This window comes from Acinetobacter sp. SFA, assembly GCF_001647535.1.
GTDB classification, from domain to species: Bacteria; Pseudomonadota; Gammaproteobacteria; order Pseudomonadales; family Moraxellaceae; genus Acinetobacter; species Acinetobacter pecorum.
In genome coordinates this window covers 1-57512 of sequence record NZ_LSZI01000020.1, presented here as the reverse complement: position 1 = coordinate 57512, position 57512 = coordinate 1, and the positions used below count along the sequence as shown (strand labels likewise).

57 protein-coding genes, 2 tRNA genes, 2 rRNA genes and 4 pseudogenes (1 of these 65 running past the window's edge) are annotated in these 57512 nt (G+C 42.0%); 39 read left to right on the top strand and 26 right to left on the bottom strand.

Going from position 1 to position 57512, the window contains the following annotated elements; translation table 11 throughout:
- Positions 1-549 carry the start of an exodeoxyribonuclease VII large subunit gene (gene xseA / locus AY607_RS12415; protein WP_064102673.1) on the bottom strand. Its footprint begins 723 nt before the window's first position, so 549 of the gene's 1272 nt are visible here — the first part of the coding sequence; the start codon lies at positions 547-549; its stop codon lies beyond the left edge, outside the window.
- 348 nt (positions 550-897) lie between these two features.
- Here xseA and AY607_RS12410 point away from each other — a divergent pair, with 348 nt between their 5' ends.
- The 7 genes from AY607_RS12410 to AY607_RS12380 all read left to right on the top strand — a co-directional run bounded on the left by AY607_RS12410 (position 898) and on the right by AY607_RS12380 (position 6512).
- Entirely contained in the window at positions 898-1332 is a 435-nt protein-coding gene (locus AY607_RS12410; RefSeq protein WP_064096667.1) for an I78 family peptidase inhibitor, read from the top strand.
- A gap of 113 nt (positions 1333-1445) precedes the next feature.
- Positions 1446-1805 (top strand): hypothetical protein, encoded by a 360-nt coding sequence (locus AY607_RS12405; RefSeq protein ID WP_064096482.1) that lies wholly within the window; start codon positions 1446-1448, stop codon positions 1803-1805.
- A gap of 206 nt (positions 1806-2011) precedes the next feature.
- On the top strand, positions 2012-2281 hold the full coding sequence (locus AY607_RS12400) for a hypothetical protein (RefSeq protein ID WP_064096481.1): 270 nt from the start codon (positions 2012-2014) through the stop codon (positions 2279-2281).
- Between the two features lie 297 nt (positions 2282-2578).
- Positions 2579-5218, top strand: a complete 2640-nt coding sequence (locus tag AY607_RS12395) for a bifunctional aconitate hydratase 2/2-methylisocitrate dehydratase (protein ID WP_064102672.1) — start codon at positions 2579-2581, stop codon at positions 5216-5218.
- 75 nt (positions 5219-5293) lie between these two features.
- Positions 5294-5866 carry a UPF0489 family protein gene (locus AY607_RS12390; RefSeq protein ID WP_064102671.1) on the top strand — a complete coding sequence of 191 codons (573 nt, stop codon included), beginning with the start codon at positions 5294-5296 and terminating at the stop codon, positions 5864-5866.
- A 78-nt stretch (positions 5867-5944) separates the two neighbouring features.
- Positions 5945-6205 carry a hypothetical protein gene (locus AY607_RS12385; RefSeq protein ID WP_064102670.1) on the top strand — a complete coding sequence of 87 codons (261 nt, stop codon included), beginning with the start codon at positions 5945-5947 and terminating at the stop codon, positions 6203-6205.
- 88 nt (positions 6206-6293) lie between these two features.
- The gene (locus AY607_RS12380; protein WP_064095283.1) at positions 6294-6512 is read left to right on the top strand and encodes a hypothetical protein; all 219 of its coding nucleotides are present in this window, start codon (positions 6294-6296) and stop codon (positions 6510-6512) included.
- Positions 6513-6659: 147 nt separating this feature from the next.
- Here the strand turns inward: AY607_RS12380 and AY607_RS12375 are convergent, their stop codons facing one another.
- Positions 6660-8117, bottom strand: a complete 1458-nt coding sequence (locus tag AY607_RS12375; protein ID WP_064102669.1) for a DASS family sodium-coupled anion symporter — start codon at positions 8115-8117, stop codon at positions 6660-6662.
- A 992-nt stretch (positions 8118-9109) separates the two neighbouring features.
- On the opposite strand from AY607_RS12375, the pseudogene gltS reads away from it, so the two are divergent.
- Positions 9110-10332, top strand: a pseudogene (gene gltS, locus AY607_RS12370) (sodium/glutamate symporter).
- A gap of 173 nt (positions 10333-10505) precedes the next feature.
- Here gltS and AY607_RS12365 read toward each other — a convergent pair.
- Entirely contained in the window at positions 10506-11369 is an 864-nt protein-coding gene (locus tag AY607_RS12365; protein WP_064102668.1) for an alpha/beta fold hydrolase, read from the bottom strand.
- Positions 11370-11486: 117 nt separating this feature from the next.
- On the opposite strand from AY607_RS12365, the gene AY607_RS12360 reads away from it, so the two are divergent.
- Positions 11487-11945, top strand: a complete 459-nt coding sequence (locus tag AY607_RS12360; protein WP_064095287.1) for a hypothetical protein — start codon at positions 11487-11489, stop codon at positions 11943-11945.
- A 113-nt stretch (positions 11946-12058) separates the two neighbouring features.
- Here AY607_RS12360 and AY607_RS12355 read toward each other — a convergent pair whose 3' ends face one another.
- Both AY607_RS12355 and brnQ read right to left on the bottom strand, forming a co-directional pair.
- Positions 12059-12277 (bottom strand): hypothetical protein, encoded by a 219-nt coding sequence (locus tag AY607_RS12355; protein ID WP_004645284.1) that lies wholly within the window; start codon positions 12275-12277, stop codon positions 12059-12061.
- A gap of 587 nt (positions 12278-12864) precedes the next feature.
- Positions 12865-14151: a branched-chain amino acid transport system II carrier protein gene (gene brnQ, locus AY607_RS12350; protein ID WP_064095288.1), complete on the bottom strand. Its 1287-nt coding sequence runs from the start codon at positions 14149-14151 to the stop codon at positions 12865-12867.
- A gap of 350 nt (positions 14152-14501) precedes the next feature.
- Between brnQ and map the strand changes: the two genes are divergently transcribed.
- Positions 14502-15296 (top strand): type I methionyl aminopeptidase, encoded by a 795-nt coding sequence (map, locus tag AY607_RS12345; protein ID WP_064095289.1) that lies wholly within the window; start codon positions 14502-14504, stop codon positions 15294-15296.
- Between the two features lie 266 nt (positions 15297-15562).
- Here the strand turns inward: map and AY607_RS12340 are convergent, their stop codons facing one another.
- The 4 genes from AY607_RS12340 to AY607_RS12325 form a co-directional block, all read right to left on the bottom strand.
- The gene (locus AY607_RS12340) at positions 15563-16474 is read right to left on the bottom strand and encodes a LysR substrate-binding domain-containing protein (RefSeq protein WP_064095290.1); all 912 of its coding nucleotides are present in this window, start codon (positions 16472-16474) and stop codon (positions 15563-15565) included.
- Positions 16475-16561: 87 nt separating this feature from the next.
- Positions 16562-17266, bottom strand: coding sequence for an SIR2 family NAD-dependent protein deacylase (locus tag AY607_RS12335; RefSeq protein ID WP_064095291.1), 705 nt, complete (start codon positions 17264-17266; stop codon positions 16562-16564).
- A gap of 19 nt (positions 17267-17285) precedes the next feature.
- The gene (locus AY607_RS12330) at positions 17286-18218 is read right to left on the bottom strand and encodes an alpha/beta fold hydrolase (protein ID WP_064102667.1); all 933 of its coding nucleotides are present in this window, start codon (positions 18216-18218) and stop codon (positions 17286-17288) included.
- A gap of 20 nt (positions 18219-18238) precedes the next feature.
- Positions 18239-18781, bottom strand: a complete 543-nt coding sequence (locus AY607_RS12325) for a PadR family transcriptional regulator (protein WP_064102666.1) — start codon at positions 18779-18781, stop codon at positions 18239-18241.
- Positions 18782-18946: 165 nt separating this feature from the next.
- Here AY607_RS12325 and AY607_RS12320 point away from each other — a divergent pair, with 165 nt between their 5' ends.
- The 3 genes from AY607_RS12320 to AY607_RS12310 all read left to right on the top strand — a co-directional run bounded on the left by AY607_RS12320 (position 18947) and on the right by AY607_RS12310 (position 22720).
- Complete coding sequence (locus AY607_RS12320; protein WP_064102665.1) at positions 18947-20971, top strand: NADPH-dependent 2,4-dienoyl-CoA reductase; 2025 nt, start codon at positions 18947-18949, stop codon at positions 20969-20971.
- Positions 20972-21126: 155 nt separating this feature from the next.
- Positions 21127-21537, top strand: a complete 411-nt coding sequence (locus tag AY607_RS12315) for a nuclear transport factor 2 family protein (protein WP_064095295.1) — start codon at positions 21127-21129, stop codon at positions 21535-21537.
- Between the two features lie 70 nt (positions 21538-21607).
- Positions 21608-22720 (top strand): YheT family hydrolase, encoded by a 1113-nt coding sequence (locus tag AY607_RS12310; RefSeq protein WP_064095296.1) that lies wholly within the window; start codon positions 21608-21610, stop codon positions 22718-22720.
- A 57-nt stretch (positions 22721-22777) separates the two neighbouring features.
- Here the strand turns inward: AY607_RS12310 and AY607_RS12305 are convergent, their stop codons facing one another.
- The gene (locus AY607_RS12305; RefSeq protein ID WP_413772526.1) at positions 22778-23206 is read right to left on the bottom strand and encodes a hypothetical protein; all 429 of its coding nucleotides are present in this window, start codon (positions 23204-23206) and stop codon (positions 22778-22780) included.
- Between the two features lie 225 nt (positions 23207-23431).
- Here AY607_RS12305 and AY607_RS12300 point away from each other — a divergent pair, with 225 nt between their 5' ends.
- The 6 genes from AY607_RS12300 (at position 23432) to rodA (ending at position 29634) form a co-directional block, all read left to right on the top strand.
- Complete coding sequence (locus tag AY607_RS12300; protein WP_064102663.1) at positions 23432-25072, top strand: CTP synthase; 1641 nt, start codon at positions 23432-23434, stop codon at positions 25070-25072.
- Between the two features lie 31 nt (positions 25073-25103).
- Positions 25104-25961 carry a 3-deoxy-8-phosphooctulonate synthase gene (kdsA, locus tag AY607_RS12295; protein WP_064102662.1) on the top strand — a complete coding sequence of 286 codons (858 nt, stop codon included), beginning with the start codon at positions 25104-25106 and terminating at the stop codon, positions 25959-25961.
- A gap of 45 nt (positions 25962-26006) precedes the next feature.
- Positions 26007-27296, top strand: a complete 1290-nt coding sequence (eno, locus tag AY607_RS12290) for a phosphopyruvate hydratase (protein WP_064095300.1) — start codon at positions 26007-26009, stop codon at positions 27294-27296.
- A 13-nt stretch (positions 27297-27309) separates the two neighbouring features.
- Complete coding sequence (gene ftsB, locus AY607_RS12285) at positions 27310-27699, top strand: cell division protein FtsB (protein ID WP_064095301.1); 390 nt, start codon at positions 27310-27312, stop codon at positions 27697-27699.
- Positions 27668-28381: a 2-C-methyl-D-erythritol 4-phosphate cytidylyltransferase gene (gene ispD / locus AY607_RS12280; protein WP_064102661.1), complete on the top strand. Its 714-nt coding sequence runs from the start codon at positions 27668-27670 to the stop codon at positions 28379-28381. The genes ftsB and ispD overlap by 32 nt, the downstream gene beginning before the upstream one ends.
- Before the next feature lie 113 nt (positions 28382-28494).
- A complete protein-coding gene (gene rodA, locus AY607_RS12275) occupies positions 28495-29634 on the top strand; it encodes a rod shape-determining protein RodA (protein ID WP_064095303.1) in 1140 nt (379 codons plus the stop codon).
- A gap of 152 nt (positions 29635-29786) precedes the next feature.
- Here the strand turns inward: rodA and AY607_RS12270 are convergent, their stop codons facing one another.
- The 10 genes from AY607_RS12270 to AY607_RS12225 form a co-directional block, all read right to left on the bottom strand.
- Positions 29787-30089, bottom strand: coding sequence for a cyd operon YbgE family protein (locus AY607_RS12270; protein ID WP_004278714.1), 303 nt, complete (start codon positions 30087-30089; stop codon positions 29787-29789).
- Between the two features lie 3 nt (positions 30090-30092).
- Entirely contained in the window at positions 30093-30194 is a 102-nt protein-coding gene (gene cydX, locus AY607_RS12265) for a cytochrome bd-I oxidase subunit CydX (protein WP_004278713.1), read from the bottom strand.
- A 25-nt stretch (positions 30195-30219) separates the two neighbouring features.
- Positions 30220-31365 carry a cytochrome d ubiquinol oxidase subunit II gene (gene cydB / locus AY607_RS12260; protein WP_004645267.1) on the bottom strand — a complete coding sequence of 382 codons (1146 nt, stop codon included), beginning with the start codon at positions 31363-31365 and terminating at the stop codon, positions 30220-30222.
- Complete coding sequence (locus tag AY607_RS12255) at positions 31362-32948, bottom strand: cytochrome ubiquinol oxidase subunit I (protein ID WP_064095306.1); 1587 nt, start codon at positions 32946-32948, stop codon at positions 31362-31364. Before AY607_RS12255 ends, cydB begins: the two co-directional genes overlap by 4 nt.
- Complete coding sequence (gene cydP, locus AY607_RS12250; RefSeq protein ID WP_004645265.1) at positions 32948-33139, bottom strand: cytochrome oxidase putative small subunit CydP; 192 nt, start codon at positions 33137-33139, stop codon at positions 32948-32950. Before cydP ends, AY607_RS12255 begins: the two co-directional genes overlap by 1 nt.
- A gap of 435 nt (positions 33140-33574) precedes the next feature.
- The gene (locus AY607_RS12245) at positions 33575-34627 is read right to left on the bottom strand and encodes a porin (protein ID WP_064095307.1); all 1053 of its coding nucleotides are present in this window, start codon (positions 34625-34627) and stop codon (positions 33575-33577) included.
- Positions 34628-34940: 313 nt separating this feature from the next.
- The gene (locus AY607_RS12240; protein WP_064095308.1) at positions 34941-35354 is read right to left on the bottom strand and encodes an HIT family protein; all 414 of its coding nucleotides are present in this window, start codon (positions 35352-35354) and stop codon (positions 34941-34943) included.
- Between the two features lie 31 nt (positions 35355-35385).
- A complete protein-coding gene (locus AY607_RS12235) occupies positions 35386-35655 on the bottom strand; it encodes a YARHG domain-containing protein (protein ID WP_064095309.1) in 270 nt (89 codons plus the stop codon).
- 86 nt (positions 35656-35741) lie between these two features.
- The gene (locus tag AY607_RS12230) at positions 35742-36614 is read right to left on the bottom strand and encodes an NAD(P)-dependent oxidoreductase (RefSeq protein WP_064102660.1); all 873 of its coding nucleotides are present in this window, start codon (positions 36612-36614) and stop codon (positions 35742-35744) included.
- Between the two features lie 69 nt (positions 36615-36683).
- Entirely contained in the window at positions 36684-37781 is a 1098-nt protein-coding gene (locus AY607_RS12225) for an alpha/beta fold hydrolase (RefSeq protein WP_064102659.1), read from the bottom strand.
- 142 nt (positions 37782-37923) lie between these two features.
- Between AY607_RS12225 and AY607_RS12220 the strand changes: the two genes are divergently transcribed.
- The 9 genes from AY607_RS12220 (at position 37924) to trpB (ending at position 45642) form a co-directional block, all read left to right on the top strand.
- Positions 37924-39111 carry an O-succinylhomoserine sulfhydrylase gene (locus tag AY607_RS12220; RefSeq protein ID WP_064095312.1) on the top strand — a complete coding sequence of 396 codons (1188 nt, stop codon included), beginning with the start codon at positions 37924-37926 and terminating at the stop codon, positions 39109-39111.
- Positions 39112-39139: 28 nt separating this feature from the next.
- On the top strand, positions 39140-39469 hold the full coding sequence (locus tag AY607_RS12215) for a YbaB/EbfC family nucleoid-associated protein (RefSeq protein WP_004731251.1): 330 nt from the start codon (positions 39140-39142) through the stop codon (positions 39467-39469).
- A gap of 13 nt (positions 39470-39482) precedes the next feature.
- Entirely contained in the window at positions 39483-40079 is a 597-nt protein-coding gene (recR, locus tag AY607_RS12210) for a recombination mediator RecR (RefSeq protein WP_064095313.1), read from the top strand.
- A gap of 190 nt (positions 40080-40269) precedes the next feature.
- Entirely contained in the window at positions 40270-41412 is a 1143-nt protein-coding gene (locus AY607_RS12205) for a ribonuclease D (RefSeq protein ID WP_064095314.1), read from the top strand.
- Between the two features lie 130 nt (positions 41413-41542).
- Positions 41543-41848 carry a YcgL domain-containing protein gene (locus tag AY607_RS12200; protein WP_064095315.1) on the top strand — a complete coding sequence of 102 codons (306 nt, stop codon included), beginning with the start codon at positions 41543-41545 and terminating at the stop codon, positions 41846-41848.
- A gap of 21 nt (positions 41849-41869) precedes the next feature.
- Entirely contained in the window at positions 41870-42253 is a 384-nt protein-coding gene (locus AY607_RS12195) for a hypothetical protein (protein WP_064102658.1), read from the top strand.
- Positions 42254-42273: 20 nt separating this feature from the next.
- Entirely contained in the window at positions 42274-43125 is an 852-nt protein-coding gene (locus AY607_RS12190) for an AAA family ATPase (RefSeq protein ID WP_064102657.1), read from the top strand.
- Between the two features lie 13 nt (positions 43126-43138).
- Entirely contained in the window at positions 43139-44326 is a 1188-nt protein-coding gene (locus AY607_RS12185) for a vWA domain-containing protein (RefSeq protein ID WP_064095318.1), read from the top strand.
- Positions 44327-44433: 107 nt separating this feature from the next.
- Entirely contained in the window at positions 44434-45642 is a 1209-nt protein-coding gene (trpB, locus tag AY607_RS12180; RefSeq protein WP_044108946.1) for a tryptophan synthase subunit beta, read from the top strand.
- A gap of 145 nt (positions 45643-45787) precedes the next feature.
- Here trpB and AY607_RS12175 read toward each other — a convergent pair whose 3' ends face one another.
- The 3 genes from AY607_RS12175 to AY607_RS12165 form a co-directional block, all read right to left on the bottom strand.
- Positions 45788-46219 (bottom strand): CBS domain-containing protein, encoded by a 432-nt coding sequence (locus AY607_RS12175; protein ID WP_064095320.1) that lies wholly within the window; start codon positions 46217-46219, stop codon positions 45788-45790.
- Positions 46220-46323: 104 nt separating this feature from the next.
- Positions 46324-46704 (bottom strand): DUF2750 domain-containing protein, encoded by a 381-nt coding sequence (locus AY607_RS12170; protein ID WP_064095321.1) that lies wholly within the window; start codon positions 46702-46704, stop codon positions 46324-46326.
- 151 nt (positions 46705-46855) lie between these two features.
- The gene (locus tag AY607_RS12165) at positions 46856-47089 is read right to left on the bottom strand and encodes a hypothetical protein (RefSeq protein ID WP_064095322.1); all 234 of its coding nucleotides are present in this window, start codon (positions 47087-47089) and stop codon (positions 46856-46858) included.
- 221 nt (positions 47090-47310) lie between these two features.
- Here AY607_RS12165 and AY607_RS12160 point away from each other — a divergent pair, with 221 nt between their 5' ends.
- Both AY607_RS12160 and AY607_RS14885 read left to right on the top strand, forming a co-directional pair.
- Entirely contained in the window at positions 47311-47673 is a 363-nt protein-coding gene (locus AY607_RS12160) for a hypothetical protein (RefSeq protein WP_064095323.1), read from the top strand.
- Between the two features lie 99 nt (positions 47674-47772).
- Positions 47773-48096 (top strand): hypothetical protein, encoded by a 324-nt coding sequence (locus tag AY607_RS14885; protein ID WP_081408817.1) that lies wholly within the window; start codon positions 47773-47775, stop codon positions 48094-48096.
- On the opposite strand, the pseudogene AY607_RS15420 reads toward AY607_RS14885, so the two are convergent.
- Positions 48020-48850: pseudogene (locus AY607_RS15420) on the bottom strand (insulinase family protein); the annotation flags it as partial. The gene AY607_RS14885 and the pseudogene AY607_RS15420 sit on opposite strands and share 77 nt — an antisense overlap.
- Positions 48851-48936: 86 nt before the next feature.
- On the opposite strand from AY607_RS15420, the pseudogene AY607_RS15415 reads away from it, so the two are divergent.
- Positions 48937-49023, top strand: a pseudogene (locus AY607_RS15415) (hypothetical protein); the annotation flags it as partial.
- On the opposite strand, the pseudogene AY607_RS15410 reads toward AY607_RS15415, so the two are convergent.
- Together AY607_RS15410 and AY607_RS12150 are read right to left on the bottom strand one after the other, a co-directional pair.
- A pseudogene (locus AY607_RS15410) lies at positions 48986-49351 on the bottom strand (insulinase family protein); the annotation flags it as partial. The pseudogenes AY607_RS15415 and AY607_RS15410 sit on opposite strands and share 38 nt — an antisense overlap.
- Before the next feature lie 255 nt (positions 49352-49606).
- Positions 49607-51004 (bottom strand): M16 family metallopeptidase, encoded by a 1398-nt coding sequence (locus AY607_RS12150; protein WP_155858363.1) that lies wholly within the window; start codon positions 51002-51004, stop codon positions 49607-49609.
- 177 nt (positions 51005-51181) lie between these two features.
- On the opposite strand from AY607_RS12150, the gene ftsY reads away from it, so the two are divergent.
- From ftsY to AY607_RS12110, 8 genes are all read left to right on the top strand, one after another.
- On the top strand, positions 51182-52285 hold the full coding sequence (gene ftsY / locus AY607_RS12145; RefSeq protein ID WP_064095325.1) for a signal recognition particle-docking protein FtsY: 1104 nt from the start codon (positions 51182-51184) through the stop codon (positions 52283-52285).
- A 176-nt stretch (positions 52286-52461) separates the two neighbouring features.
- Positions 52462-53151, top strand: coding sequence for a nitroreductase family protein (locus tag AY607_RS12140; RefSeq protein ID WP_064102655.1), 690 nt, complete (start codon positions 52462-52464; stop codon positions 53149-53151).
- Between the two features lie 195 nt (positions 53152-53346).
- The gene (locus tag AY607_RS12135) at positions 53347-53940 is read left to right on the top strand and encodes a nitroreductase family protein (RefSeq protein ID WP_064102654.1); all 594 of its coding nucleotides are present in this window, start codon (positions 53347-53349) and stop codon (positions 53938-53940) included.
- Between the two features lie 210 nt (positions 53941-54150).
- On the top strand, positions 54151-54813 hold the full coding sequence (locus tag AY607_RS12130; protein WP_064102653.1) for a DUF2057 domain-containing protein: 663 nt from the start codon (positions 54151-54153) through the stop codon (positions 54811-54813).
- A gap of 381 nt (positions 54814-55194) precedes the next feature.
- A 16S ribosomal RNA gene (locus AY607_RS12125) occupies positions 55195-56723 on the top strand.
- Between the two features lie 60 nt (positions 56724-56783).
- Positions 56784-56860: transfer RNA gene (locus tag AY607_RS12120), tRNA-Ile, on the top strand.
- 40 nt (positions 56861-56900) lie between these two features.
- Positions 56901-56976: transfer RNA gene (locus AY607_RS12115), tRNA-Ala, on the top strand.
- Between the two features lie 457 nt (positions 56977-57433).
- A 23S ribosomal RNA gene (locus tag AY607_RS12110) occupies positions 57434-57512 on the top strand; the annotation flags it as partial.

Genomic DNA, 57512 nt, shown 5'->3' with positions numbered 1-57512 from the left:
AAACTCACACACCTGTGCTCGCTGTAATGCATCGGCATCTTTTCTAAAATCTCCAAGTCCTGCTGCATTTTCGGGAGAAATCACTAAAATCCGGTTTAGATCAAAGGGACTGGGCAAATTTTTATTACGCTGAATGAGTCCTTCAGCCGTCAACCGCTCGACAATCTGCTGGTAGCGCCGGGCAATATCTCCCAACGTGTAGCCCGAGTCAATTTCGACGATATTTAATGAAAATCCATACTGTGGATCAAAATTGGCTTTGACCTTAATCAGCACTTTTAGGTCTCGACTCAGTTCAATCCCGCTTTCACGTTCAAACTGCGAGACCATTTTCTGGGCACTAAACTTCCAGATGGTTGCACGGCAACTGGCAATGACCTGATTACTATCCGCTTCTTTTTCTGCCAGCTCAAGATAATAATGGCCGGCTTTAATACTTAAATTTCGAATCTCGGCTTTGACCCATACCGGTGTATCGAAAGTGTGTTTGACCACTTCCTGCACCGTAGCAAGATATTCCTTAAGGGAGAGTTGAGGATCGTCTGTCATGCTAATAGAAAGTTTAAAATTCAATCAAATCTTAAATCAATCCCGTTGAGATCACAAATTTAAAAGTAAGAATAGATAGGAGTGATGTAATTACAATGTAATTCTTTTGGAATGTATAAATATCTACATGGGATGATTAATTGATTGTATTTTATTCTAAAGCAATTTTTTTATTTGATATGTATTCTTTTAATCGAGATTTCAAAGCATTATAGAGCCTAATTTATTGCTGTTTTATTTTCAGTTTTTAATAATTAGAAAGGCTAAAAATCTATACAGACTTCAGCCTGATGGTGATTAAAAAATATGCTAGATTGACAAAGAATGATTAAGAAAGAATTAGCTCTCATGAAAAAAACAATACTGTTTAGTATATTAGCTATCACTTTAAGCGCATGTACTACCATGCCATCATCAGAAAAGGAAACTCCTAAATTAGGGATGGCAAATCCCGCAAGTGAGTATTGTGTCAAGCAGGGTGGTAAGATTGAAATCCGCACTGAAAGTAAGGGGCAGGTTGGATATTGTCATTTAAAGAATGGTCAGGTTGTCGAGGAGTGGGAGTTGCTGCACTTGAATCAACCTAAATGTATTGCTGATCAGGCAACGGCTTTGGTCGGTCAATCTAATCTGACTGAAGAACAAATCAAGCAAAAAACCAAAGCACAAATTGTACGTATGGTCGAACCGGGACAAGCGGTAACCATGGATTATCGTGAAGAACGGGTGACTGTAACGGTGGATCCTGTAAGTAAAAAGATTATTCAGGCCTCATGCGGGTAATCATGCAGATTGAAGAAATCCGTTGAGGAGTTTTTTAAAATTTAGCATGACCGGCATTTTGAAATGACAAATCTTCTCCGATCTTTTATATTGCCCCTCGGAAGGAGAAATTCATGAAAAAGTTATTGGCTTTATCGTTTATGCTGGCTCTGGCTGGTTGTGCCGAGAAGAAACCCTTAACCCCTGAAGAGCAGTGGCAAGGTTATTGTCGAAGTGTCGGTAATGCAGCGCGTACCATTATGCTGGATCGTCAGAATGCAATTGAGAAAGAAAAAGCAATCGAGCATGCCAACAAGATTGACGATGAAACCACTAAAGGTTTTATACTGGATATTATTGATGAAGTTTATGCGCTTCCAGAAGCTGAGATCAAGACAGATGTAAAAGCAGCTCGTGAAAAAGTTCGCGCTGAATTTACTGCAAAGTGTATTGCGACTCCGCATGATGAATTACCAGATTACAAACCGTTCTAAGGAACGGTTTTTTTATGAATAACTAAAATCACTCGGTAAATATTACAACTACAAGATATTTAACTATCAACATCTAAAACACGGTGCAATAGAAATAGCCTAAGTAAAGGCACACTTTGTGACAATTTCTAAATCTCAAATATAGAAAAGCTTATCTTAATACTGAATAATGAACTTAACTCCAATTAACCGAGGAGTAGCACTATATGGAAGTCGTAAGATATTTGCATCATTCGGATCTGCTATTAGAAGATGAACATGGTGTAGTGATCATTGGCGGAAGCCGCTATGTACTTAGCATCGGTGATAAAGTCATTTTAAAGAAGATGCTAGAACAGGATAAAAAGCTTTATCAGATAGATATTTCCTTTGCCAGCAATAATCACAGTACAACCTGTGAAGATGAATGTGTGGTGAAATTCCAAGGCTGCCGAAACTCATATCAGCAGTATTTAAACTCAACCACTGTACACTAAGGTGGAGTATCTTTTTCACTTCAAATCAGGCAACATCATGGTTGCCTTTTTTATACATTAAATTCCGTTAAAAGAGTCAATTCATGCGCTCGTTTCATGTGGTGTAAGCTGGAACTGATTATGGAATAATCATTAAGGGCATCATTTAGTTATAAAATAACGAGCATCACAAAGAAACACTTGAGTTGCATTAACTTTTAAGTGGAAATTTAGTAAAATTTCGGAGTCCATATTATTTGTGAAGCTTGGAATAAGCAGGAATTCATAAGTAATTTTTTAAAAAAGAGGAATAACACTGTGCTAGAAGCTTACCGCCAACACGTTGAAGAACGTGCCGCACTCGGAGTCCCACCGAAGCCACTTGACGATGCCCAAACAGCTGCATTAGTTGAACTACTAAAAAACCCGCCAGCTGGTGAAGAAGCATACTTGGTAGATTTGCTTGAAAACCGTGTACCAGCAGGTGTTGACCAAGCTGCATATGTAAAAGCTGCGTTCTTAGCTGCATTGGCAAAAGGCGAAGCAACCTCTCCACTTGTTTCTAAAGAACGTGCGGTTTACTTACTGGGCACTATGCTTGGTGGTTATAACGTAGCGCCTTTAGTTGAACTTTTAGACAATGCCGAGCTTGCTGAACTTGCAGCTGAAGCATTGAAAAAAACGCTTCTTGTATTTGACGCGTTCCACGACGTTGCTGACAAAGCACGTGCAGGCAATGAAAATGCGAAAGCAGTTCTTCAATCATGGGCAGATGCTGAATGGTTCACAAACCGTCCAGATGTTCCTGAAGAAATTAAACTGACAGTTTTCAAAGTCACTGGCGAAACCAATACTGATGACCTGTCTCCAGCTCAAGACGCTTGGAGCCGTCCAGACATTCCATTGCACGCAAATGCAATGCTGAAAAACGAACGTGATGGTATCAACCCAGAAGTTCCGGGTGAAGTTGGCCCATTAAACCAGATCAAAGAACTGATCGCGAAAGGCAACAAGGTTGCTTACGTAGGTGACGTTGTTGGTACAGGTTCTTCTCGTAAGTCTGCTACTAACTCTGTACTTTGGTTCTTCGGTGACGAAATCCCGCATATTCCGAACAAAAAAGAAGGCGGTTACTGCCTGGGTTCTAAAATTGCTCCGATTTTCTTCAACACAATGGAAGACGCTGGTGCGTTACCAGTTGAAATCGACGTAGCAAACATGAACATGGGCGACGAGATCACCCTTAAGATCGACAAAGCTGCTGCTAAAGTAACTGCGTTCAAAGACGGCGCGCAAATTGCTGAAGCTGATCTTAAAACTCCAGTACTTCTAGACGAAGTTCGTGCGGGCGGTCGTATTAACCTGATCATTGGTCGTGGTTTGACTACTAAAGCACGTGAAGAGCTAGGTCTTCCTGTATCTACATTGTTCCGTACGCCTGTACAACCTGCTGCAACTGGCAAAGGCTTCACGCTTGCTCAGAAGATGGTTGGTCGTGCTTGTGGTCTTCCAGAAGGTCAAGGTGTTGTTCCAGGTACATACTGTGAACCACGTATGACAACTGTTGGTTCTCAAGATACAACAGGTCCAATGACGCGTGACGAACTTAAAGACCTTGCATGCCTGGGCTTCTCTGCTGACCTGGTAATGCAATCTTTCTGTCACACAGCTGCGTATCCAAAACCAGTTGACGTTCAAATGCAACACACGCTTCCTGATTTCATCATGAACCGTGGTGGTGTTTCTCTACGTCCAGGTGACGGTATTATCCACTCTTGGTTAAACCGTATGCTTCTTCCAGATACAGTTGGTACTGGTGGTGACTCACATACTCGTTTCCCAATCGGTATTTCATTCCCTGCGGGTTCTGGTCTGGTAGCGTTCGCTGCTGCAACTGGTGTTATGCCACTTGACATGCCAGAGTCTGTTCTTGTGAAGTTCAAAGGTAAAATGCAACCTGGTATCACACTACGTGACCTGGTACATGCAATTCCTTACGTAGCGATCCAAGAAGGTGACCTGACTGTTGAGAAGAAAGGTAAGAAAAACATCTTCTCTGGCCGTATCCTTGAGATCGACCTGACAGAAATGGAAACTGACCTGACTGTTGAGCAAGCATTCGAACTTTCTGATGCTTCTGCTGAACGTTCTGCTGCTGGTTGTGCGATCACTCTTTCTGAAGAGAAAGTTGCTGAATACCTACGTTCTAACATCACTATGCTGAAATGGATGATTTCACAAGGCTATGGCGATGCTCGTACTATGGCGCGCCGTGTTGAGAACATGGAAAAATGGTTGGAAAATCCATCACTTCTTAAAGCTGATGCTGATGCTGAATACACTAAAGTGTATGAAATCGACCTTTCTACGATTACTGAACCAGTTCTTTGCTGCCCGAACGACCCAGATGATGCAAAACTTCTTTCTGACGTTCAAGGCGTGAAAATTGATGAAGTATTCATCGGTTCTTGTATGACTAACATCGGTCACTTCCGTGCAGCTGGTAAACTTCTAGACAAAGTACCTGGTGGTTCTTTATCTACTCGTCTATGGTTGGCTCCTCCAACTCGTATGGACGAACACCAGTTAATGGAAGAAGGTTTCTACAATACTTATGGTAAAGCTGGCGCTCGTACAGAAATGCCAGGCTGTTCACTGTGTATGGGTAACCAGGCACGTGTAGCACCGAACACGACTTGTGTATCGACTTCTACTCGTAACTTCCCGAACCGTTTAGGTCAAGGTGCGAACGTTTACCTGGCATCTGCTGAGCTTGCTTCTGTTGCTGCTGTATTGGGTAAATTACCTTCTCCAGAAGAATACCAACAGTACGCTGCTCAAATCGACAGCATGTCTGCTGACATCTACCAATACTTGAACTTCGACAAGATGAGCGAGTATACAGATGCTGCTAAAGACATCGATACTAAGAAAATTGCTGCTGCTCAATTAGCTTAATGTATTGATAATTAAATTAATTTGAGTTAAGAGTAAGGGCTGATTTATCAGCCCTTATTTTTTGAGATATTTATAGTGAAGTCATTAGAAATTCAGAGTTTAGAAATAAATAATAAGTCTATTTATATATTTGAAGATCATTCTTTAGCTTTTAAGGCTTGGTTAAATATAAGAAATAGAATAGATGGACAGTCCTTTGTTATTACTTTAGATCATCACACAGATACTCATCAACCATTGTGTTACTTTTCTGCTTCAGAGAAGTATAAATCTGATGAAGTAATATCTTATGAAGATTTTTATGAAAGAATTATACAAACACATTTTGAAAATTTAGATTTATATGATGAGCATGAAGTTAATAGTTTTGTAATGAAACTACATTACGACGAACATATCTCTTCTGCAATTCAAAAAGAAATAATTACGCATTCTATTTCAATTCAATGGGATCATAATTCTGGTACACAGTCTATAGAAGAGAATGAATATGATAAACAACCAACTCTAAAAGATTTATATACTCAATTTGGATTTGAAGAAGGTAAACAAAAATATTCAGATTTAAAACCAGCACCTATACCACCTTTTAGTTATAAATTACCAGCGAATAGAATGTTTATCGTTGGTTATTCGCATTTTGACTGATTAAGCACTGATGATGGTATATATGATTTAGCATTAGAAGATGAATTTTTAGAGAATCAATTTAACATAGTAAAGAATATGAATGAAAATAGTGGCTTACCAGATATCGATGCGGGTGGATATATTTTAGATATAGATCTTGATTATTTTCATACACAAAAATCAATTTCGCCTCATAATCAGTTTTTTTTTAGTAAATTGGTAAAAGAGTCTGTTGCGATTACTATTGCTAAAGAAAGCAGATGTGTATTAGATTTACGTACAGATGGTGAAGAAATTACTAGTAAGAGTTTACTGAAAGACTTATTAGATCATATTGCAAGAATCTTAAGTAATTAGAAGTATAAGATTTCTTTTATCTACACTTATCATCAATAAATTGTTCTAATTCACGTCTTCAAAGATGATTTAAAATGTAGATTTTCTAATGCCCAAACAATCCCGCTTCCTCTGTATTGGTGGTTTCCTCAACGGAACCCAAGTCAAAGACCAAGGTGATAGTTTTATCTGTGTCGAAAAAGGTAAAAACGTCATCTACACCAAAAAGGAAATTTTCCATCCTGATTCATGGAATCATGACTACTATGTTTGTGAAACCATCACAGACAAACAGGCTCGTAATTGGGTCTATGACATTGAAAGCTGATTAAACCGTTATTTTTATAAATTTCAGATATTAAATAGCCCCAAGGTTAAGGGGCTATTTAATATACATGAGAAGACTTTATTGTATTTGGGTTTCCTGACTGCGACTTTCACTAGATTCTCATAAATAATCCATAATCTTTTGAGTTTACCAATACCCCAGTATTTTCCACCAAATTCCGCCTAATACTATAAAAATAAGCATATTGATTACACTCATGACAAAACCGGCTTTCCACCACTCAACGAGCGTTGTATAACCTGAACCGTAAATAATAGGTGAGGTCCCGGTCGCATAATGGGTAAGTGTCATCATGATACTTGAGGCAGCGGCCATCATTAAAGCAAAATACATTGGGGGAGCACCTACTGCAATACCAGCTATGTAAAATGCTGAAAACATTGCGGTAATATGAGCAGTTGTACTGGCAAAAATATAATGGGCATACATATAAGACAGTAATAAAAACATGGATGCGGGAACCCAGCTCAAACCCATTTGTTCAATGCTTGCTTGTAAAGCACTGGAAAACCACGCGATTAATCCCAGCTTATTAAGAAAGGTTGCCATCATGACCAAGGCTGCGAACCATGTAATAGTGTCCCAGGCGCTCTTATGTGTCAAAACATCTTCCCAAGTTAGAACACCGGTGAGAAGCAAAAGTGATAATCCAATAAAAGCGGTGGTAGTAGGATCTAATGACCATATATCACCCAGAATCATGGCTGGAATCCCTGCCCAGAGTACCAATAAAACGCCGAAGACAAACAGCATTATCATTTCATCTCTGCTGATGGGACCCATTTCTATTAAACGATCTCTGGCAAACTGCGCAGCATCCGGTGTCTTTTTAATTTCGGGTGGATACATGAAATAAAGTACAAGTGGCATTACAGCAAGCGCCACAATCCCGGGTAAAACCATAGCCAATGCCCATGTAGTCCAACTCAGACTAATTTGCATGTCGGTTGCATCTGCAATAAGTTGAACGATTAAAGGGTTTGGTGCAGTCGCAGTGATAAACATTGCAGACGTAATGGGATTGGAATGATAATTCACCAAGGCTAAATATTTGCCGATTTTACCTTCCGTACCTTTTGCCGGATCGGAGTCAAAACTTGTAGCAATGGAGCGGACGATCGGGTGAATGATCCCACCCCCACGCGCAGTATTACTTGGCGTGACTGGAGCAAGAATTAATTCTGATAAGGCCATACTATAACCAATACCTATCGTCCTTTTGCCCCACACCGCAATAAAATAATAACCTAGCCGAGCTCCCAAACCTGTTTTTTGTAATCCTTTCGAGATCATGATGGATATACCAATCAACCAAATCAGTGGAAGAGCAAAGCCACTTAGCGCATCTTTAATCGCATCAGCGGGGTTATCTGATGTCACGCGTGTAACTGCAACGAGAGCAATTGCAATAATTGAAATGGCACCGATCGGCATCGCTTTACCGATAATAGCTGCAATCACACCTATGAACATGGCGAACAGCAACCAGGCGTTCGCGGTAACGCCTTGTGGTATAGGAATAAGAAGCCAGATAATCAATGTGATAGCCACGGAAACTAATGTTGGTATTAATTTAAATCCCATCACGCCTTACTCCCACACATAATAATAATTATTATTTGATCATAATGATCACAACTGATATTGAAGTCTAGCGCTGGTAACATATTCTCCATAAAAAGAGCAGGGGCTTTAAAGTGGTCTCAATAAAATTTATTAAAATATTTATGTAAAATATATTTTAAATATAAATTGATAATGGTGAAGTTGATTTAAAATTAATGGATGAAAAATTTTTTAATTAGAAGGATGTTTAATGTTATAAATGGTTTTAATCCCTATTGTTTATCCCTAAAAGTATAATTTAAAGAATGATAAAATTATTCTATATAACCCTCTATTATAATAAAAATGATATTAATAAGGGTTTATTTGTTTTAAAATAATAGTTTAATAGGTTTTAAGTTTTTTATTGGGATTGATTGTTAGTAAATTGAATTTAAATGTTTTTTAAAATTATAGGTTTAATTAAATAGGTAATCTTAAGCAAGTTTAGTTATGTTGGTTGTGTTTTTATTGATGGGTTTTAAATTTAATAATACTATTTTGTGTAATATTATAAAAATTCTGATTAATATACCCTTAATATAGATACTGTGGGTATAAATTTTATACCATTTTTCTTATATATTGAATATATCGAAATGGAAAAGGTAGAGAAGGTTAATGGTTTTAGTGGCTTTATCTAATTACAAATTCTAGATTTTATATTTTATTATGAATTTTTATAATAAATCGAGATAATATATAGATTTTCTAAAAAATTAAGCAGCTTAGAATATGTTAATAAGGTATCTATTCGATCACTGGTTAATTGAAAAAATGTGTGTGTTGGAATTTTTTTAAATTAAAGTTAAGAAAACTTATAATTTGATATATTTCAAAATTTTGGAATATTTTAATTTCATTAAAGGTTTAACAAAAACAGTAAGATATATAACATTTATCTGATTGATCCACTGCTTAAAATTGCGGAAAACTACATACTAGAGGATAAATTTATTGCTGGACTGAATATGAATTATGAAATGGATGCCTTTCTGACCATTATCATCGCTGTTTTTGTTTTGATGGTCGGATTTTTGGTAGTAAACAAAATCAGAATTCTAAAACAATATAATATTCCTGAGCCTGTTGCCGGAGGGCTTGTCGCTGCAGTAATTACTTATATTTTATTTAAAAATTTTAATATTACAGTAAATTTTGATGCCAATATTCAGCAAATATTTATGCTGATGTTCTTTACCTCTGTAGGTCTCAGTGCCAGTTTGGTAAAGCTGAAAGAGGGAGGTAAGGCTCTTCTTCTATTTTTAGGTTGTGTCGTGGCTTTTGTTTTTGTCCAGAATGTCGTCGGAATCAGCTTGGCCAAGGTCTTGGGCCTAGATCCCCTGATTGGTCTGATTACAGGTTCAGTCACCCTAACCGGAGGTCATGGTACGGCCGGTGCATGGGGTATGGTTTTTGAAAGGGATTATGGTATTCAGGGTGCGGTAGTTTTAGGTATGGCCAGTGCAACTTTTGGTTTAGTCATCGGCGGTATGATGGGTGGGCCAGTGGCCAAGTTTCTGATTCGTCGTCATCAGCTGGCAGAAGAATTAGCACCAAGTTCAGGGCGAAATGAAGCCCCACCTTCATCAGAAACGGCGCCTTTTGAATACCCGGAAAAACTCGACTGATCACAGCAGATGATGCAGTAAAAACGCTAGGCATGTTTGCGATCTGTATCAGTTTTGCCTATTTCATGACAATAGCGGCTAAAGGACAGTGGTTCGAACTTCCGTCTTTTGTATGGGCCTTAATGTGTGGAGTGATTTTACGGAACTTTCTGGAACATGTGCTCAAAATTGAAATATTTGACCGGTGTATTGATGTTTTTGGAAATGCCTCATTGTCTTTATTTTTAGCTATGGCATTGATGTCATTACAGTTATGGTTGCTGGCAGATTTGGCCGGAGCATTGGTAATTATCTTGATTGTACAAGCCTTTGTTCTTGCACTTTATCTATACTTTGTGACATTTAGGGTGATGGGTAAAAGTTATGATGCAGCAGTATTGTGTGCAGGACAATGCGGGGTCAATCTTGGTGCGACTCCAACAGCAATTGCCAATATTCAGGCAGTTACCAATACTTATGGACCTTCACATAAAGCTTTCCTGATCATCCCTTTAACAGGTGCTTTCTTTGTGGATATTGTGAATGCAGTGGTGATTCAGTCTATATTAAGCATCTTTGGTTAAGTTGCTGAATTTTTTCAAAAATCTATGAATATTATTTCAAAAAATTTAAGCATTAAAAAGCCCCATGGTTAGGGGCTAGTCGTATACAGGTCAAGCCCATATACTGTAAGAGGCTCATCTCAAACTGGGTGTATTAGAACACAGTCATCGTGAAATAACCACTTGAATCTGCTCTAGACCGCTAGTTGTTGTTCAATTACTGGCCATAAATTCTGATGCGATTTCTTGAACATCAGCATATGGCCAATGGTTTTATGCGCATAATTTTCAGGTTTGAGCTCAATCATCTGGGTTGATGCCTGAGGATATAGTCGTAGTAAATCCTTTACATTCTCTTCCGTGGCAATTTCGTCATCCGAGGACCAGATCGCAGTAATCGGGCAGGTGATTTGAGTATGAAAATTTGAGTCAGGTGAAACAAGTTTACCGATCGCATTGATGACATAACCCGGTTTGCTGCAAAATTGTGCCCATTGTTGTGCTACATCTTTCGGCAGGTTTTCCCCCATGCCAATTGCTTGGGTCGGGCCATAGCCTTTCGTGATCCGGGCCAGAGGGAAAATAATATTAAACATGACTGGTGCCAGCAGTTTGGTTTTACCTTTAAGTCTTTTCAAATGTCCGGTTGAACCAGACACTGCCACTACTTTAGCGACTTTAGAATAATTTGGCACAATGCCTAAAAGTTGACCGCCAGCACTATGTCCCAGTAACGTCACTTTTTCTGCATGGGTTCGCGCCAATAAAGTATCAATCGCGGCCGGAATATCCAGTTGCCCCCATTGTACAATACTGGCTTTTGAATTTTTCAACGGACCTGCCAGTGAATCACCAATTCCCCGAAAATCAAAGACCATGACTGCATAGCCTTGAGCCTGCAACCAGACACAGAATTGATGATAAAACTGCTTGGTAATGCCGGTGGCTGGACACACTAATACAGGCAGTTCTTTAGATTCAGAAATAGCTGCATAAAAACGTGCATTTAAGTTATAGCCATCCTGGCACTGCAGAGTCAATGTTTCAAATTCAGACATACGTTACACTATAATTTTAGAGTCCTGATCAAGCTTTTACTCTACAGATTTTTAGCAGGGTAGCTTGGCTAAAACATGACTTAAAAGTCAGTAAAATAATAGAGAGGGAATGAACTTATGCAGCTAATGGAGCTTGAGCTGGCCGTTAAAATAGCCATTATTTTTAGTGGAATATTCTTGTGGGTGGGAATGTTTACCGGCGTCTGGAAATATTGGCAGATTCGTCAATCACCTCAGTCACGCGCACATTATTATGTCGATATTGCTCATCGTAGCAGCCTGCTTTATGCACCAGCCACATTAATTTTAGCAGTGCTGGCATATTGTTCAGCGTTGCCAAGTGTCGTGAACTTAATTTGCGTACTCATCAATATCGTGTTTTTCAGCTTTTCTATTGCGGCTTATATGCTGCATGGTTTCCTGCAAGACACGACCAATCAGTTTAAGCAGCCTCATCAATTAGGTAAGTTTCATTTACCTGGTAGTTTAATGACTTTAGCTATGCTGGGATTAATTGTTGCAGAATTAGGCGGGACAGGAATATTGCTTTATGGGGGATTTGCTGGATTGTTTTAATGATTATTTTTAATAAGTATTCTGAAAATGTGAGAATAATTGAAATATTAAGACTCTTTTTTCACCAGATGGATGACTGGCCAATCATCCATCTGGGCTAATTTAAAATTTGATTATCTGTATTTCTGGTCGATGGCCGCCCAAAGGAAAAAGGCGGCTGAGACAATCAGTGCATAACCAAAGTATTCAAGTTTTAAATTACCTTGAATTAAACAATGGACGGTTAAAGTCAGCATGAGAGCAAAAGTGGTGCATATAAATGTCACCAGATTGGTGTTGTTGGCTTTAAGAGCGTCAATGAAGACTTGCTTGTTGAAATGTAATGATAACATCTCCATCCCTCCCATTTATTTATGTTATTGAAGATTAAAGCAGATTTAATTAGTCAGAATTGAACATACAGTTGTACTGTTTAATTCAGACCTTTGCAACTGCCCTAACAGGCTTTTCCAGTCAAAATGGCCATCTTTAGTCGAATAACTACATAATTGATTGATTATGTGAGTATTTATTTTTAATGGTTTCACCTCCAGATAGTTTGTCATACAAGCTGCGTCGAAATTCACTACGACAAGATAGAAAATGCAAATTCTACGCCAAATATATGTAGCATTAATCAGAACTATGTAAGACTACGTATCACTCGCTGGGGAACTTGGTATAGGTTGGCAACAATAGGTATCTAAAATTAGGAAATTAAAAGTTTTGTTTATATTTATATAAAAAATAAAATAATTTAAGCAGAACCTTATTTTATAAAAAGAATTTTATAGAAGGTCTAAATAGGAAAATTATAGCCGTGATTTGATGTCATTGTGTAGAAACAATAAATGTCCGTTTGGGTAAAACCTGACAATTATTGATCATGCTCAAACCGGATTTTGGGTAAAAATACGATTTATCAGACGTCCTAGAAATTTTAGTTTCTAATACGGTCAATCACAGCTGTAATCAGCAATACAATCATGGATGGAATAAACCAAGCCAGATTCTGCTCTGAAAGTGGTAGATTTTGTAACAATACGGGCAATTCAAAACCGGCAACTTTTATTCCGTCAAAAATACCAAAAATAAAGGCAACCAGGGTTACAGGAGCAATTACATGCGAGGGTTTCTTGAAGAAACTTGCACAGAAACTCAGCATAATGACACTAATCGCAGGCGGATAAATCGCACTCAATACGGGCACTGAAACGGCGATCAGTTTGGTTAAACCCAGATTTGAGATAACCAGTGAGAAGCCGACCAGAATAAAGACAAAAATCTTGTACGGAATTTTGGTTAAACTGGAGAAATACTCGGCACAGGCACAGGTCAGGCCAATTGCAGTCACCATACAGGCAATAAAAATCATGCCCGACAGGAAGTAAGCGCCCATATCGCCAAAGGCATGTTGTACATAGGCATGCAGGATAATGGCACCATTGGCTGCATTTGGTGCAATATCATGGCTACCAAGCCCAAGTTTAAACAGGCTTAAATACACCAGAGTTAAACCAATACCAGAGATAATGCCGGCATTGACCGCATATTTGGTAATCAGTTTTTTATCCGTTACACCACGTGAAGTAATGGCTTTGACAATTACAATACCGAAAACTAAAGCGCCTAAAGTATCCATGGTTAAATAACCATTCACGATGCCTTCAGTCACTGGACTGGTAATGTAATTATCAATCGCAGCAGGCGGATTGCTGGCAGGAATCATCACGGCTGCTACACCCAAAATCACCAGAGCGATAATTTTAATTGGCGAAAGGAAATAGCCGACGGTATCCAGAATCTTGTTTGGATATAAAGACACCACTGTCACTATGGCAAAATAGATAATGCTATATATGAGCAGGCTGCCAGATTCATTGCCAAAGTAAGATGAAAAACCGATTTCATAAGAAACGGTTGCAGTACGTGGGGTTGCAAATAAAGGGCCAACAGCCAAGTAACACACGACAGTCAGCAAAATACTGGCTGCTTTACCAAGAGGTGAACTTAGGGCCTGAATGGAACCTTCAACGCGAGACAGGGCAATAATGGTGATCACGGGTAAGCCCACTGCTGTAATAAGGAAACCTAAAGCAGCGAGCCATACGTGTTCACCGGCTTGTTGAGCCACAATCGGTGGAAAGATAATGTTGCCCGCACCAATAAATAATGCAAAGGTCATAAAACCTAAGGCGACAATATCCCGGGTACGCAGACTTGTCATAAAGGGAGATCAATAGAACAAAAGAAAGCAATTTTAGTGTATATGTCGAGTTTTTGGGAGCTTATTTTAAGGCGGGAAGCCTTGATTTTATTGAGTTTGCAAATTACATCACTCTACATTCAAAACTTGGTAGAAATATATAATTGATAATTCTTTGGAAAATAGATTTTTCTAGGTAAATTTATAAGATTTCGGTCGCTGCATTTAAAACGGGTAATTTATTGTTTGTATAAATATTCAACAGGAGATATGCCGAGTCCTAAGAAAATTGCTGTATTAAAGGGCAAGAGGTGCGACATATTGCGTAAAAAAGGGATTATAATTCACGGATTCATAGTGAGGATAGGTATATGCGCGCTCCAGCGATTGGTCTTAAAACTGAGCAAGATATTGAAAAACTGCGGATATCCGGTCGTTTGGCTGCAGAAGTTTTAGCAATGATCGGGGAGCATGTCAAGCCTGGTGTCACGACTGAATATCTGGATGATCTCTGCCATGATTTTATTGTAAACACCTTGAAAGTGACGCCAGCCAATATTGGTTATTATGGCTATACCAAAACCACCTGTATTTCACCGAATGAAGTGGTCTGTCACGGTATTCCATCATCGAAAATCGTTTTACAAGATGGCGATATTATCAATATTGATGTCGCGATTATTAAGGATGGTTATTTTGGTGATACCAGCCGGATGTACTATGTCGGAACGCCATCTCCAGAAGCCAAGCGACTGGTCAATACCACCTATGAAGCCATGGTGGCGGGAATCCATGCTGTAAAGCCGGGCGCAACCTTGGGCGATATTGGTCATGCCATTCAAACCGTTGCTCATCGTGAAGGTTATTCCATTGTGCGTGAATACTGCGGTCATGGTATTGGAAAAGTCTATCATGAACAGCCAAATATTCTGCATTATGGTCAGCCCGGTCAGGGCATTAAACTGGTTCCGGGCATGGTCTTTACCATTGAGCCAATGGTGAACATGGGCAAAGCGCGGGTAAAAGAGCTGAAAGATGGCTGGACTGTGGTTACTACAGATAAGTCATGGTCTGCACAATGGGAACATATGGTCTATGTGACTGAAACCGGTTTTGAAGTCTTGTCGCCTTGGCCTGAAGGTACGGGTGAGTATCCTGAAATTTAAAATATCAATTAGATGATTTTATTAGGATTCACTTACTTACAGAAATTACAAATCCATTGTTCTTGCTGACGAGAACATACAAAACACTACAAAAAACAGTGGTTTAAGATCATTTATTTGATTAAATTAAGAGTCAGATACATAGGTTCCCTTGTTTTTGATCACTAGGCTGTAGTGAAAGTTTCTCTGGCTCATTTTTCCCCAAGAATGAGCTATTTTTTTGTCTCGGGATTCTATTTTATTCAAAATATATTACTTAACTATAGTTAAGTATTTAAGTTATCGTGATTTAATTCGGCAACCAGATAATCAATGAAGACCCGGACAGCGGGCAATAAGCCGCGACGTGAAGGATATACTGCATGAAAAATACCATGCGGCGCTTTCCAGTCGGGAAGTACCCGAACCAGTTCACCACTTGAAATATAGTGTTCGACCACGTTATCTGGTAATAAGGTCACTCCTGAGCCTGAGGCGGCCAGTTGTGCCAGCATATTCAGGTCAGAACCCATAACGGTTGGATTGACACGGATTTTTTTCTGCTCTTGCTGTCCGTTTTGTAGGGTCAGAAACTGTTCGGGATGGTCTTCTGCCATACTCAGGATTTTATGTTCAGACAGTTGTTCTGGGTTTTTCAGGTCACCAAATTCATTCAGATAACCCTGACTGGCAAATAAATGCTGTTCAATTTTTTCAAACTGTCGAATCACTAGATTTGGATCGTCATCCAGGCTAGAGCGCACGCGTAAAGCCAGATCAAAACCTTCATTGATAATATCGACCCGGCGATTGGTGATCATCATCTGGACTTTAATTTCGGGATATTTTTTCAGGAAATTTGGCAGAATTTTTGCCATTTCGTTCTGGGCGATCGATACCGGAAGGCTGACTTTAATGGTTCCACGCGGTTCAGTGCTGAGATGATCGACCAGATCATGGGCGGCTTGCGCAGCATTAAGCATCACCTGTGCATGCCGGTAAATATTCATGCCGATATCAGTCACAGCAAAATGCCGTGAACTGCGCTGGATCAGGCGTACTCCAAGTCGTTCTTCAAGATTATAGACGCGGCGGCTGAGCTTGGATTTGGGAATATCAGTGGCTCTTTCGGCTGCACTAAAGCCGCCATGTTCAACCACTTGAGCAAAACAGTAAAAATCATCCAGATCCGTCAGCATCGTTTAATTCCATTTCTGCAACAATAGGCTGATTAAAAAGAGATTGTTGCGCCGTGTCAACTATAGAATGCAATTACTGAAAGACATTTAAACTTTAGGATCAAATAGGCTAAGCAATGTTTTCATGCCTTCTGTCGCAGTCTGGGAAATCTTATGAAACTGGGCTGGTAAGTACTGTTGATCTGCTTTGGGATCAATATAGTAGGCAGCGCATTCAGGCGGAATTTCATGGATTAAACCCGCCACCGGATAAACCTGTAAACTGGTGCCAATGACGACTAAAATATCGGCATCTTGTATACAGGCTTGCGCATCGGTATAAGCAGGCACAGCCTCGCCAAACCAGACCACATGCGGGCGCAGTGGATATCCCGCCTTACAGAAGTGCTTGTTTAAATCTAGCTCAGTACCTTCAATGGGGTAAAATTCGGTGGTGTACTGGCAATTTGGTCCTGAAGTTTTGGTCAAGCGGATATTGCCATGCAGATGAATGACTTTGGAGCTGCCGGCACGTTCATGTAAATCATCAATATTCTGAGTAATTATATGCACATCAAAGTTATCTTCAAGATTGGCGATCAGCTGGTGGGCTGCATTTGGCTGTGCTTCCAGAATATTTTTACGACGTGCGTTATAAAAGCGTTGCACCAGTTCCGGATTTTTGGCCCAAGCCTTAGGTGTGGCCACATCTTCTATACGATACTGTTCCCAAAGGCCATTACTGTCGCGAAAAGTGTTGATACCACTTTCGGCACTCATGCCTGCACCTGAAAAGATCACCATTTTTTTCATTATTCTGTCTCCTGAGTTTTTAGGCGACTACAGGGCTAAACTGAGTATTTTCCTTTAAAAATACGCCAAGTTCCTTTGCAAATTTTAAGGGCTCAGTCAGTAAAGGGGTATGGCCCGACTTGCTGAAAAGTACCTGTTTGGCCTGAGGCAGGCTTTGGGCAATCAGATGCTGTCCCTCAATCGGATAAAGCTTGGATTGTACACCGCTAAAGAAAGTTACCGGGCAGCTAAGTTGGGCCAGAGCTTCGCGGTAGTCCTCGCGATGGTACAAATAATTATTAATATACCATGCCATATAGTCCACCCGGCTGGAAGGCAATAACAGACTTTGCAGTCGTGGTTGATTCAAAATGAATTCGAAAGCTTTCAGACTATATTTTTGTTCATTTTGTAGCTGAATAAACTGTAGCCATAGGGCGGCAATGTGTTTACGGACAGAAACGTCAAGGTCGCGGATCAATTCAACTTGCTGATGCTGTGCAAGTAGCGTAGAAAGCTGCTGCAAAATTTCAATAAATTCCTGATGGCGTGAACCAAAAAGACCAAAGGCCCAGGCATCATCGACCGGAATTTTGGGAGTCTGATCAATGTGCAAATAAGCTGTTATGTGTTTGGTAAAGTCACTATAGTGCAGCCCATGCATGGTTGTCGTCGCACCCATAGAGTAAGCAATCACAATGAATTTATCTAAACTGAGCTGCTGAATCAATGATTGAATATCCAGCCAGTGACTGGAAATCGCATCCAGATCTGGCGGAATTTTACAGCCACTAGAAGCTCCAAAGCCTCGCCATTCCGGAATAATAAAACGGAAATTTTTCTGATGTGGATAGAGGAAAGCGGCCCATTGCCAGCTCAGCATGCCAAGACCGGAGAGGACCAGTACCGGTTGTCCTTGACCGTATTCACGAACAAACAGCTGTTCACCATCTGGCATGCGATAAAAAGGCATGTGTATCTCCGTATTAAGGGTTATTTTTCATCAAACTGTTTGAGCCGGGGAATAACCTGTTCCAGCCAGGCAATCCAGCCCAGTTCCTGATCAATACCTAATTGGAGGATCATTTTATGAATATACAGGGTGCGGTCATTTTCGTCAGCTTGGGCAAAGTCTTTGGCAAAAATTTGCTGATAGGTCATGAGCTTTTCTTTATGCAGTTCCAGATGGCGTTCCAGTTCAGGCAGAGTACTGTTCCCGCCAAGCTGGGCTTCGGCACGCAGACGCACCATCAGTTCTTCGCGCAGTTGTGCTGGTGAACTGTGTTCTAGCATCCAGTTGGCCAGTTCTTCCCGACCGAGGCGTTCTACCTGATAGGTTTTTTTACGGCTATTTGAATCTTCCTCTTCTATCGTCGAAATCCAGCCTTTTTGCAGCATGGCATTTAGTTCACGATAGATCTGCTGATGGGTAGCATTCCAGAAAAAACCCATGGAACGGTCAAAACGACGTGCCAGTTCAATGCCGGTACTGGGCTTTTCGATCAGGCTGGTGAGTAGAACATGCGATAAAGACATAAACGTCTCAAAAAAATGACTCTGGATTATTATGCAACATGTTGCATAAAAATCAATTCTGCACTATAAATTAGTGCAACAAGTTGCATAAGGCTGATATCTGATAGAAGTAATCAGTCAGCCTGAATAAAAATAGCCAGCACGTTTGCACGCTAGGGAGTTGAAATGTCTAAATATCCGAATTTACTTGCCCCACTGGATCTGGGTTTTACTACGCTTAAAAACCGTGTCCTAATGGGCTCTATGCATGTGGGCTTGGAAGAAGTACTGGGTGGTTATGATCGGATGGCTGCTTTTTATGCAGAGCGTGCCAAAGGTGGAGTAGCATTAATTGTCACCGGCGGAATTTCTCCGAACGATCATGGAGTGACTTTTCAGGGTGGATCCAAGCTTGATACAGTTGAAGAAGCTGAAAAGCATAAGGTGATTACGCAGGCAGTGCATGAAGCTGGCGGTAAAATTGCCATGCAGATCCTGCATACCGGACGATATTCCTATCAGGCAGAAAATGTCGCGCCGTCACCGATTCAGGCACCGATTAATCCGGTTAAACCGCATGCTTTGACTTCTGCAGAAGTGCAACAGACCATTGATGATTTCGCAAATTGTGCCAAGCTGGCTCAGTATGCTGGTTATGACGGTGTGGAAATCATGGGTTCGGAAGGCTACCTGATCAATGAATTTATCGCAGCACGTACTAACCACCGTGATGATGAATGGGGCGGCAGCTATGAAAACCGGATTCGCTTCCCGATTGAAATCGTGCGCCGTACCCGTGAAATGGTAGGTGAGAACTTTATTATCATTTACCGTCTTTCAATGCTGGATCTGGTAGAAGGCGGTTCAACATTAGAAGAAGTGATTCAGCTAGCCAAGGCAATTGAAAAAGCGGGTGCTACCATTATCAACACCGGCATCGGCTGGCATGAAGCGCGTATTCCGACCATCGCCACCAAAGTACCACGGGCAGCCTTTACCTGGGTAACACGCAAGCTGAAAGGGCAGGTAAGCGTCCCGCTCATCACCTCTAACCGGATTAATACACCGGAAATGGCTGAGTATGTATTGGCTTCGGGTGATGCGGATATGATCTCAATGGCTCGTCCAATGCTGGCGGACTCGGAGTTTGTATTAAAAGCTGAGCAGGGTCGTAGCGATGAAATCAATACCTGTATCGGCTGTAACCAGGCCTGTCTGGATCATATTTTCTCGATGAAAATTGCCACCTGTCTGGTCAATCCGCGGGCCTGTTATGAAACCGAGCTAATTTTTAAAGAAACCAATGTAGCAAAAAATATTGCTGTGATTGGTGCAGGGCCGGCCGGTTTAAGTTTTGCTATCTATGCAGCGAATCGTGGTCATCATGTAACTATATTCGAAGCCGCTGCGCAGATCGGTGGGCAGTTCAATATCGCTAAAACCATTCCAGGCAAGGAAGAGTTTTATGAAACTTTACGTTATTTTAAGCGTCAGATTGAATTGCAACCACGTATCAAGTTATTGCTGAATCGTAAGGCGACTTTTGAGCAGCTGGTTTCTGCAGAGTTCGATGATATTGTGGTGGCAACAGGGGTAACACCGCGTCAGCTTAATATCCCAGGCATTGATCATCCTAAGGTGCTGTCTTATCTTGACGTACTGAGAGAGCGTAAACCAGTGGGTCAGCGTGTCGCGATTATTGGTGCAGGCGGTATTGGTTTTGATACAGCCGAGCTTCTCAGCCATGGTGCCGAAAGTGGTAGCGTCAATCCGGAAAAATTCTATGATGAATGGGGGATCGATACCGACTATGAAAATGTCGGCGGACTTAAACCAGCCCATGTAGAACAACCGCAGCGTGAAATTTATTTGTTGCAACGTAAAGCAGCTTCTGTGGGTTCCAGTCTGGGTAAAACCACCGGCTGGATTCATCGTACAGGCTTGAAACACCGTCATGTAAAAATGATTGCAGGGGCAAGTTATGAAAAAATTGATGATCAAGGTTTACATATTGTCGTAAATGACAAACCTGCGTTGCTGGAGGTCGATCAAATTATCATTTGCGCCGGTCAGGAATCTTATACTGCTATGTTTGATGAATTGAAAGCGGCAGGTAAAAGTGTTCATCTGATTGGTGGTGCGAAAGAAGCAGGTGAGCTGGATGCCAAGCGCGCAATCCGTCAGGGCGCTGAATTGGCTGCGGTGATCTGAAAATATTAAAACCCGCTTTCCTCCCTCTCCTTTAATAAAGGAGAGGGTTAGGGAGCGGATTTATAATAAAAAATCCCCCTTGCGAAGCAGTACTTCTCACCTTTAATAAAGGGGGAATCCCGTCTATTAAAAAATATCAAAAAAAGGACTCCAAAATGACCATCGAAACTACAAGAAAGTCCATTGCGCGCTGGCATGAGATGCTGGAAAAGGATGATCTGTCGATCTTGAATGAGCTACTTGCTGAAAATGTGGTGTTTCGTTCGCCAGTGGCTTTTCAGCCTTATTCTGGAAAACAGGTGGTATTCTTTATCCTGTCCAATGTAATTCAGGTCTTTGAAAATTTCACTTATCACCGTGAATTCTTCAGTGAAGATGGTAACAATGTCGTACTTGAGTTTTCTGCTCAAGTGGGCGATAAGAAACTGAAAGGAGTTGACATGATTCATTTTGATGATGAAGGTCAGATCACTGACTTTGAAGTCATGCTTAGACCTAAATCCGGACTAGAAGCTTTAGCCTTACATATGGGCCAACGGATGCAGTCATTCCAAGCTAAAACTTAATTCGAATTATTGATATCAAGTCGGCATGAAATTTGTAAATCACAGCTAGTAACGCTAGAGGGGATGACAGATGAAAATGTTGCTTAAAAAAATGGGTCAGCTTTCCAGTGAATATCTGGATCGCTTCAGTGGAGCAGATCAGCCGACCCTCTATTACAATCCGAATGGTATTTTTTCAGGATTAATTGAATATTTACCACAACTTAAACAGAAATACCGTCCTACGCCATGGCTAGCCAATGCACATGCACATATTCTGTATCTGGATCTGATAAAAAAACGGACCATCAAGCTGAGATATGATTTGCTTGAGCAGCTAAAAATGTCAGATGGCGGTATTACCGGTATTGCATGGTATGGTCTGGATCTTCCTGCAAATACACCTACCATTGTTTTATTGCATACGATAACCGGTTCTCCTGAGTCAATGCGGGAACTGGTACGGGATCTGCATAAATATACCGGTTGGCGCGTGGCTTTATGCTTACGCCGTGGCCATGCCCACCTGCCAATGCCTGTCCCTAAAATGAATCTTTTTGGTTCGACCCAAGACTTGCGGGAACAGTTGCTTTATATCCAGGATAAATTTCCTCAATCCGATCTTTATGGGGTTGGCTCATCTGCCGGTACAGGTTTGCTTGTCCGTTATCTCGGCGAAGAAGGCGAACAGACACCATTAAAAGCCGCATTTGCGTTGTGTCCAGGCTATGACATGGAAACGGGATTCGATTATGTCCATCCATTTTATAGTAAGGTCATGACCAAAAAACTGATTAAGCGTTTTATCCAGCCTTATCAGGAAACCTGGCAAGTCTGTCCGAGCTGGAAAAGATTACTGGAAGTTAAAGATCTATCCGAGTTTGAACGACTCTATTTTGAGCTGGCCGGATTTAAAGATTATGTGAGTTATACGCAAGCCACCAATCCTATCTACGTCTTTGAAAATGTCAAAATTCCATTGATGATTTTGAATTCGGAGGATGATCCGGTTTGTAATATCCGGAATCTGGAGCCTCATAAGGATAAAATCAGAGCCATGCCGAATATTGTCGTGATTACCACTAAAAGAGGCAGTCATTGCGGTTTTTATCAAGGCTTGATGCAAACCGAATCATGGGCCACTCGTCTGATGGCAGATTACCTGATTCATTTATCTCGTACGCAAGTACAGGCATCTGCCTAAAAAGTCTTAATAAAAAACCCAGCAAATGCTGGGTTTTTTTGATGAATGATCTTGTAATTAGTTAAGTGCTGGCATTGCTGCGGCAATCGCATCAGCAACTGCATCATCTTCAGACTTGTTTTCTGGGTCAGAATTGGTTTTAGGTGCAGGTGCAGTTGAAGCAGGTTTTGAAACAGGCTCTTCACTGGTTTCCTTCACTGGTGTTGGCTCGGTGGTTTCCGGCTTTTTGATTTCACGGCGGATTTCAGTCGTTGTGTTTTCAGTTTGCTCACGTTGAATTTCAACCGTTGGCACCGCTTCTTCAATGACTTCTTCTTCTACTACCGGCTCAAGCGGTTCAAATTGTACCGGTTCTGGAGTTGAGATTTCTGATGCTGGAGCAACTTCTACTTGTTCTTCTTCTTTTGGTGCTTCTTTTTTTACACACGCAGTTAATGTCAGGCCAGTCAGGATTAGGGTGGAGATTAAAAGTTTCTTCATCATCATTGCATCAAACATAAAAGTGTGGAGGGGATACACCATTATAGCAGCAAAATGCAAGATAGAAATCATATGAACTTACTGTAATTTTTTAGGGGAATTGCTGTTAGAATAGTCAATTGTTTATTGTTCTTTGAATTGATGCGGATTGACTTTGCTTTCTAGGTACAAGGTAAAGTAAAATTGCGCAACATTGCAGGCCGATTTAGGCTCGATTGTACGAGAAACCCAATGACCCATTTTATTTTCGTTACTGGTGGTGTAGTTTCATCACTAGGTAAAGGTATTTCAGCTGCTTCTGTTGCTGCACTTTTAGAAGCTCGTGGTTTAAAAGTGACCATGGTAAAAATGGATCCATACATTAATGTCGATCCAGGGACAATGAGCCCATTCCAGCATGGTGAAGTTTTTGTTACAGAAGATGGTGCTGAAACAGACTTAGACTTGGGTTACTACGAACGTTTCTTGCGTCGTGCGAAAATGACCAAACTAAATAACTTCACATCAGGCCGTGTTTACCAGGATGTTCTGAACAAAGAACGCCGTGGTGACTATCTAGGCGGTACTGTGCAAGTTATTCCACACATTACTGACAATATCAAAGAGCGTGTACTTCGTGCAGGCGAAGGTTATGACGTTGCGATCGTAGAGATCGGCGGTACTGTAGGTGACATTGAATCTCTCCCATTCATGGAATCTGTACGTCAGTTGATGGTTGAACTTGGTCATAAACGTACCATGTTAATGCACTTAACGTTACTCCCATACATTAAGTCTGCAGCAGAATTAAAAACCAAACCAACACAGCACTCTGTTAAAGAACTCCTGTCGATTGGTATTCAGCCAGACATTCTGATCTGTCGTACAGAGTACGATGTAGATGCCGATACAACGCGTAAGATTGCATTATTTACTAACGTTGAAGCACGTGCCGTTGTGGTATGTAAAGATGCACGTTCGATATACCAGATTCCACGTACATTCTACGAACAAAATGTTGATGATTTAATCTGTGAACGTTTTGGTTTTAACGATCTTCCTGAAGCTGATTTAACAGATTGGGATAATGTGGTAGAAGCCTTACTAAACCCTGAATACACGGTTCGTGTGGCAATGGTTGGTAAATACGTTGAACTTCCAGATGCCTATAAGTCAGTAAATGAGGCACTTCTACATGCGGGTATTCAAAACCGTGTGAAAGTTCAGATTGACTACGTAAATGCTGAAGAGCTTGAAAGCCAAGATGTAGCAGATGTATTGAAAGATGCTGATGCGATTCTGGTTCCAGGTGGTTTCGGTGAGCGCGGTACTGAAGGTAAAATGAAGGCGATTCAATTCGCACGTGAGAACGGTGTGCCGTTCCTCGGTATTTGCTTGGGTATGCAGTTGGCTGTGATCGAATATGCACGTAATGTTGCGGGTATTGCAGATGCAACTTCAACTGAATTTAACCGTTCAACCAAATCTCCATTGATTGGTCTGATTACTGAATGGTTAGATGAGCGCGGTGAAGTTCAGCAACGTTCTGCTGACTCAGATCTGGGTGGCACGATGCGTCTAGGTGCGCAAAAATCTGAACTGGTTGCAGGAACTAAAACTGCAGAAGTTTATGGTTCTGAAGAAATCATCGAGCGTCACCGTCACCGTTACGAGATGAACAACCGTTATATCCCAGTGCTGGAAGAAAAAGGCATGAAGATTTCTGGTTATTCTCCGGTACAACATCTGGTAGAAACTGTTGAAATTCCTGCACATCCTTGGTTTATTGCAGTACAATTCCACCCGGAATTTACCAGCTCGCCACGTGATGGACATCCATTATTTGCCAGTTTCATTGATGCTGCAAAAAAGCAGTACCAAAAAACCAAATAATGCGAGTTTAAGACACAACTAGGAAGTTTAAATGTCACAATTAAAACCACAAGAAATTGTACGTTTAGGCGATATACAAATGGCAAACCACTTGCCATTTGTACTATTCGGCGGCATGAACGTACTCGAGTCTAAAGACCTGGCTTTTGAAATTGCAGAGACTTATGTTGATATCTGCAAACGTCTAGATATTCCATATGTCTTTAAAGCAAGTTTTGATAAAGCCAACCGTTCAAGCCTGAACTCATTCCGTGGGCCTGGCCTGGAAAAAGGTCTCGAGTGGTTAGCAGACATTAAAAAACACTTTAATGTGCCAATCATCACTGATGTACATGAGCCGTATCAGGCGGCTCCTGTGGCGGAAGTTGCTGACATTATCCAGCTTCCTGCATTTTTAAGTCGTCAGACTGACCTGGTTGAAGCGATGGCAAAAACGGATGCCATCATCAACATCAAAAAAGCCCAGTTCCTGGCTCCGCACGAAATGCGCCATATTCTGCATAAGTGTCTGGAAGCGGGAAATGACAAGCTGATTCTTTGTGAACGCGGTTCATCATTTGGCTATAACAATCTGGTTGTAGACATGTTGGGCTTCGACGTCATGAAAGAAATGAATGTGCCAGTATTCTTTGATGTCACCCATGCCTTACAGACGCCAGGCGGTCGTGCTGACTCTGCCGGCGGTCGTCGTGCCCAGATTACTACACTGGCACGTGCCGGTATGGCAACAGGTCTTGCAGGTTTGTTCCTGGAAGCCCATCCAAATCCGGATGTGGCAAAATGTGATGGTCCTTGTGCCTTGCGTTTATCTCAACTAGAGCCATTCCTCGCTCAACTCAAAGAGCTGGATACTTTAGTGAAAGGATTTGAAAAATTAGATACCCATTGATGCAGTTTTAAGCATCCTGTTATTCAATCAACTGAGGAATTGTTCATGAGTCAAATCGTTGACATTCGTGCACGTGAAATTTTGGACTCTCGTGGTAACCCAACCATCGAAGCAGACGTTATCTTAGCATCTGGCGTAGTTGGCCGTGCATGTGCACCATCTGGTGCTTCAACTGGTTCTCGTGAAGCTTTAGAACTTCGTGATGGCGATAAAGCGCGTTACTTGGGTAAAGGCGTTAAAACTGCGGTGAACAACGTAAACACGTTGATTCGTGAAGCGTTAATTGGTAAGTCAGTATTCGAGCAAAAAGACATTGATCACACGATGATCGCGCTTGATGGTACTGAAAATAAAGAAAAACTAGGTGCAAACGCAACTTTGGCAGTTTCTCTTGCTGCTGCGCGTGCTGCTGCTGAAGAAAAGAAAGTTCCACTTTTCCAATACATCGCAGACCTTCGTAATAACAGCATTTTAACCATGCCTGTTCCAATGATGAACATCCTGAATGGTGGTTCACACGCAGATAACAACGTTGATATCCAAGAGTTCATGATTGAGCCTGTAGGCTTCACTTCATTCTCTGAAGCGTTACGCGCAGGTGCTGAAATCTTCCATTCTTTGAAATCGGTTTTAAAGAAACAAGGTTTGAACACTGCTGTAGGTGATGAAGGTGGTTTCGCGCCGAACCTTCGTTCAAACGAGGAAGCAATTACTGTTATTCTAGAAGCAATTGAAAAGACTGGCTACAAAGCAGGTTCTGACATCATGCTTGCACTTGACTGTGCATCTTCAGAATTCTACAAAGATGGTCAGTATATCCTTGCAGGTGAAGGCAACAAAGCATTCACAAGCAACCAGTTCTCTGATTACCTTGCTGGTCTGGTGAACCAGTACCCAATCATTTCAATCGAAGATGGTTTGGACGAATCTGACTGGGAAGGTTGGTCTTACCTGACTTCTATCCTTGGCGACAAGATCCAGTTGGTGGGTGATGATTTGTTTGTAACGAATCCGAAAATCCTGCAACGTGGTATCAATGAGAAAGTCGCTAACTCGATTCTGATCAAATACAACCAGATCGGTACCTTAACTGAAACTCTAGATGCAATCTATCTTGCGAAAGCAAATGGTTATTCTACAGTGATTTCTCACCGTTCAGGCGAAACTGAAGATTCAACGATTGCAGATCTTGCAGTGGGTACAGCAGCGGGTCAAATCAAGACAGGTTCACTTTGCCGTTCTGACCGTGTAGCAAAATATAATCAATTACTTCGCATTGAAGAATTGACTCATGCTGCATATCGCGGTAAAGCTGAGTTCAAGGGTTTGAACTAAGCGACTTATGTCAATGTTATTAAATGTATTCGACTCTTTGATGAGTAAAGTACTGTTGGGCCTTGCGATCGTTCTGATCGCAGGGTTTCAATATTTATACTGGTTTGGTGAAGGTGGTTATCATGATCATCAGCAACTGACCCAGAAAATCCAGCAACAAGTAGAATTAAATGAAGAGCTAAAAGAACGTAATCGCGTTCTCGCAGCAGAAGTCTATGATTTGAAGAATGGTATTGAAGCCATCGAAGAGCATGCACGTTTAGATCTTGGCCTGATTAAGCCTCATGAAACTTTTGTTCAAATGAGTACCATCAGCACCCAATATAAACCGATCTATCTTAATCCCAATTCTAAAGTAGACCTGCGAACCAATGAGTCAGCTGAAGTACCAACCACACCCTAAACTTTGGGCCATTCTTCCAGCTGCAGGTTCCGGTAGCCGTTTCTCTAAAACAGAGCTGAAACAATACCAGATGATTCAGGAGCAGACAGTTCTTGAACATACGGTGGCACGTCTAAATCAACTGCCTTTGGCGGGTTATGTTCTGGCGATTGGTGAACAGGACAACGTGGCGAAAACCCTGCCATTTTCCAGCCTGGAGAAGGCCCATTTTTGTCAGGGTGGTGCCGAGCGGGTGAATTCCGTGTTGAATGCATTGACTTATTTATCTCAAATCACTTCTGAAGATGACTGGGTGCTGGTACATGATGCGGCACGTCCCTGTGTTAGTCAGGATTGTCTTCAGCAGTTAGTCAATGCGGCGATGACCAAGGATCAGGCTGCAATTTTGGCGATTCCGGTACGAGATACCCTGAAACGGGTCATGACTGGTTTTGATATTGAGGAAACGGTCGATCGCTCGATGCTCTGGCAGGCACAAACTCCACAAATGGCGAAACTGGGAGTCTTGAAGCGTGCTATTCAACAGGCATTGAAAGATGGTGTGACCATTACCGATGAAGCTAGTGCGCTGGAACATATGGGTGAATCAGTGCAAGTAGTGCAGGGGCGTTCTGATAATATTAAAATTACTTATCCGGATGATCTGGAACTCGCCAGGCTGATTTTACAAGCTCAGGCGTAAAAATGTATTCAAATAAAATTTAAATAAAAGCAGAATAAATCTGGCTATGGCGATCTATTCCCTATGGCTTTCACTTATAATTTTGCCATCATTCTTTTTTCACCTTCTGGCCAATGATACCTTCACAGCAGTATCGGTTTTTACGTCATTCTTTGCGTGATGGACGTAGTATTAACCCGCAAGATTCATCTCGATGGACCAAGTTGCACCTTGATCCGTGGTTATTGTGCTTTCTGATTCTGAATGCAATCCTGGGTTTAATGGTGGTGTATAGCGCGACCTCCGAAGACTCTGGCATGGTGGTGCGTCAGGCGATCAGTTTCGGAATTGGCTTTGTGCTGCTGTTTATCTGTGCGCAGATTCCACCGAAAGTCTATCAGGCGATTAGTCCATACCTGTATGCCTTCGGAATATTCATGCTGCTTCTGGTCTTTGTGATTGGTGAAAAACGTTTAGGTGCAACCCGCTGGATTACCTTGCCAGGGGTAGGAAGTATGCAACCGAGTGAGGTGATGAAATTTGCGATGCCTTTGATGATGGCCTGGTATTTTGCACGCAAGCCGTTTCCTCCCAAATTTTTGCATATTGTCGGGGCTTTGATTTTATTGGGGATACCATTTGTTTTAGTGGCACTTCAGCCTGATTTGAATATTGGTTTGGTGATTCCCGGTATTTTTGTTCTATTTTTAAGTGGGATGTCGTGGCGTCTGATTGGTGGTGCAGCGGCGGCAGTAGCCGTGGCAGCTCCGGCTGCATGGATGTTCGTACTACAGGAATATCAAAAAAAACGTATCACCACGTTGTTCGATCCGGAGTCAGATGCCTTGGGCGCGGGCTGGAATATTATCCAGTCCAAAATCGCCATTGGTTCAGGCGGTTCCACAGGTAAAGGCTATACTGAAGGTACGCAATCGCATTTGGGTTATCTCCCTGAACATCATACTGACTTTATTATGTCGACCTATGCCGAAGAATTCGGTTTTATTGGTGTTTTCCTGCTGTTCAGTTTATTCACTGCCATTATTATTCGCTGTTTGATGATTGGTTTAAACAGCTTTCATAACTTTGGCCGTTTATATGCTGGAGCCATGGGACTGACTTTCTTCTTCTTTGTATTTTTAAACTCAGGCATGGTGAGCGGGATTTTACCTGTAACTGGAGATCCATTGCCGCTGATGAGTTATGGTGGAACGGCAGTGATTTCCATGCTGGCCGGGATGGGCATTGTGATGTCGATTCATACCCATCGATAAATTATTCTAAAAGTTGGACTTTTTCCGGCTTTCTTATAGACTTAAGATAAGTTGTTTTAAAAATCCAGTTGGGCCAGAAGAAAAAAAGAATATTCTAGAACTCGTATTAAATTAAAAAAGCCCTCATTTGAGGGCTTTTTTAATTTAATACTTTAACTGAGAAACCAGGTGTAATAGCCCCAGATCATTAAAGGCCAGGCTAAAAATGGACTAAACAGCCATTTCCAGAACCAGTGGCGCGGCATAAAGCCCACACCATGGACAAAGCCTCCAGAAATACCAATCATAATATACATCATGGCACTATGGCTATATTCACCATTGGCATCCAGCATTGCGGAAGGATGAACCAATAACACGGCTGCGAGAGGAAAAGCCAGGAGGCAGGAAATCATCATCGCAAATTTGTTTGGTTTCTTGTCTACAACGGTTTTCTCAAGCGCAGCTTCGGTCATGTTTTATTCCTCATCCAGGTCTTGATGTTGTTCCATGTAAATGGCAGCAATTACACTGGCAAAACACGCCATCAGTACACCCAGAATCCAAGCAAAATACCACATAGTTGTCTCTCCTTAAGACATAGCCTTAGTACAGGCTATGTGAATTATCTTCAATGTGTTTGTTGGTAATCACGCCCCACATCTTGTAATAACACCAGGTGGTATAGATGAGGATCAGTGGAACAAAGATACAGGCAGCAACGGTCATAACGGTTAAGGTATTTTTACTAGATACCGCATCCCACATAGTCAGACTTGCAACCGGGTTAATGCTTGAAGGCATCAGGAAAGGGAACAGGGCAAAACCGGCAGTCAGGATGGCACCGATGACAGCCAGAGATGAACCTAGGAAGCTCAAGCCTGCTTTGTTTTTACCTGCTGCCAAGACAATGATCAAGCCACCCAAAATTCCGGCAATAGGCGCTGCCATCGTGATTGGATAAGTCGAATAGTTGTTCATCCAGCCTGGATTGGCATTGGTCAATACTTCTTTTGCGAGCGGATTAGCAACACCATTGGTATCAAAAGGTGTAACTAGGGTATAGCCTTGAATACCACCAAAGTACAGCCAAGCGCCTGCAGCCAGGAAGGTAACCAGATAAACCAGACCCATGATTTGTGTTGCTTTGGCAGAACGCTGACGTAGGTCACCATCTGTACGCAGCATTAACCATGCACCACCATGTGCACACAGCATCGATAAGCTGACCAGACCACAGACAATTGCAAACGGATTAAGCAGGGCAAAGAAGCTACCAGTATAAGTAGAACGTACAGTTTCATCTAAAGTAAATGGTACACCGAGGAACATGTTGCCGAATGCCACACCGAAAACCAAGGCAGGTACTGCACCGCCAATGGCTAGACCCCAGTCCCATGAATTGCGCCATTTGGTATTTTCCAGCTTTGAGCGATAGTCAAAGCCAACCGGACGCAGAAACAGGGCAAACAGGACCAGTAGCAGGGCCCAGTACATGCCGGAGAAGGCAGTTGCATAGACCATTGGCCAGGCAGCGAATAACGCACCGCCGGCAGTAATAAACCAGACCTGATTACCGTCCCAGTGCGGCGCAATGGTATTGATCGCTGCACGGCGCTCGCTATCATTTTTGCCCACAAATGGCATGATCGCCATGGAGCCCATATCGAAGCCGTCGGTGAGGGCAAAGCCAATCAGCAATACGCCGACCAGCACCCACCAAATGATTTTTAATAATTCATATTCGATCATGCTTGAGTCTCCCCATTTGACTTTTCTGCAGCTGCAAGCTTTTCAAAATGGTATTTACCAGTATGCAGTGAGCTTGGGCCAAGACGTGAGAACTTGATCATCAGATACATCTCGATAATCAGTAACACGGTATAGAATGCTGCCAATGCAAGGATTGAACCCCAGACATCACCTGTGCTTAAGCTTGATGCTGAAAGATGCGTCGGTAATACCTCACCAATAGTCCATGGTTGACGACCTACTTCTGCTACATACCAGCCAGTTTGCGCAGCAACCCAAGGTAAAGGCAGTGCAAATAAAGCAAATTTCAATAACCATGGTTTGTTTTCAGCATTACGTTTTGCTACCGCAAAAGTTGCCAGTGCAAATAGAAGTAGCATCAAGAAGCCAGAAGCCACCATGGCACGGAATGCCCAGAACAGGCTTGGTACGTGTGGAATGGTATCTTTAGCGGCTGCTTTGATTTGCTCTTCAGAGGCATCAACGACATTTGGCGTGTATTTTTTCAGAAGCAGACCGTAACCTAAGTCTTTTTGGCTTTCTTCAAAAGCGGTTTTTAGTTCTGGAGACTGATCACCAGCACGTAATTTTTCCAGTTGCGAATAGGCCACCATACCATTGCGGATACGCGCTTCATGCTGAACCAGCAGGTCCTTAATACCTGTGACTTGTTCTGTAGTAGAACGTGTGGCAATCAGACCCATCACATAAGGAATTTTCACTGCATAATCTGTAGTCATGGTTTCCTTATTCGGGATACCGAACAAAGTAAATGGCGCAGGTGCAGGATGAGTATCCCATTCTGCTTCAATTGCTGCCAGTTTGGTTTTTTGTACATCGCCCAGCTCATAACCTGATTCATCACCCAGTAAAATCACTGAAAGTGTAGAAGCAAGCCCAAAGATAGCTGCAATGGCAAAAGAACGGCGTGCAAAAGGCAGGTCACGTTTTTTCAGCATGTAGTAACTTGAAATAGCCAGTACGAAGATGGCACCTGTGACATAACCCGCAGATACGGTATGCACAAATTTAACCTGAGCGACCGGGTTAAAGATCAGTGCAGCAAAGTCCACCATTTCCATACGCATGGTTTCATAGTTAAATGCCGAACCGACCGGGTTTTGCATCCAGCCATTGGCGACCAGAATCCAGAGTGCGGACATGTTCGAGCCTAAAGCTACCAGCCAGGTTACGGCCAGATGTTGCACTTTGGAAAGACGATCCCAACCAAAGAAGAACAAGCCAATAAACGTCGATTCAAGGAAGAAGGCCATCAAACCTTCAATCGCCAGCGGTGCACCGAAAATATCACCGACATAATGCGAGTAATACGCCCAGTTGGTTCCGAACTGGAACTCCATGGTCAGGCCGGTGGTTACCCCTAAGGCAAAGTTAATACCAAACAGTTTTCCCCAGAACTTGGTCATGTCTTTATAGATTTCTTTGCCGGAAATCACATAGGTGGTTTCCATAATGGCAAGCAGAAATGCCAGACCTAGCGTCAGTGGAACAAAAATAAAGTGATACATCGCGGTCATGGCGAACTGGAACCGCGAGAGATCGACCACGCTTTCAGAAATCATCAACGTGTCTCCTGGATTTGGGAAGGATTGCCGGCGATACGCTCGGCGACTTGGTTATCAAAATTTTTAGGAATCGTAGGCGCATCAAACCAGATATTTTTAATTATCATTAGTAAAATAACCTTGATAATTAAAATGGCGGTTATTTCTCTAACCACTCTCTGGTTTAGATTTTTGGGAACTAAGCTCATTCGACTAAGCCTGTTATATGACTTGTTGTATATTATTAATCTATTGTAACTAAAAAATAAATAGACGATACAGTTTAAATAAATATATATTTATAAGTATTTGAAAATAATAAATATATATTTATATGAGTTAAAATTTATTCTAAATATTTTTTATTATTTTATGTAATTTTATTGGTTTTTAAATCCGACTAAAATGCTTATATTTATATATTCGAATGTAGATTGTTTTAGTTGGATTAATACTTTTTAATCTGATTAAAATGCTTGGTTTTAAAATAAAGAATAAAATTAATCAAACTATTTTGGTTGGTTTTATAAGGGGTGAATATCAATGTCACAATCTTTCACATCATTTTATATTGATAAAAAACACGCCAAAAAAAGAACATGCTGGAGGCATGTTCTTTTTAAGCTTTGTGAGGGGGACTGGACTTAGAAGTCGTAACGCATGCCTAGGGAAAGTCCTAAACTGTCTTCACCGCGTACTCCACCTACAGTATTGGTACGACCTTGTGCCCAAGGGGTAAGGTTTGAGTTTTCATCATTTAGTACAGTTGCTATGTTGCCATAAATGCGAACTGTTGGATCTAAACGGTGCTCAAGTCCGATTGCCAGCAAAGTTGCATTCGCATCATCAGCATCGACATCGCGGTGGAATACTTCACCACGGAATGAGGTTTTTGGTGCAAATTTATATTCACCGGCTACACCAAATACTTGTGCATCTGGGTTTGCTTCAGAGTTATCGTGTTGAAGGAATTGGTATAAACCACCCAGGTTGAATTCAGGTGTGATTTTGTAAGCACCTGCGATACGGAAACCATCGCGCTCACCACGGGCAGCTTCTTCTTCGTAATGTTCATATGCAGCGGCGAAATCAACTTTACCTTCTTTATAGGTTAAAGCGAGGTCGTATGCCTTGTCTTTGTCTTTAGCGCCATCTTTAGTGGCGTCCGGGCTATTTGCTTCATGAAGTGACAAAGCCCCCAACACATTGAAACCGCCAGCAAATTTAGGTGATTTATATTCAATCGTATTGGCATTACGTTCATCAAAACGTAAGTTGCCAGCGCGGGTGACATTACGAATATCACCAACCATGTCACCAAAAAAATTGACCGGGCCACGTGCAACTTTAAACGGGCTGTCAAAGCGACCTACACGTGCTTGACCAAAGTCACCTTTTAAACCGACAAAAGTATCGCGGGTTGCAAATTCGAGATCATCATTTGCAGAACCACTAGAAAAGTTAATTTCTTGTTCAATTTGAGCAAAAACAGTCATTCCGTTTTCTAATTCTTGTTCAGCTTTAAAGCCTAAGCGTGAAGAATTTGAAGAAAGCCCCACTTCATTATAATCTGCACCATCATCCAGATAATCTAAAGAAACGTGTGCGCGACCATACACTTTAACATCAGCAGCAGCTGCCATGACCGGTGTTAAAATTGTTGCCCCAACTGCTAATGCGCAAAGAGTTTTTTTCATGTGTAGCTCCAATAAGACTTTTTTGGTCCTAACAAAGGTGTTGTGGTAGCTTTGTTAAATTTTGCTACCGTCCTGTATTGGTGCTAAGTATTAATTACAAATAAGACAGTAAGATTAAGGAAATATTTCAAATCTATTAAATGTTTCGTTTTGTAAGAACATTGAGGATGGGCGAATTTGTGTTCTAAAAATTATTACTATTCAAAATTTTGTCTTGGTATTTTTTATCAGCTTTTCTAAAGCGTAAATTAAAATGCACGATGAGGGCGAAAAAAATGGAGCCGAAGCTCCATTTTTGGATGTTAAGAATTTCTTAAAGGGCAGCTTTGATTTTCTCGGCCAAGGCTTTGATTTTTTCCTGATCGCCCATCTGCACAGCATGTTTGCCAAGATTGTGTAAAGAGGTTGGCACCAGATGAAAATGTATATGCGGTACCGTCTGACCCGCTGCAGCGCCAGATAACTGCATCAGTACGATGCCATCTACCCCTAAACCTTTTTCAATGGCTTTTGCAACTTTCTGTACGATCTGAATCGTATAAGCAGCCGCTTCAGGTGGCAAATCCAGTAAAGTGATTGCAGGAGTCTTCGGAACTACCAGTGTATGACCGTCTGCCTGAGGCATGATGTCCATAAATGCAAGAACTTGGTCATCTTCATACACTTTTATCGCAGGAAGTTCACCGCGTAGAATTCGTGCAAAAATATTCTGATCATCATAAGTCATAAGTACATTCCTTGAGCGTCATTAAACTGAATTATTTACAGTTCAATTCTTTCTGACGTTCTTTGATCGCGTCAAGACGTTGTTGCTCTTTTTCCGAGAATTTTGGCTTGGTTGTATAACAATTATCATTACCGAACTTGGCTTTTGCTTCAGGATCTTTGAAACAGAAACCTTTAGACGCGTAAATTACGTCGTGATCATTTTTTAATTTTTTGCACTCTTGTTCAGATGCAAGAACCGATGTTGAAGCCCCGAACAAAGTTGCAAAGCCAATCAATGCTGCAACAGAAAATTTCTTCATGAGAGTTTCCTCTGGGTTATCCACTATTTGTACCTGCTTAACAGTCACAATATGAGGTTTCGTTATCATTATTCAATGGCGAGATATTACTCAATGGTAATATTACTCCATGATTCATACATTTTTACAGCACTGGAAAAATCACTGTTTTTATCCGATAGATCGCTAGCTGCCTGAATCAGGTTCTGGGTTAAAGATAACACAGGTGCAGAAAGTTTGGCTTCGCGGGCGAGATCGATTGCAATCCCGGTGTCTTTGGCCAGAAGTGGCAGGGCAAAGGTTACAGGAAAACTTCGATTTAAAATCCGCTGTGGCAATACGGTTTCGGTCACCATGCTTTTCCCACTTGAAGCATTAATGCAATCTAGTGCTTCATGCAGATTTACTCCATGTGCTTTCAGGGTAGTAAAGCCCTCAGCAACGGCACACAGGTTTACAGCCATTAACATATTATTTACCGCCTTCACAGCAAAACCCGCACCAGATTCACCCACATGCTTGATCAGTTTGCCAAAAGCCCGCATCGCAGGGAGAGCATGTTCATAACCCTGTACATTGCCACCCACCATCACAGTTAAAGTACCATTTTCAGCACCAATGGTCTGGCCACTGACAGGTGCATCCAGAAAAATCACCCCACGTTCAGCCAGTTGTACTACCAGTTTTTGCGCTGAATCCGGTACACCACTGGTACAGTCGACCCAGACTGAGCCGGATTTAAGCGGTAAATCTTCCAGAAGTTGCTCTACATCGGTACTGGTTGGCAGGCAGGAAAAAATCACATCTGCCTGAACAGCCTGTTCAAGGCTAACAGCCTGGGTGCCATATTCAGCAGCATGCTCTTCTGCCTTGTTGAAAGTACGGTTCCAGACATAGACCGTATCAAAATGCTTGGGTAAATGTGCTGCCATACGATAACCCATTGCACCTAAGCCGATAAATGCGACTGACTGAATCATGCTGTACCCTCTGCATATGTATAAATATATTGATAAGTTTGAATATTTTTACTGGTACTTAAATCTGCTTTAAGCGTCGAGACGTTTTGAGCGTTGCACCAGCCAGGTCGTCATTTTTGGCCAGAATGTATTGGCTGTTTTCTGATTGGACATCAGGCCGAGATGACCGCCTGGAATCAGAGTAAACGTCTTATCCTGGCTACTTGTCAAATCCAGCAATGGTCTGGCGGATGATTCTGTCACAATCTGGTCAGTTTGACCTGCACCTACCAAAAGGGAGCAGCTAATATTCTTGAGCTCAATGGTACGACCATTCAAAGTAATAGAACCCTGCTTTAATGGATTTTGTAGCCACAAATGCAGCATCATGTCCTGATTAATCCCACCTGGATAATCGATCATTTTATTCAGGAAATTTCCCATAGTTGCGTGTTCATAGACATCTTCGGCACGATCAAGATTTAGCAAAAACCGCTTTTGGCTTTTGAACCAGCCAATCGGGTCAAGTAATTTAAAGCCCAAGGCATTTAAAATACCCGGTGTATGAATATACTGTTTTGGAATCAGCCCTTGATGAATGGCCTGTTTTAGATTTTTATTTTTAGAAATCAGTTTATTGGTTGTAGAAAACAGTTTGCCGACACGTCCTGAAGCATAACTGTCAATCGGACTGCCGACTACGATCAGATTCTTGACATGTTCCGGCGAATGCAGGGCGGTATAAAGCGTGACAAATACGCCTGCCATACTCCAGCCATGTAGGGAAATCAGCTGACTACCTGAATGATTGCAGATCGTTTCAATAGACTGGGGAATAGCAGAATCGATAAAAGATAAAAAGTTCAGATGACGATGCTTAAAGTCAAAACGTTTCCACTCCACCAGATAGACATCAAAACCGCTATGCTGAAAATGCTTGACCAGTGAACGATAGGGATACAGGTCATAGATATCCATATTAACGGCCAGGGGAGCAATAAAGACCAATGGTTCCTTATATTTTTTGTCGGGTGAGGCGTAATATCGGATTTTGTAAAACTGGGTGCCAGCAATATATTCAAAAAGGGTTTTTTGCGACAGAATCAGTGAGGAGGCATTAAACACCCGGGTCTTGAGGTGTTTCAATTTTTTTTGCTGACGCTGAAAATTTTGTTTTAACTGAATCATGTAAATAAAATATCCGTATCCGCGGAAGGATTGATCGAAGTCTAAGCAATAATCGCTTATTATGCCTTGACCTGAAATAGCTTAGGCGCTCAAAATGTTGGCAATTTTTTACAAAAGGCAGCCTTAGGGCTGAAGTAAAGTGATGAGCCAGCAAGACGATATTAACTACCAATTAGAAACTTTAGCCATCCGTACTGGTCACACCCGTAGCTTTGAGGGTGAGCATGGCGAACCGATTTTTCTAACATCGTCATTTGTTTATGAAAATGCCGCAGAAGCTGCCGCAAAATTTTCAGGCCAAGAGCCGGGTAATATCTACTCTCGCTTTACTAACCCGACCGTTGCCATGTTTGAAAAGCGTCTGGCTGCTTTAGAAGGTGCAGAGCGCGCCGTTGCCACCAGTTCAGGTATGGCAGCGATTATGGCAGTAGCAATGGCATTTTTGAAAGCAGGCGATCATGTAATCTGTTCACGTGCAGTATTTGGTTCCACCGTTTCTTTATTTGAAAAATATGTTGCTAAATTCGGTGTAGCAGTTGATTTTGTCGACTTGACTGATCTGGATGCCTGGAAAAATGCCATCAAGCCTGAAACCAAATTACTTTTTGTAGAGTCTCCATCCAATCCGCTGGCAGAAGTGGCAGACATTCAAGCCCTGGCAGATATTGCCCATGCCAATAATGCTTTGCTGGCCATTGATAACAGCTTCTGTACCCCAGTATTACAACAACCAATCAAATTTGGTGCTGACCTCGTTGTATATTCAGCTACGAAGTACCTTGATGGTCAGGGTCGTGCATTAGGCGGTGCAGTCGTGGGTAATCACAAGGTACTGGAAGAAATCTTCGGTTATGTGCGTACTACCGGCCCGTCAATGAGCCCGTTCAATGCCTGGGTGTTCCTAAAAGGCTTGGAAACGCTACGCTTACGTATGCGTGAACATTCTGCCAGTGCTCAAAAACTGGCGGAATTTCTGAATGCGCATCCGAAAGTTGAAAAAGTGTATTACGCAGGTTTGCCTGAACATGTTGGTCATGCACTGGCAGCAAAACAGCAAACCGGTTTTGGCGGTATCGTGTCTTTTGAAGTGAAAGGTGGTCGTGAAGGCGCCTGGACAGTAATTGACAATACCAAGTTCATTTCAATTACTGGTAATCTGGGTGATGTGAAATCAACTATTACTCATCCGGCAACCACGACTCATGGCAAACTGTCTCCAGAAGCCAAGGCGGCAGCAGGTATCCGTGAAGGTTTAATTCGCGTTTCTGTTGGTTTGGAAGAGATTGGTGATATTATTCGTGATATTACTCGCGGTTTAGATCTTATCTAATTTTATAAATTTATGTTCGGAGATATTTATGAACATTAACATGTTGATGCAGCAAGCTCAGCGTATGCAAAAAGAAGTTGAAAATAACGTAAAAAAAGCCAAGGAAGAGCTGGCACAAACTGAAGTGCATGCGGAAGCGGGTGGTGGTCTGGTGAAAGTGACTATGACTTGCCGTAATGTAGTAAAGCGTATCGAAATCAATCCAGAATTACTTCAGGATGATCCAGACATGATTGAAGACCTGATTGCAGCTGCAATGAATGATGCAGCGCGTCAGGCAGAACTGGTTTCTGATGAAAGAATGAAAGCAGCAAATTCGGGCATGGGTTTACCACCTGGCTTGGCTGGCATGTTCTAAGGAAGAATGCGCAATGTTTAGTGATCGTTTTGATCAACTGGTTCAAGCATTACGCATATTGCCAAGCGTGGGGCCGAAATCGGCTCAGCGCATGGCATTGCACTTGATCATGAAAAATCGTGAGGGTGCAGTAGGTCTGGCACATGCCTTGACTGAGGCAACCAACCACATTCATGAATGCTCGATCTGTCATTCACTTACTGAAGATGAAGTCTGCAATATCTGTACGTCTCTTGATCGTGATGATGAACTGCTGTGCGTAGTGGAATCTCCGGCAGATGTGATGGCGATTGAACAAAGCGGCAGTTTTCGTGGTAAATATCATGTATTGGGCGGACATCTGTCTCCACTTGACGGGATTGGTCCGGAAGAAATTGGTATTCCGTATTTGTTGCAACGCTTGAGTCAGGGGCGGGTCAAAGAAGTGATTCTGGCCACCAATGCGACAGTTGAAGGGCAGGCCACGGCACATTATCTGGTAGAAGCCAGTAAACATTTGCCAATCCAGATGACCCGTATCGCACAAGGTGTACCGCAAGGCGGAGAACTGGAATATGTCGATAGTCACACTTTGAGTCAGGCTGTGCATAATCGTATGCGAATTAAGTAAAATATTAATTATCTTTTTTCGATATATAATATAAAAAATATATTATTAAGAAGTTTTAGTGTCTTATTATCTGCAGTTATCTGAGAAAAATGAAACAAATAGTTTAAGTAAGGCATAATATTTTTATATATAAATTCTATATATGGGGTAATATGGTTTTATCGAGCATCTAAATTTAGACTCAGTCTTTATGTTTCAATTTATTCAACACCAGCACGACTTAACTCCTGTACTGAAACTAATGGACCAGAATTCAGTTTACGGGTTGGATACCGAGTTTATCAAGGTCGATACCTTGTGGCCTAAGCTGGGTGTGTTCCAGATTAATGTAGACAACCAGGTTTATTTGCTGGATGGTACCACACTGGATTTGACTGAGTTCCTTAATAAAATTTTTGACGCACAGCAAAATATTTTTCATGCCTGTAGTGAAGATATCGACCTGATCTATCACTATACCCAGAAAAAATCGCTGAGTAATGTATTCGATACCCAGATCGGTATGTCATTTCTGGGACATGGTTTGCAAGTTAGCTATCAAAATGCACTCAAGCAGATGCTGGAAGTCGATATTGAAAAAGACCAGACCCGTTCTGACTGGCTGGCACGTCCACTCAGCTCAGACCAATTACTGTATGCGGCCAATGATGTGCATTATCTGGTACAACTGTCGGAAAAAATCAAACATGAGCTGGATGCGAAAGATCTGCTGGATTTTGCCTTACAGGATTGTCGTTTCCTGACACAGGAAATTGGTAAAGATACACCTACGGCCTTGTTGTATCAGGATGTTGGAAATTACCGGCATTCACGCCGTCAACTGATGCAATTGCAGCAATTGATGGTCTGGCGTGATCAGATTGCCAAAGCATTGAATCAGCCACGCAGTTTTATCCTGAAAAATTCGAGCATGATTGATCTGGTCGAAAAGTTTCCGCGCAATAATTTTCAGCTTAGCCATGTTAAAGATATTCGGGGCAATATTTTACGCGAACATGGCAAAACGATTTTAGATCTGTTGAAATTCCTGCCTGACCAGGCCGAATGGCCCTTACGCCTGGCACGTCCAATCCGCCACTCTTCCCGAGATATCGGCGACAGAATTGATGCAATTATTCAACATGTGGTCAATGAAACCTCGATTCCCAAAGAAGTGCTGATGCGCAAGAAATGGTTGAATGCACTGTATCAGCATGTAGTCTTTCACAAGGATGAACAGGATCTGCCGGATTATCTGCTTGGATGGCGCTATGAGTTATTAACTCGGCCCCTGATTGAGGTATTGCATCAGGATGAATCTTATCTGTCTACCCAGATGAAAGTCAGCGAGTGATTGGCTGCAGGATTGGTTAAAGAAAAAGCAATTATACAAAATCACGACTGATGCATGAGACGTGGCTAATGTTTCTGTCTTTTTTTTGATGTATCCTTGCGGTTGTTTTTCCAGAAAAGTCGTTTGAAATATGCAAGTGTCTATCTACAAATCCAGCAAAAAAAGTGAAATGTATCTGTATGTGGCGCGTCCTGCGAATGAAAGCGAAGCTGAAACATTCGAGCCTTTAAGTGTATTAACTGAAGCGGTACAGGCAGCATTTGGGCGTGCGACTTTTGTCATGCATCTTGAATTAAGCGAATCACGTAAACTGGCACGTGCCAATGTTCTGCATGTGATGGATTCTATTGAAACCCGCGGTTTCTTTCTGCAAATGCCGCCCGAAGGTTTAATTGACCCGAATGCTGTAGAGCCAGAAGGGCTTCGTGGTGCTTAATGTTAATTCAGGAGTTGTGAAATGAATGGTTATGTCGCTGTATTAGACTCAATTCCTGAACAGAGCATTGCCGTAGCAGTTTACCTGCTCGGCAGCTTGATTGCTTTATGGTGCTGGTATGGTGTGACCAAACGCTTGCCTAAACCTATGGGTGGTTTTTTGTGGATTATGGCCTTCGCTGTTTTGCTGACACCCACTGTGTCTGAGGGACCGAATGCTTCCATTGCACCCGCGATTTTTGGGCTGTTATTCGGGATGCTGACCAAAGAGCAGCCTTTAGTTTGGATTAATGCGTCACTTATTTTATTTGTCATTGGGATCGGTTCTGTGATTGGCTATTGCTGGTCGACTTATGTGTCGAACAAAAGCAATATTCGTGTTCACGAGAAAAGTTCACCGCTGTAAGTAAAAAATAAGGTTCAATCATGTCTGCTGATATTCAACAATTTTCAGGTACCGATCAGTACATTGCGACTGACAGTTTAAAACTTGCGGTGAAAGCTGCACGCAGTTTGCAAAAACCGTTACTGGTCAAAGGTGAGCCGGGTACAGGTAAAACTTTACTGGCCGAGCAAGTCGCACAAAGTCTGGGTTTAAAATTGATCACCTGGCACATTAAATCCACCACCAAAGCACAGCAAGGCCTGTATGAATACGATGCCGTATCGCGCCTGCGCGATAGTCAGTTGGGTGATGATCGTGTCTATGACATCAAGAACTACATTAAGCCTGGCAAATTGTGGGAAGCCTTTACCAGTGAAGAGCGCTGTGTCCTGCTGATTGATGAAATTGACAAGGCAGACATCGAGTTTCCAAATGACTTGCTGCATGAACTTGATAAAATGTCGTTCTATGTATACGAGACAGGCGAAACCATTACGGCAACACAGCGTCCAATCGTAATCATTACCTCAAATAATGAAAAAGAATTGCCAGATGCTTTCCTGCGCCGTTGCTTCTTCCATTACATCGAATTCCCGGATGAAGCCACTATGCGTGAAATCATCGATGTGCATTTTGCCAATATCTCTGCAACATTGGTGAATGAAGCCTTACAGGTATTCTTCCAACTTCGTAAAGTTCCGGGTTTAAAAAAACCACCTTCAACTTCTGAACTGATCGACTGGCTCAGCCTGCTCATGGCAGATGATATGCCGGAAGATATTCTGCGCAATACTGATAAATCCAAAGCAATTCCGCCTCTATACGGCGCCTTGATTAAAAATGAGCAAGATGTACAGTTGCTTGAACGTCTAGCATTTATGTCACGTCGTTAAGGGAGAAACACGCATGTTTGTGCGACTGTTTTATACCTTACGCAAATACGGCGTACCGGTATCGACCCGCGAATTGATTGACCTGAATCAGGCGGTTGCTGCAGGTCTGGTGTTTGCCGATCAGGACGAGTTCTATCAGCTGGTCAAAACCGTCATGGTCAAAGACGAGCGCTATTTCGACAAGTTCGATCGTGCCATGAAAGACTATTTTGATGGTATCGCGACCTTTGATCTGGATGAACTGCTAAATCAGGTGCATAAGCTGCCCAAAGACTGGTTCGATCTCGAATTACTCGAGAAGCATCTGACCCCGGAGCAGCGCGAAGAGCTGAAAAAAGCCGGATCGCTAGAAGAACTGATGAAAATGCTGGAAGAGCGTCTGCGCGAACAGCATAAAAAACATCAGGGCGGTAACAAGATGATTGGTACCGGTGGTACTTCACCCTTTGGTGCCTATGGCGATCATCCTGAAGGTGTGCGTATTGGCGGGCCGGGACGTAAGCGTTCTGCGGTGAAAGTCTGGGAGCAGCGTCAATACCGCAATCTGGATGATGAACAGATTTTGGGTAGCCGCCAGATGCAGATGGCATTGCGCCGTTTGCGTAAGTTTGCCCGTCAGGGTGCAGCCGAAGAACTGGATATTGATGGTACGATTCGTGAAACGGCCAAGCAGGGTATTCTGGATGTACAACTGGTGCCCGAGCGTCGTAACCGTATTAAAGTTTTAATGCTGTTCGATGTCGGTGGTTCGATGGATGCGCATATTGCCCAGTGTGAAAAGCTGTTCAGTGCTGCGAAAACCGAATTCAAAACCCTGGAATATTTTTATTTTCATAACTGTCTGTACGACTATGTCTGGAAAGATAATGTCCGTCGTTCCAGTTCACGCATGAATACCTGGGATTTGTTCAATACCTATGGCCGCGATTACCGCGTGATTGTGGTCGGTGATGCCAGTATGGCACCGTATGAGCTGAATTCTGTCGGTGGTTCGGTTGAATATATGAATGATGAAGCTGGACAGGTCTGGTTACAGCGTCTGCGTCAGCATTTTGATAAAACTGCCTGGCTGAATCCGGAAGAAGAAAAATACTGGCATTACACCCATACCATTGGTCTGATCCAGCAAATATTTGAAAATCATATGTTTCCAATGACGCTGAAAGGCATTGAAGACATGACCAAATATCTTGCGCGTTAATTCTATTTATCTATAAGTGACTTTAGTTAGAGTTATTAGTGATTTAAAACAAATTATTCTAGTATAAAGTCACTCATTATCTTTTATTTAAAATCTCGGGCATGATTATGACTCATCAAATTAATGGTATTGCATTACCCAATGAAGAGGGTTTTTTTGGTCGATATGGCGGTCAGTTTATTCCACCCGATCTGAAACAGGCCATGGATGATATTAATGTGGCCTATCAGGAAATTCGTCAGACTGAAGAATTTCAGAATGAACTGAAAGACCTGTTTGCTCATTATGTCGGTCGTCCAAGTCCTTTATTTCATGCCAAACGCCTTTCTGAACAGCTCGGTGGAGCACAGATTTATTTAAAACGTGAAGATCTGAATCATACCGGCGCGCACAAGATCAATCACTGTCTGGGTGAAGCTTTACTGGCCAAATATATGGGCAAGACCAAAGTCATCGCAGAAACTGGTGCCGGCCAGCATGGTGTTGCTTTGGCAACTGCATGTGCCTTGGTGGGTATCCCATGTGAAATTCATATGGGGCAAGTGGATATCGAAAAAGAACATCCAAACGTCGTCAAGATGAAAATTCTGGGTGCCAAACTGATTTCTGTGACTCGCGGTACAGCTACGCTTAAAGATGCAGTCGATAGCGCTTTTGAAGAATATTTGAAAGATCCGAAAAATTACATCTATGCTATCGGTTCAGTGGTTGGACCGCACCCATTCCCGATGATGGTACGTGATTTTCAGTCGATTATTGGCGATGAAATTAAAGTTCAGACCAATGAACGTTTTGGTGCAAATCCTGATTATATCGTTGCTTGTGTTGGTGGTGGTTCTAATGCAGTCGGCGCATTCACTGCATTTTTAAATGAACCGGATGTGAAGCTGGTTGGCGTTGAGCCAGCAGGTCATGGTTTAGATACCGATATGCATTCAGCTACTTTAACTCTAGGTAAGCCGAGCCAGTTACATGGTATGGCCTGTTATGTTCTGGAAGATGAACAAGGCGAGCCATTGCCAGTGCATTCAATTGCTTCTGGTCTGGATTATCCAGGTGTGGGGCCACAGCATAGTTTGCTGAAAGATTTGGGTCGGGTCGAGTATACGACTGCGACCGATCAGGAATGTCTGGATGCATTTATGACCTTGTCACGCGTAGAAGGCATTGTGCCTGCACTGGAAAGTTCGCATGCGGTGGCTTGGGCCATTCGTGAAGCAGGGAAACTGCCAAAGGATACAAAAATTGTGGTTAACCTATCGGGTCGTGGTGATAAAGACTCAGATTATGTTGCAGAAAAACTCGGTTTAAACTGATTTTATTCAAAATGTTGATATAAAAAATCCCGGTACATGTGTCGGGATTTTTTATATCTCAAATATGATGGTTTATCTTTGTGTTCTTTAAATTTTGGGATATTTAAATGGTCTTTCTATGTTGGGGAGTAGAGGCAGTATTATTTTAACCTGAGATATATTGCTGTAATTGCTCAATCAGTTTGCGTTGGTCCTCCATAGCCGCTTTGACCAAATCTCCAATTGAAATCAAACCGATCAGTTTTTCATGTTCGACCACAGGTAAGTGACGCAGGTGACGATCAGTCATCAGCGATAAACAGTCTTCTACCGTAGTGGCTGATGTCACGGTAATCACTTTAGAAGTCATGATCTCATTGACTGTAGTATCAAATGAGGTTCTTTGCATCAGGGCAATCTTACGGGTGTAATCCCGTTCTGACAAAATCCCCACCACGCTGTCTTCATGGGTGACTACCAGCGCCCCGATTCCTTTTTCGGCCATCAAGGTGATGGCCTCTAAAACTGTAGAATCTGGACGGATGGTATAAATAGCTTGATGCATTTTTTCACTGAGCACCTGTGCCACATTGGTCATGCTTAATCATCCTTATCGGTCAATTTATTATTAATCCTTGAGTATGTATTCAACCTGAACATCTCTAGGTTTTTAAGTTTTACTCTTTATAAATAGCATGTTATTTAAGCAATGTGCAGTCTTTGTTGCGAAAAAAATAGGTGACGCATTTGTGCAGCAGTTAGTTTAAGTCTGGTGCCATTGGTATTGCATAGGGCGGGTGTAACATTCAGTCGTGATAAGGTTGGTAATAACGCATTTTCAAAATCTTCAGAATTGATTTTACGTGGAATGTAATGTGGCCAATGTTGTTGAGCGTAATTTTGGGCATCGAGTGGATTAAGCCAAAATGGAAAGATGCAGTCTTCGTGGTCGCGCATCATTGCCCAACCTTTATGATATGCGCCCCATAGCTCGCCACAATTCATCATGGATTTCAGCATTGTAATCTTCAGAAGAAATTCTTTGCAGATCGGATCAATTTGAATAATTGTTCGTGGTTTCATTGGAATTAAGTGCTATTGGATGACAGCCCCTATTCTAGAAACTTTATAAGTAATTACTGTTTCAGCTTTGCAAGTAATCGTAAGAAAATATGTATTGATTGCGGTTTATTGAAAATATGGCTGAAAAAAACGCCACCTAGGTGACGTTCTTTTATGCTTTCATCGTGGCCATGTTTTGCCAGTACTGGGCTTTGAGTGAATCTCGTTCTACACGGAAACCTTGATAGTAAAGTTCTGCTAAAAAAAGTGCTGCTTTACCATGGCCGGCGCGAGCTGCTTCTTCAAGCTGTTTTACCGCATCGACAAAGTTCATTTGTGATTGAATGGTATTCACGGCATCTGCATACAGATGTTCCAGGTCATGCTGAGAGAATTGTTGAATCATATATAAACTCCTTAATTTTAATTATGATTTCAGGATAGACTTATGAGTCTAAATACAAATATAAATTAGTATTGTTAAACTAATATTACAAAATAATGGAAAAGTCAACTATTCGAATTTGTCTGTTTACTTCAGTTATAGTTTAACTGATTAAACTATACACAATTATAAATATTATTAAGCTACATTGTAAATGGATAGCAAACAACAAGGAGAAAGCCATGACGACAAGAACTTTAGATGGTGTGAAATTTGATATGCCGCCGACTGCAGGACAAATTATGGAGCTTGCAGATTTGCATCGCAAAAAGCTTGATGCTGCTATATTTAGTAAATACACCCATTTGGGTGAATATGGTCTGGCACAGCGCAAAGAAGTATATGATTTTACTCGTGAGCTGGACGAAAACCAGCGTGAGCAGTTTTATAAACTCTATAATGGCGAATTAGTCCGTATTGCAGATGAAGACCGCTTGCATCCACCTGAAGCAGAAGCAGGTTTAAGTAAATTTGCGATTCTACTCGTACTGGCAGTGGTAGCGGCGGTACTCTATTCTACAATTTTAACCAAAGCAATGAATTAAGCTTGGCATAAGCAGATTTTCAGTCCTTATGAATATTCGGTGTGCTGACTTGAACTTGTGCAATGGCAATCATACACTACCTTTAACCTGAGGTAGTGTATGTCTATAGAGTCAGAAAAACTAAATCAACTTTTCAGCAGAATTAATCTGGAACAGATTTATAATAGTGTTGTTATCTTTATTGTTGCGGTGATCCTGTTTTTAGCCGCATTTGCTTTATATCGTCCGTTGAGCATGTCGCAAGTTACTCAAATTCAGCAATTGTCTAAGCAGCAAAATCTTCCCCAAACTCAGGATATGGCACTCGCTCTGTTAGAGCAGCAGCATATCCGTCGTGGGCAATATCTTAAATTGATGCAGGCTTATCAGCAGGAGTCGTTACGGGTACGTCAGCTTCCACCGGTCTCTGTGGAGATGCGCTAGGGAGAGGACGAGCGGGCAAGTAAAAATTTGCATCAATCAAATTTTGTTCTAAACGCATTTCCAATGCAGTCTTATCCAGTTCTTTACTGACGATGATGAGTGTTAAGCGATCGGGATGGAAGTGCTTGCGTATGGCATTTTGTACATCTGTAGCCGTGATTTGAGCCAAACGGTCCGAATAACCAGATAGATAATTACTTTGCTCGCTATAAAAGCCCATATTGCCTAACTGGGCATTGATAGTGGCATTACTGCTGTAAACGTTAGGGAAGGCACGTAGCATGCCGGCTTTGGTTTCTTCCAGACGCTGACCATCAATGGGTTGGCTAACGAAGTTGATAAATGCCCGATGTGCGACCTGAATGCTGTCTAGCAGTTGATCCTGACGTGTAGCATATTTGAAGCTGAATACTCCGGGCGACTGAGTAAAGCTGATTGAACTATAAGCTCCGTAGGTAAAACCTCGTTTTACCCGAAGCTCCTGCATGAGTACTGAATTAAAACCACCCCCCCCAAATATTCGATTAGCGATCTCTAAAGCCAGTTTATCCGTAGTAAAGCGGGTCGGTCCTAGATGTCCAAAGATGACATGTGCCTGAGACGATTTATAGGGTAAATGTACTACTTCAAAACCAGATTTAATCTCAGGCATTGGTAATGCTGCTGCTTTTTGTCCTTGAGGTAAATTGCCGGCAATTCGTTCAGATAGCTCGAGTGCCTGTTTAGGACTAAGTTTTCCGGTAATGGCAATATTCATATTTTGTGCTACCAGAAATTGATCACGGAATTTTTTTAATAACTCTGCGTTAATTTTTTTGGTACTGCCTTGGGTGCCAGTGACTGGTTCTGCATAAGGATGTTGACCATAAAGGGTGCGATAAAAACGGATATCCATCAGCCGGCTGGGGTTTTCCTGTAGTTGCTTTTGCCCTACTTGGGTATTACTTAAGGCTAAATTGATGCTGGACGGTTTAAATGACGCATTCTTTATAACTTCCATCATCATTGCTAAGGCGGGTTCTAATTTTTTTGGGTCTGAGAGCGTACGTAGACGAATTACGAACATGTCCCGATATGCTTGTACGCTGAATTGTGCACCAGTTTGGTCAAAAACAGCCGCTACCTGATTTGCGCTATATTTATCTGTGCCTTCACGCATCAGTTTGGCTGCCATATTTGACAGACCATACAGTCCTTTAGCAATTTCCTGATCACGGGCCGAGCCAGCATTGAAGGTCAGCTGGATATCTACCATTGGAAGATCTTGAGTTTCAACAAATAGCGTACGTACCTTGTAGCGATTATTCAGGTCATGAATATAAGGAGCCTGAAACTCACGTTGCGGATTGATATTTTTAAGACTTTGCAACAGAGGAATAGACTGTAACTGACTCGGATTATCATTTTGGGCAGGCTGATGGTTCAGATAGTTTTCTGCATGAATAGCCGTACTCAAACTTAAAACACAAATAAGCAAAATTGGATAAACTTGAAGCATTTATAATCCCCGTTACTGGGTGTTTTGTTCGGGTGAGAGATAAAGTGTGCTGAGGTTTTCTCTGACAAAGTAGGCATTGGCGACGCGCTGGATATCCTGAGTACTGACGCTTTCAAAATGTTTTGGTAACTCATCCATCAGGCGATAACTCAGGCCATTAACCTCCAGATTTCCAATCATTCTGGCCTGTCCAGCCAGATCATCCTGACTATAAATCAGACTTGAAATAAAACGTGTACTGATGCGCTCCAGTTCTCGCTCGGAAATAGATTCAGTTTTTAGTAAATCAATTTCATCCTGAATTGCTGCTTGTGCTTCTGCCAGGCTAACACCTGAAACAGGAAGTGCTGAAATACCAAACAGGCTGTCACCACGATTATAAGGATCATAAGACACGCTGACAGAGGTCAGAATTTTACGATCTCTTATCAGGCGATCTTGCAGGCGGGAAGAAATCCCACTGTCCAAAAGACTGCGAATAATACTCAATGCATAGGCATCTTGCGGGTTTTTAGCTGTGGTTAATGATTTTACGTTCCAGGTCATATAAAGATTGGGTACTTGAACATTGCTGTTGATCTCCATATGCCGATAGCCTAGGCGTTCAAATTCTAGTACATCATTGCGCGCTGGGGTGGGGCGTGCGGGAATGTCAGCAAAATATTTTTGTACCTGAGCCAAAGCAGCTTCAGATTCGATATTTCCGACAATCACTAAAATAGCATTATTCGGGCTGTACCAGTCCCGGTACCATTTTTTGACATCATTCAACTGAATATTATTTAGGGTTTTCATATGTCCAATCACTGGCTGACGGTAGTGACTGGTCGGATAACTGATCCATTTAAACCGTTCAAAGGCTTGCGCCCGCGGATTGTCATCAGTACGCTGGCGCCGCTCTTCCATGACGACTTTAATTTCTGGCTCGAAGTCCTGCTGCCGCAGTAATAAATTGCTCATACGGTCAGACTCAAGTTCCAGTGCCATAGGAAAATAGGCTTTAGGATAAAGCTGATAATAATTGGTGTAATTGGTGAAGGTAGCGGCATTGATACTGCCGCCATAAATCCGGCTAAGACGGGTGAATTCATCATTTGGAACTTTATGGGTGCCTTTGAACATCATATGTTCAAGTGCGTGTGAAACTCCCAGAATATTCCCGGATTCATCACTACTGCCGACTTTATACCAGATTTGTGTCATTACCATGGGCGCACGATGGTCTTCCCGAATTATGACTTTTAAACCGTTACTTAACGTGGTTTCAAAAGTAGTCCGTGACAATTCACTTCGGGTTTGTGCCTGAGCTGGGCTAAAGCTCAGGCTAAACAAGACCGCTGCACCGAATGGATAGATCATCTGTTGGATCATTTGAGAGAAAGAGGAGACAGTAAAAAAGGTAGTGAACACTAGATCTCCCAAAATAGGCATTTGTATTTAGAGTTATTTTTAATAAATGCGTGCTTGAAAGCAACCGAGAGCTGTAGCTTTTTGGTATGTTTGTCCAGCAATTGTATTGCTAGCTGCAAAGCAGGCAAGTTATGGTAGAATCTGGGTTTTTAACGCAATGCTTTTCAAGGATTCGGCATGCAACAGCAATCTAATGGGCAAAACAAATTTTTGATTGATGCTGATATCGGAGATGATGATGTCACATTACCGAGCTTACCTGCGGTCAATGTGCCTATCGTAGAAACGCCAAGCGAAGCAGCTGTAGTTTCTGCACCTGTTACCACAGAAACTGAAAATGAAGATTCTGCGGCAAAAGGTGGCTTCTTTAGCCGTATGAAAGAGGGTTTAACCAAAACCCGTAAGAACCTTGCCGATGGGATGGTCAATATCCTGATCGGTGGTAAAGAAATTGATGATGAATTATTAGAAGAAGTTGAAGAACAGCTTCTGGTGGCTGATATTGGTGTCGATGCAACCAAGACCATTATTACTAACCTGACTGAACGTACGGCACGTGGTGATTTGATCTATTCGCATTCACTCTATAAAGCACTTCAGGAAGAGTTGGTGGCTTTATTGGCACCACGGGTAAAACCGCTGCATATTGATCCAAACAAATCACCTTATGTAATTCTGGTGGTGGGTGTAAATGGTGTCGGTAAAACCACGACGATTGGCAAACTGGCCAAACGCCTACAAGGTGAAGGCAAGACTGTTATGCTGGCAGCAGGTGATACTTTCCGTGCAGCTGCAACGGAACAGCTACAGATCTGGGGTGAGCGTAATAATATTGCAGTCGTGGCTCAAGGTCATGGTGCTGACTCGGCTTCGGTCATTTTCGATGCTTTTGAAAGTGCCCGGGCCAAGGGTGTAGATGTATTGATTGCAGATACAGCGGGTCGTTTGCATAATAAAGGTCATTTGATGCAGGAATTGACCAAAGTAAAACGTGTCATGCAGAAAATTGATGCAACTGCACCGCATGAAGTCATGTTGGTGGTGGATGCCGGTACTGGCCAGAATGCCATTAATCAGGTTGAAATGTTTGATGAGGCAGTCGGCTTGACAGGTTTGACCATTACCAAACTGGATGGGACTGCCAAAGGTGGTGTGCTGTTTAATATCGCCAGTCGTACCCATGTGCCGATCCGGTTTATTGGTGTCGGTGAAAAAATTGATGATTTGCGTCCATTTTCCGCTAAGTCATTTGTCGCTGCATTGTTTGAAACTGAAAAATAAATAATGCGTTATAGTTCACACAAACTTCGCCAAGTGCGGAGTTTGTTGTTTTTAGCGGGTTTGAATGCTCTAAAAAGCAGCTTGAAAAAATTAAGCAAAGTTATTTAGCTTAATAAAACCATTATAATTCTACGGGATTATTCAGGCTGTTTTAGCTTGGTTTTGTGGGGTAGAAAATGGCATTGCTAGATAAGATTGGTCAGGTATTAACAAGCGATATAACCAAGGACTTTAAGTTTTCAAAAAAAAACAAACTGAATGATGATCTGGAGCTGACCTTTATTGATCAGTTAAAAAAGCGCCGTAGTATTTATGCGTTGGGTAAACGGGTGCATTATAGTCAGGCCTATCTTTGCGAAATCATTCAGGAAGCAGTGCGCAGTTGTCCTTCCGCCTACGATTCCCAAAGTACGCGCATTGCCGTGTTATTTGCAGATTCTCATCATCAATTCTGGGAAATTGTGAAACAGGTTCAGCGCCAGCATGTACCAGAGCATATTTATGAAGGAGTGGAGCTGAAACTGAATCAGTGTGCTGAAGCCTATGGCACGATTTTATTTTATGAAGATCAGTCCGTGATTCAACAATTGCAAAAGAAAATGCCATTAAATAGTGAAGATTTTCCAGCATGGTCTGAACAAACTTCCGGTATGGCACAATTTGCTGTATGGGCGACATTGGCAGATTCTGGCTTGGGAGCCTCCTTGCAGCATTATAATCCCCTAATTGATGAAAAAGTCGCTGAGCATTTTGACATCGACAAGAATTGGTTGTTGCGTGCCCAGCTGTGCTTTGGATCAATTGAGCAAACGGTAGAAGAAAAATTGCAACAGTTGGATCAGTACCGTTTTAAAATATTGAATTAAAACACTGTGAATAGAGTGGTAGTGAATAGCATGGTGGCTGTGATGAAGTCAGATCCATACCTGCTACTCAGATATAAATCCAAGCGTTATATAAATGAAACACAATGTTATCGAAATGCACCTGTTATGGGTGCTTAAAACACGTAGTATGACTTGATCGATTTATTAATAATCAAGGTATACAGAGGTGAATTCATGACATTTTTAGATCAGATGAAGAAACGCCGTAGCATTTATTCGATTGGAAAAAATGTAAAACTGGATCAGGCAGAAATCGAACAAATTATTAAAGATGCAGTGAAATTCAGTCCTTCATCTTTTAATTCGCAAACCTCACGTGTGGTCATTTTATTTGGTCAATCACATGATACCTTCTGGCATATTGTACGCGAAACTTTGCGTGACCTCGTGTCAGCAGATGCATTTGAGGCAACCAATAACAAGATCAATGCGTTTGCTGCAGGTTACGGTACTGCGCTATTCTATGAAGACCAGGATGTAGTGAAGTCGATGCAGGAGCAGTTCGCACTCTATGCCGATAATTTTCCGGTCTGGTCAGAGCATTCTTCTGCGATTGCACAGTTTGTAACCTGGACTGCTTTGGCAGAAGTAAATATTGGTGCTTCGTTACAGCATTACAACCCAATTATTGATGAAGAGGTCGCACGAACTTTCGATATACCGCCTTCCTGGAAACTTCGCGCTCAACTAGTATTTGGTTCAATAGAAGCACCTGCAGGTGAGAAAACCTTTATAGATGATGCGGAGCGATTCAAGACCTTTACCTAATCAGCTTTAATTAAAAAAACCAGATTAAAAGAAGCAGAGTAATGCTTCTTTTTTTATATATTGGAGTTGTGTTTACCTACTATCTAATATATCTAGCTGAATAAATTCTAGAAGTTCAGGCTGTATTATTTTCAACTTTTGTCATTGGATTGTCATTTAAAAGGCAGATAGTGCTTATTTTTAATAAACAACCAATAACGAGTAATGGATATGGATTTAGGTATTGCGGCAACAGCAGCAGTGTTTTTATTTAGTACATCGGCTTTTTCAGCTGTAACCGTTACAGTACCTGAAGAAATAAAAATTGTTGCCGTAAATGATCAGGAGGTAAAATCAGGTTTCTTGCGTTCAAATCAGGCTTATACCTTGAATGCGGGGGTAAATGCGATTAGCGTACGTTATAACGAATTTTTCCAGCACTCAGATAATTCACATGACATCTTGAAATCTGGCGTAGTTACTGTAAAAACACCTGAGCTGATCGAGGGTGAAACTTATAGGTTAACTTTGATGAACGCTCCTAAAGATTTTGAGGAAGCAAAAAATTATAAAGACCAGCCGATTATTGGGCTTTATGATGCAAAAAATCAGCTGCTGGTTCAGCAGATGGGAGCAAAAGAGACAGCCAGGCCATTATTTGGAAAAAGTATTTTAACCAGGTCTGTAGATTTAACTAGTAAAGCTGTGACTCCCGTCAATCAGTCTGCAGCAGTTTATACTCAGGTAACGGTAGCGCCGAAGACTGTAAATGTGAAAATAGCGGAAAATATGACAGGCAATCAGCTTGATCAGCAATTGATTCAGGTATGGCAGAAAGCATCTAAAGTTGAGCGTCAAAAATTCATGACTTGGCTTGTTGAACAGGCAAATTAAATAATCTTTCAAGAATCAAAAAGATCACTCTTAGGTGATCTTTTTTTATGAAGGCAGAAGAGTAAAATTAACATTTCCTTAAAATTTGCATGCTGAAATAGGTAGAAAAACTCAAAAAAAGTGTTAAAAATAGAGTTTTAGGTTAAAAAATAAACGTACGATGGTTTTTTCTGAATATTTTCAAGAAAAGCTCTTGCGCTTGTTTTGAAACTGTATAGAATACGCAGCACACCAACACAATGCATGAAACGAAACGTTAAGTAATTGGGTTGGAGCTTAAAACTGACGAAGTTTTAAGAAGATCATTAAGAGATTATGAAGAACAACTTGTGTGGATTTTTACTGGTTGATTGATCGAAATTATTTTCATTGATTGATGGTAGAAATTACTCGAAGTTTATTTGAGAAATATTTGTCAGAAAATTGATGAGCCAAGATTGGCACCCTTTAAGGTGCTACNTTACCTAGCGGCGGACGGGTGAGTAATGCTTAGGAATCTGCCTATTAGTGGGGGACAACATCTCGAAAGGGATGCTAATACCGCATACGTCCTACGGGAGAAAGCAGGGGACCTTCGGGCCTTGCGCTAATAGATGAGCCTAAGTCGGATTAGCTAGTTGGTGGGGTAAAGGCCTACCAAGGCGACGATCTGTAGCGGGTCTGAGAGGATGATCCGCCACACTGGGACTGAGACACGGCCCAGACTCCTACGGGAGGCAGCAGTGGGGAATATTGGACAATGGGGGGAACCCTGATCCAGCCATGCCGCGTGTGTGAAGAAGGCCTTTTGGTTGTAAAGCACTTTAAGCGAGGAGGAGGCTACCGAGATTAATACTCTTGGATAGTGGACGTTACTCGCAGAATAAGCACCGGCTAACTCTGTGCCAGCAGCCGCGGTAATACAGAGGGTGCAAGCGTTAATCGGATTTACTGGGCGTAAAGCGCGCGTAGGTGGCCAATTAAGTCAAATGTGAAATCCCCGAGCTTAACTTGGGAATTGCATTCGATACTGGTTGGCTAGAGTATGGGAGAGGATGGTAGAATTCCAGGTGTAGCGGTGAAATGCGTAGAGATCTGGAGGAATACCGATGGCGAAGGCAGCCATCTGGCCTAATACTGACACTGAGGTGCGAAAGCATGGGGAGCAAACAGGATTAGATACCCTGGTAGTCCATGCCGTAAACGATGTCTACTAGCCGTTGGGGCCTTTGAGGCTTTAGTGGCGCAGCTAACGCGATAAGTAGACCGCCTGGGGAGTACGGTCGCAAGACTAAAACTCAAATGAATTGACGGGGGCCCGCACAAGCGGTGGAGCATGTGGTTTAATTCGATGCAACGCGAAGAACCTTACCTGGTCTTGACATAGTAAGAACTTTCCAGAGATGGATTGGTGCCTTCGGGAACTTACATACAGGTGCTGCATGGCTGTCGTCAGCTCGTGTCGTGAGATGTTGGGTTAAGTCCCGCAACGAGCGCAACCCTTTTCCTTATTTGCCAGCGGGTTAAGCCGGGAACTTTAAGGATACTGCCAGTGACAAACTGGAGGAAGGCGGGGACGACGTCAAGTCATCATGGCCCTTACGACCAGGGCTACACACGTGCTACAATGGTCGGTACAAAGGGTTGCTACCACGCGAGTGGATGCTAATCTCAAAAAGCCGATCGTAGTCCGGATTGGAGTCTGCAACTCGACTCCATGAAGTCGGAATCGCTAGTAATCGCGGATCAGAATGCCGCGGTGAATACGTTCCCGGGCCTTGTACACACCGCCCGTCACACCATGGGAGTTTGTTGCACCAGAAGTAGGTAGTCTAACCGCAAGGAGGACGCTTACCACGGTGTGGCCGATGACTGGGGTGAAGTCGTAACAAGGTAGCCGTAGGGGAACCTGCGGCTGGATCACCTCCTTAACGAAAGATTGACGATTGGTAAGAATCCACAACAAGTTGTTCTTCATACGATGTATCTGAGGGTCTGTAGCTCAGTTGGTTAGAGCACACGCTTGATAAGCGTGGGGTCACAAGTTCAAGTCTTGTCAGACCCACCANCAAACAGAACGGAACGATACATTGACTTATTGATAAGCTGGGGACTTAGCTTAGTTGGTAGAGCGCCTGCTTTGCACGCAGGAGGTCAGGAGTTCGACTCTCCTAGTCTCCACCAAATTTCAAGATCATAAAAGCACTGCTTTTACTTGAAATTTAAGCAAGAAGCTACGCTTCGCGCAGTATGTAATCATACAGTGATGAAGTTGTTTAGTTCCTAAGCGATCAGGTGATTAGATCCTAGAGATTAGCAAGTACAAGCGTTATGATGCGCGCACTTGATAATCTCTGTGATTTATCACAGTTTCCTGACCTGACGAAGGCTGGAAAAATCATTAACAGAATATATTTGAGTTGAAATAATTTGTTCATAACTCATTGAATGAAACATAGGCAACTATGAATCAAACAATGATTTACTAGCGAAATTAACTGAATCAAGCGTTTTGGTATATGAATCTAATTGAAGCTGTACTGTAGTTAAATCTACGAAACGCCAACTGTATGAGTAAGTCGCAAGACGAACTCTGTTGCTTATCCTACTTGTAAGGATAAACGACTGTTTGGGGTTGTATAGTCAAGTAATTAAGTGCATGTGGTGGATGCCTTGGCAGTCAGAGGCGATGAAAGACGTGATAGCCTGCGAAAAGCTCC

Coding starts and splice junctions, on each gene's coding strand:
- AY607_RS12400 (WP_064096481.1), top strand. CDS start 2,012: ATGGAAGTCGTAAGATATTTGCATCATTCGGATCTGCTATTAGAAGAT.
- trpB (WP_044108946.1), top strand. CDS start 44,434: ATGACTCATCAAATTAATGGTATTGCATTACCCAATGAAGAGGGTTTT.
- AY607_RS12200 (WP_064095315.1), top strand. CDS start 41,543: ATGCAAGTGTCTATCTACAAATCCAGCAAAAAAAGTGAAATGTATCTG.
- AY607_RS12310 (WP_064095296.1), top strand. CDS start 21,608: ATGAAAATGTTGCTTAAAAAAATGGGTCAGCTTTCCAGTGAATATCTG.
- AY607_RS12165 (WP_064095322.1), bottom strand. CDS start 47,089: ATGATTCAACAATTCTCTCAGCATGACCTGGAACATCTGTATGCAGAT.
- AY607_RS12325 (WP_064102666.1), bottom strand. CDS start 18,781: ATGTCTTTATCGCATGTTCTACTCACCAGCCTGATCGAAAAGCCCAGT.
- AY607_RS12340 (WP_064095290.1), bottom strand. CDS start 16,474: ATGCTGACGGATCTGGATGATTTTTACTGTTTTGCTCAAGTGGTTGAA.
- AY607_RS12355 (WP_004645284.1), bottom strand. CDS start 12,277: ATGTTATCATTACATTTCAACAAGCAAGTCTTCATTGACGCTCTTAAA.
- AY607_RS12315 (WP_064095295.1), top strand. CDS start 21,127: ATGACCATCGAAACTACAAGAAAGTCCATTGCGCGCTGGCATGAGATG.
- kdsA (WP_064102662.1), top strand. CDS start 25,104: ATGTCACAATTAAAACCACAAGAAATTGTACGTTTAGGCGATATACAA.
- AY607_RS12300 (WP_064102663.1), top strand. CDS start 23,432: ATGACCCATTTTATTTTCGTTACTGGTGGTGTAGTTTCATCACTAGGT.
- AY607_RS12385 (WP_064102670.1), top strand. CDS start 5,945: ATGAATGAAAATAGTGGCTTACCAGATATCGATGCGGGTGGATATATT.
- AY607_RS12270 (WP_004278714.1), bottom strand. CDS start 30,089: ATGACCGAAGCTGCGCTTGAGAAAACCGTTGTAGACAAGAAACCAAAC.
- AY607_RS12220 (WP_064095312.1), top strand. CDS start 37,924: ATGAGCCAGCAAGACGATATTAACTACCAATTAGAAACTTTAGCCATC.
- AY607_RS12130 (WP_064102653.1), top strand. CDS start 54,151: ATGGATTTAGGTATTGCGGCAACAGCAGCAGTGTTTTTATTTAGTACA.
- AY607_RS12175 (WP_064095320.1), bottom strand. CDS start 46,219: ATGACCAATGTGGCACAGGTGCTCAGTGAAAAAATGCATCAAGCTATT.
- AY607_RS12410 (WP_064096667.1), top strand. CDS start 898: ATGAAAAAAACAATACTGTTTAGTATATTAGCTATCACTTTAAGCGCA.
- eno (WP_064095300.1), top strand. CDS start 26,007: ATGAGTCAAATCGTTGACATTCGTGCACGTGAAATTTTGGACTCTCGT.
- AY607_RS12140 (WP_064102655.1), top strand. CDS start 52,462: ATGGCATTGCTAGATAAGATTGGTCAGGTATTAACAAGCGATATAACC.
- AY607_RS12230 (WP_064102660.1), bottom strand. CDS start 36,614: ATGATTCAGTCAGTCGCATTTATCGGCTTAGGTGCAATGGGTTATCGT.
- AY607_RS12135 (WP_064102654.1), top strand. CDS start 53,347: ATGACATTTTTAGATCAGATGAAGAAACGCCGTAGCATTTATTCGATT.
- AY607_RS12375 (WP_064102669.1), bottom strand. CDS start 8,117: ATGGGATTTAAATTAATACCAACATTAGTTTCCGTGGCTATCACATTG.
- AY607_RS12205 (WP_064095314.1), top strand. CDS start 40,270: ATGTTTCAATTTATTCAACACCAGCACGACTTAACTCCTGTACTGAAA.
- cydP (WP_004645265.1), bottom strand. CDS start 33,139: ATGAGCTTAGTTCCCAAAAATCTAAACCAGAGAGTGGTTAGAGAAATA.
- AY607_RS12190 (WP_064102657.1), top strand. CDS start 42,274: ATGTCTGCTGATATTCAACAATTTTCAGGTACCGATCAGTACATTGCG.
- rodA (WP_064095303.1), top strand. CDS start 28,495: ATGATACCTTCACAGCAGTATCGGTTTTTACGTCATTCTTTGCGTGAT.
- AY607_RS12245 (WP_064095307.1), bottom strand. CDS start 34,627: ATGAAAAAAACTCTTTGCGCATTAGCAGTTGGGGCAACAATTTTAACA.
- AY607_RS12160 (WP_064095323.1), top strand. CDS start 47,311: ATGACGACAAGAACTTTAGATGGTGTGAAATTTGATATGCCGCCGACT.
- AY607_RS12320 (WP_064102665.1), top strand. CDS start 18,947: ATGTCTAAATATCCGAATTTACTTGCCCCACTGGATCTGGGTTTTACT.
- AY607_RS12330 (WP_064102667.1), bottom strand. CDS start 18,218: ATGCCTTTTTATCGCATGCCAGATGGTGAACAGCTGTTTGTTCGTGAA.
- AY607_RS12360 (WP_064095287.1), top strand. CDS start 11,487: ATGCAGCTAATGGAGCTTGAGCTGGCCGTTAAAATAGCCATTATTTTT.
- AY607_RS12365 (WP_064102668.1), bottom strand. CDS start 11,369: ATGTCTGAATTTGAAACATTGACTCTGCAGTGCCAGGATGGCTATAAC.
- AY607_RS12240 (WP_064095308.1), bottom strand. CDS start 35,354: ATGACTTATGATGATCAGAATATTTTTGCACGAATTCTACGCGGTGAA.
- AY607_RS12305 (WP_413772526.1), bottom strand. CDS start 23,206: ATGATGATGAAGAAACTTTTAATCTCCACCCTAATCCTGACTGGCCTG.
- cydX (WP_004278713.1), bottom strand. CDS start 30,194: ATGTGGTATTTTGCTTGGATTCTGGGTGTACTGATGGCGTGTTTTGCC.
- recR (WP_064095313.1), top strand. CDS start 39,483: ATGTTTAGTGATCGTTTTGATCAACTGGTTCAAGCATTACGCATATTG.
- brnQ (WP_064095288.1), bottom strand. CDS start 14,151: ATGACAAGTCTGCGTACCCGGGATATTGTCGCCTTAGGTTTTATGACC.
- AY607_RS12405 (WP_064096482.1), top strand. CDS start 1,446: ATGAAAAAGTTATTGGCTTTATCGTTTATGCTGGCTCTGGCTGGTTGT.
- map (WP_064095289.1), top strand. CDS start 14,502: ATGCGCGCTCCAGCGATTGGTCTTAAAACTGAGCAAGATATTGAAAAA.
- ftsB (WP_064095301.1), top strand. CDS start 27,310: ATGTTATTAAATGTATTCGACTCTTTGATGAGTAAAGTACTGTTGGGC.
- AY607_RS14885 (WP_081408817.1), top strand. CDS start 47,773: ATGTCTATAGAGTCAGAAAAACTAAATCAACTTTTCAGCAGAATTAAT.
- AY607_RS12215 (WP_004731251.1), top strand. CDS start 39,140: ATGAACATTAACATGTTGATGCAGCAAGCTCAGCGTATGCAAAAAGAA.
- ftsY (WP_064095325.1), top strand. CDS start 51,182: ATGCAACAGCAATCTAATGGGCAAAACAAATTTTTGATTGATGCTGAT.
- AY607_RS12235 (WP_064095309.1), bottom strand. CDS start 35,655: ATGAAGAAATTTTCTGTTGCAGCATTGATTGGCTTTGCAACTTTGTTC.
- AY607_RS12255 (WP_064095306.1), bottom strand. CDS start 32,948: ATGATTTCTGAAAGCGTGGTCGATCTCTCGCGGTTCCAGTTCGCCATG.
- AY607_RS12195 (WP_064102658.1), top strand. CDS start 41,870: ATGAATGGTTATGTCGCTGTATTAGACTCAATTCCTGAACAGAGCATT.
- cydB (WP_004645267.1), bottom strand. CDS start 31,365: ATGATCGAATATGAATTATTAAAAATCATTTGGTGGGTGCTGGTCGGC.
- AY607_RS12225 (WP_064102659.1), bottom strand. CDS start 37,781: ATGATTCAGTTAAAACAAAATTTTCAGCGTCAGCAAAAAAAATTGAAA.
- AY607_RS12335 (WP_064095291.1), bottom strand. CDS start 17,266: ATGAAAAAAATGGTGATCTTTTCAGGTGCAGGCATGAGTGCCGAAAGT.
- AY607_RS12185 (WP_064095318.1), top strand. CDS start 43,139: ATGTTTGTGCGACTGTTTTATACCTTACGCAAATACGGCGTACCGGTA.
- AY607_RS12380 (WP_064095283.1), top strand. CDS start 6,294: ATGCCCAAACAATCCCGCTTCCTCTGTATTGGTGGTTTCCTCAACGGA.
- ispD (WP_064102661.1), top strand. CDS start 27,668: ATGAGTCAGCTGAAGTACCAACCACACCCTAAACTTTGGGCCATTCTT.
- AY607_RS12170 (WP_064095321.1), bottom strand. CDS start 46,704: ATGAAACCACGAACAATTATTCAAATTGATCCGATCTGCAAAGAATTT.